The organism is Vibrio sp. CUB2 (assembly GCF_001557945.1).
GTDB classification, from domain to species: Bacteria; Pseudomonadota; Gammaproteobacteria; order Enterobacterales; family Vibrionaceae; genus Vibrio; species Vibrio owensii.
Genome location: NZ_LNRB01000003.1, coordinates 461370 through 515313, shown reverse-complemented (window position 1 = coordinate 515313; position 53944 = coordinate 461370). Strand labels below are relative to the sequence as shown.

The 53944-nt window shown below is 45.9% G+C and carries 48 protein-coding genes and 2 tRNA genes (1 of these 50 running past the window's edge); 24 read left to right on the top strand and 26 right to left on the bottom strand.

The annotated features are described in order from the left end of the window. Nucleotides 1-131, bottom strand: a 131-nt coding sequence (locus ATB78_RS29350) for a DUF1330 domain-containing protein (RefSeq protein WP_155647768.1), incomplete at its 3' end; no start/stop codon positions are given. 163 nt (nucleotides 132-294) lie between these two features. Between ATB78_RS29350 and ATB78_RS07080 the strand changes: the two genes are divergently transcribed. From ATB78_RS07080 to ATB78_RS07065, 4 genes are all read left to right on the top strand, one after another. Beyond that, on the top strand, nucleotides 295-972 hold the full coding sequence (locus tag ATB78_RS07080) for a LysR family transcriptional regulator (protein ID WP_240537368.1): 678 nt from the start codon (nucleotides 295-297) through the stop codon (nucleotides 970-972). Then, complete coding sequence (locus ATB78_RS07075) at nucleotides 927-1181, top strand: hypothetical protein (RefSeq protein WP_240537367.1); 255 nt, start codon at nucleotides 927-929, stop codon at nucleotides 1179-1181. Before ATB78_RS07080 ends, ATB78_RS07075 begins: the two co-directional genes overlap by 46 nt. 309 nt (nucleotides 1182-1490) lie before the next feature. After that, the gene (locus ATB78_RS07070; protein ID WP_033006832.1) at nucleotides 1491-1835 is read left to right on the top strand and encodes a DUF3316 domain-containing protein; all 345 of its coding nucleotides are present in this window, start codon (nucleotides 1491-1493) and stop codon (nucleotides 1833-1835) included. 117 nt (nucleotides 1836-1952) lie between these two features. Next, on the top strand, nucleotides 1953-3770 hold the full coding sequence (locus tag ATB78_RS07065; protein ID WP_061008222.1) for a sulfatase-like hydrolase/transferase: 1818 nt from the start codon (nucleotides 1953-1955) through the stop codon (nucleotides 3768-3770). Nucleotides 3771-4119: 349 nt separating this feature from the next. On the opposite strand, the gene ATB78_RS07055 is transcribed toward ATB78_RS07065, so the two are convergent. Together ATB78_RS07055 and ATB78_RS07050 are read right to left on the bottom strand one after the other, a co-directional pair. Further along, nucleotides 4120-5094: a porin gene (locus ATB78_RS07055; RefSeq protein WP_061008208.1), complete on the bottom strand. Its 975-nt coding sequence runs from the start codon at nucleotides 5092-5094 to the stop codon at nucleotides 4120-4122. A 169-nt stretch (nucleotides 5095-5263) separates the two neighbouring features. Next, a complete protein-coding gene (locus ATB78_RS07050) occupies nucleotides 5264-6184 on the bottom strand; it encodes a LysR family transcriptional regulator (RefSeq protein ID WP_061008207.1) in 921 nt (306 codons plus the stop codon). A 364-nt stretch (nucleotides 6185-6548) separates the two neighbouring features. On the opposite strand from ATB78_RS07050, the gene ATB78_RS07045 reads away from it, so the two are divergent. The 3 genes from ATB78_RS07045 to ATB78_RS07035 all read left to right on the top strand — a co-directional run bounded on the left by ATB78_RS07045 (nucleotide 6549) and on the right by ATB78_RS07035 (nucleotide 11976). Next, nucleotides 6549-7727: an efflux RND transporter periplasmic adaptor subunit gene (locus tag ATB78_RS07045; RefSeq protein ID WP_061008206.1), complete on the top strand. Its 1179-nt coding sequence runs from the start codon at nucleotides 6549-6551 to the stop codon at nucleotides 7725-7727. A 9-nt stretch (nucleotides 7728-7736) separates the two neighbouring features. Beyond that, on the top strand, nucleotides 7737-10871 hold the full coding sequence (locus ATB78_RS07040; RefSeq protein WP_061008205.1) for a multidrug efflux RND transporter permease subunit: 3135 nt from the start codon (nucleotides 7737-7739) through the stop codon (nucleotides 10869-10871). A 181-nt stretch (nucleotides 10872-11052) separates the two neighbouring features. Further along, nucleotides 11053-11976, top strand: coding sequence for a LysR family transcriptional regulator (locus ATB78_RS07035; RefSeq protein ID WP_061008204.1), 924 nt, complete (start codon nucleotides 11053-11055; stop codon nucleotides 11974-11976). 55 nt (nucleotides 11977-12031) lie between these two features. Here ATB78_RS07035 and ATB78_RS07030 read toward each other — a convergent pair whose 3' ends face one another. The 4 genes from ATB78_RS07030 to ATB78_RS07015 form a co-directional block, all read right to left on the bottom strand. Further along, nucleotides 12032-12853 carry a mechanosensitive ion channel domain-containing protein gene (locus ATB78_RS07030; protein WP_061008203.1) on the bottom strand — a complete coding sequence of 274 codons (822 nt, stop codon included), beginning with the start codon at nucleotides 12851-12853 and terminating at the stop codon, nucleotides 12032-12034. 207 nt (nucleotides 12854-13060) lie between these two features. Further along, nucleotides 13061-13137 (bottom strand) — tRNA-Val (locus ATB78_RS07025). 46 nt (nucleotides 13138-13183) lie between these two features. Further along, nucleotides 13184-13260: transfer RNA gene (locus ATB78_RS07020), tRNA-Val, on the bottom strand. A gap of 179 nt (nucleotides 13261-13439) precedes the next feature. Then, on the bottom strand, nucleotides 13440-13778 hold the full coding sequence (locus tag ATB78_RS07015) for a hypothetical protein (protein WP_009697431.1): 339 nt from the start codon (nucleotides 13776-13778) through the stop codon (nucleotides 13440-13442). A 170-nt stretch (nucleotides 13779-13948) separates the two neighbouring features. Here ATB78_RS07015 and ATB78_RS07010 point away from each other — a divergent pair, with 170 nt between their 5' ends. Next, nucleotides 13949-14881, top strand: a complete 933-nt coding sequence (locus ATB78_RS07010) for an alpha/beta hydrolase (protein ID WP_061008202.1) — start codon at nucleotides 13949-13951, stop codon at nucleotides 14879-14881. 106 nt (nucleotides 14882-14987) lie between these two features. Here the strand turns inward: ATB78_RS07010 and ATB78_RS07005 are convergent, their stop codons facing one another. The 5 genes from ATB78_RS07005 to hppD all read right to left on the bottom strand — a co-directional run bounded on the left by ATB78_RS07005 (nucleotide 14988) and on the right by hppD (nucleotide 19780). After that, nucleotides 14988-15650 (bottom strand): DUF2726 domain-containing protein, encoded by a 663-nt coding sequence (locus ATB78_RS07005; RefSeq protein ID WP_005439975.1) that lies wholly within the window; start codon nucleotides 15648-15650, stop codon nucleotides 14988-14990. Between the two features lie 197 nt (nucleotides 15651-15847). Further along, nucleotides 15848-16516 (bottom strand): maleylacetoacetate isomerase, encoded by a 669-nt coding sequence (gene maiA / locus ATB78_RS07000; protein WP_061008201.1) that lies wholly within the window; start codon nucleotides 16514-16516, stop codon nucleotides 15848-15850. Nucleotides 16517-16536: 20 nt separating this feature from the next. Further along, nucleotides 16537-17574, bottom strand: a complete 1038-nt coding sequence (locus ATB78_RS06995) for a fumarylacetoacetate hydrolase family protein (RefSeq protein ID WP_061008200.1) — start codon at nucleotides 17572-17574, stop codon at nucleotides 16537-16539. Nucleotides 17575-17583: 9 nt separating this feature from the next. Beyond that, the gene (locus ATB78_RS06990) at nucleotides 17584-18714 is read right to left on the bottom strand and encodes a homogentisate 1,2-dioxygenase (RefSeq protein ID WP_061008199.1); all 1131 of its coding nucleotides are present in this window, start codon (nucleotides 18712-18714) and stop codon (nucleotides 17584-17586) included. After that, complete coding sequence (hppD, locus tag ATB78_RS06985) at nucleotides 18707-19780, bottom strand: 4-hydroxyphenylpyruvate dioxygenase (RefSeq protein ID WP_061008198.1); 1074 nt, start codon at nucleotides 19778-19780, stop codon at nucleotides 18707-18709. The genes ATB78_RS06990 and hppD overlap by 8 nt, the downstream gene beginning before the upstream one ends. Before the next feature lie 390 nt (nucleotides 19781-20170). On the opposite strand from hppD, the gene ATB78_RS06980 reads away from it, so the two are divergent. The 8 genes from ATB78_RS06980 (at nucleotide 20171) to ATB78_RS06945 (ending at nucleotide 30098) form a co-directional block, all read left to right on the top strand. After that, nucleotides 20171-20635 (top strand): TetR family transcriptional regulator, encoded by a 465-nt coding sequence (locus ATB78_RS06980; RefSeq protein WP_009705959.1) that lies wholly within the window; start codon nucleotides 20171-20173, stop codon nucleotides 20633-20635. A 610-nt stretch (nucleotides 20636-21245) separates the two neighbouring features. After that, a complete protein-coding gene (locus ATB78_RS06975; RefSeq protein ID WP_005427839.1) occupies nucleotides 21246-22352 on the top strand; it encodes a M20/M25/M40 family metallo-hydrolase in 1107 nt (368 codons plus the stop codon). Between the two features lie 317 nt (nucleotides 22353-22669). Beyond that, nucleotides 22670-24280: a peptide ABC transporter substrate-binding protein gene (locus tag ATB78_RS06970; protein ID WP_061008197.1), complete on the top strand. Its 1611-nt coding sequence runs from the start codon at nucleotides 22670-22672 to the stop codon at nucleotides 24278-24280. A gap of 164 nt (nucleotides 24281-24444) precedes the next feature. Next, complete coding sequence (gene oppB / locus ATB78_RS06965) at nucleotides 24445-25365, top strand: oligopeptide ABC transporter permease OppB (RefSeq protein WP_005439957.1); 921 nt, start codon at nucleotides 24445-24447, stop codon at nucleotides 25363-25365. Nucleotides 25366-25374: 9 nt separating this feature from the next. Further along, the gene (locus ATB78_RS06960) at nucleotides 25375-26307 is read left to right on the top strand and encodes an ABC transporter permease subunit (protein ID WP_061008196.1); all 933 of its coding nucleotides are present in this window, start codon (nucleotides 25375-25377) and stop codon (nucleotides 26305-26307) included. A gap of 9 nt (nucleotides 26308-26316) precedes the next feature. After that, nucleotides 26317-27300 (top strand): oligopeptide/dipeptide ABC transporter ATP-binding protein, encoded by a 984-nt coding sequence (locus ATB78_RS06955; protein ID WP_061008195.1) that lies wholly within the window; start codon nucleotides 26317-26319, stop codon nucleotides 27298-27300. A gap of 9 nt (nucleotides 27301-27309) precedes the next feature. Continuing rightward, complete coding sequence (locus ATB78_RS06950) at nucleotides 27310-28305, top strand: oligopeptide/dipeptide ABC transporter ATP-binding protein (RefSeq protein ID WP_061008194.1); 996 nt, start codon at nucleotides 27310-27312, stop codon at nucleotides 28303-28305. Continuing rightward, the gene (locus tag ATB78_RS06945; protein ID WP_061008193.1) at nucleotides 28302-30098 is read left to right on the top strand and encodes an aminopeptidase P family protein; all 1797 of its coding nucleotides are present in this window, start codon (nucleotides 28302-28304) and stop codon (nucleotides 30096-30098) included. The genes ATB78_RS06950 and ATB78_RS06945 overlap by 4 nt, the downstream gene beginning before the upstream one ends. Nucleotides 30099-30525: 427 nt before the next feature. Here the strand turns inward: ATB78_RS06945 and ATB78_RS06940 are convergent, their stop codons facing one another. Beyond that, on the bottom strand, nucleotides 30526-32970 hold the full coding sequence (locus ATB78_RS06940; protein ID WP_061008192.1) for a collagenase: 2445 nt from the start codon (nucleotides 32968-32970) through the stop codon (nucleotides 30526-30528). A gap of 305 nt (nucleotides 32971-33275) precedes the next feature. Here ATB78_RS06940 and ATB78_RS06935 point away from each other — a divergent pair, with 305 nt between their 5' ends. After that, a complete protein-coding gene (locus ATB78_RS06935) occupies nucleotides 33276-33704 on the top strand; it encodes a hypothetical protein (RefSeq protein WP_061008191.1) in 429 nt (142 codons plus the stop codon). A 9-nt stretch (nucleotides 33705-33713) separates the two neighbouring features. Then, complete coding sequence (locus ATB78_RS06930) at nucleotides 33714-34388, top strand: Crp/Fnr family transcriptional regulator (protein WP_005439924.1); 675 nt, start codon at nucleotides 33714-33716, stop codon at nucleotides 34386-34388. 68 nt (nucleotides 34389-34456) lie between these two features. Here the strand turns inward: ATB78_RS06930 and tsgA are convergent, their stop codons facing one another. The 9 genes from tsgA to ATB78_RS06885 all read right to left on the bottom strand — a co-directional run bounded on the left by tsgA (nucleotide 34457) and on the right by ATB78_RS06885 (nucleotide 44465). Further along, nucleotides 34457-35623 carry an MFS transporter TsgA gene (tsgA, locus tag ATB78_RS06925; RefSeq protein ID WP_041055627.1) on the bottom strand — a complete coding sequence of 389 codons (1167 nt, stop codon included), beginning with the start codon at nucleotides 35621-35623 and terminating at the stop codon, nucleotides 34457-34459. A gap of 86 nt (nucleotides 35624-35709) precedes the next feature. Continuing rightward, entirely contained in the window at nucleotides 35710-36417 is a 708-nt protein-coding gene (gene deoD / locus ATB78_RS06920) for a purine-nucleoside phosphorylase (RefSeq protein ID WP_061008190.1), read from the bottom strand. A gap of 224 nt (nucleotides 36418-36641) precedes the next feature. Further along, entirely contained in the window at nucleotides 36642-37490 is an 849-nt protein-coding gene (locus ATB78_RS06915; protein ID WP_061008189.1) for an ABC transporter permease, read from the bottom strand. 2 nt (nucleotides 37491-37492) lie between these two features. Further along, entirely contained in the window at nucleotides 37493-38773 is a 1281-nt protein-coding gene (locus ATB78_RS06910) for an ABC transporter permease (protein ID WP_061008188.1), read from the bottom strand. Next, nucleotides 38770-39903, bottom strand: coding sequence for an ABC transporter ATP-binding protein (locus ATB78_RS06905; protein ID WP_061008187.1), 1134 nt, complete (start codon nucleotides 39901-39903; stop codon nucleotides 38770-38772). Before ATB78_RS06905 ends, ATB78_RS06910 begins: the two co-directional genes overlap by 4 nt. A gap of 74 nt (nucleotides 39904-39977) precedes the next feature. After that, nucleotides 39978-40892, bottom strand: coding sequence for a dihydrodipicolinate synthase family protein (locus tag ATB78_RS06900; RefSeq protein ID WP_009705942.1), 915 nt, complete (start codon nucleotides 40890-40892; stop codon nucleotides 39978-39980). A gap of 56 nt (nucleotides 40893-40948) precedes the next feature. Next, nucleotides 40949-41920: an ornithine cyclodeaminase family protein gene (locus tag ATB78_RS06895; RefSeq protein WP_061008186.1), complete on the bottom strand. Its 972-nt coding sequence runs from the start codon at nucleotides 41918-41920 to the stop codon at nucleotides 40949-40951. 93 nt (nucleotides 41921-42013) lie between these two features. Then, nucleotides 42014-43087 (bottom strand): ABC transporter substrate-binding protein, encoded by a 1074-nt coding sequence (locus tag ATB78_RS06890; RefSeq protein ID WP_061008185.1) that lies wholly within the window; start codon nucleotides 43085-43087, stop codon nucleotides 42014-42016. A 121-nt stretch (nucleotides 43088-43208) separates the two neighbouring features. Then, the gene (locus tag ATB78_RS06885; protein WP_061008184.1) at nucleotides 43209-44465 is read right to left on the bottom strand and encodes an FAD-dependent oxidoreductase; all 1257 of its coding nucleotides are present in this window, start codon (nucleotides 44463-44465) and stop codon (nucleotides 43209-43211) included. A 110-nt stretch (nucleotides 44466-44575) separates the two neighbouring features. Here ATB78_RS06885 and ATB78_RS06880 point away from each other — a divergent pair, with 110 nt between their 5' ends. The 4 genes from ATB78_RS06880 to ATB78_RS06865 all read left to right on the top strand — a co-directional run bounded on the left by ATB78_RS06880 (nucleotide 44576) and on the right by ATB78_RS06865 (nucleotide 48738). Beyond that, complete coding sequence (locus ATB78_RS06880) at nucleotides 44576-45577, top strand: 4-hydroxyproline epimerase (RefSeq protein ID WP_061008183.1); 1002 nt, start codon at nucleotides 44576-44578, stop codon at nucleotides 45575-45577. Between the two features lie 18 nt (nucleotides 45578-45595). Continuing rightward, nucleotides 45596-47128, top strand: coding sequence for an aldehyde dehydrogenase (NADP(+)) (locus ATB78_RS06875; RefSeq protein ID WP_061008182.1), 1533 nt, complete (start codon nucleotides 45596-45598; stop codon nucleotides 47126-47128). A 140-nt stretch (nucleotides 47129-47268) separates the two neighbouring features. Then, on the top strand, nucleotides 47269-47943 hold the full coding sequence (locus ATB78_RS06870) for a GntR family transcriptional regulator (RefSeq protein WP_005439897.1): 675 nt from the start codon (nucleotides 47269-47271) through the stop codon (nucleotides 47941-47943). Nucleotides 47944-47970: 27 nt separating this feature from the next. Further along, complete coding sequence (locus tag ATB78_RS06865; RefSeq protein WP_061008181.1) at nucleotides 47971-48738, top strand: hypothetical protein; 768 nt, start codon at nucleotides 47971-47973, stop codon at nucleotides 48736-48738. Between the two features lie 111 nt (nucleotides 48739-48849). Here ATB78_RS06865 and ATB78_RS06860 read toward each other — a convergent pair whose 3' ends face one another. The 4 genes from ATB78_RS06860 to ATB78_RS06845 form a co-directional block, all read right to left on the bottom strand. Continuing rightward, nucleotides 48850-49971, bottom strand: coding sequence for a GGDEF domain-containing protein (locus tag ATB78_RS06860; RefSeq protein WP_061008180.1), 1122 nt, complete (start codon nucleotides 49969-49971; stop codon nucleotides 48850-48852). Nucleotides 49972-50166: 195 nt separating this feature from the next. Further along, nucleotides 50167-51342 (bottom strand): 23S rRNA (adenine(1618)-N(6))-methyltransferase RlmF, encoded by a 1176-nt coding sequence (gene rlmF, locus ATB78_RS06855; RefSeq protein WP_061008179.1) that lies wholly within the window; start codon nucleotides 51340-51342, stop codon nucleotides 50167-50169. After that, nucleotides 51329-51844 carry a M48 family metallopeptidase gene (locus ATB78_RS06850; RefSeq protein ID WP_005528224.1) on the bottom strand — a complete coding sequence of 172 codons (516 nt, stop codon included), beginning with the start codon at nucleotides 51842-51844 and terminating at the stop codon, nucleotides 51329-51331. Before ATB78_RS06850 ends, rlmF begins: the two co-directional genes overlap by 14 nt. A gap of 196 nt (nucleotides 51845-52040) precedes the next feature. Then, nucleotides 52041-52511 (bottom strand): type II secretion system protein, encoded by a 471-nt coding sequence (locus ATB78_RS06845; RefSeq protein ID WP_005445513.1) that lies wholly within the window; start codon nucleotides 52509-52511, stop codon nucleotides 52041-52043. Nucleotides 52512-52783: 272 nt separating this feature from the next. Here ATB78_RS06845 and ATB78_RS06840 point away from each other — a divergent pair, with 272 nt between their 5' ends. Together ATB78_RS06840 and ATB78_RS06835 are read left to right on the top strand one after the other, a co-directional pair. Further along, nucleotides 52784-53011, top strand: a complete 228-nt coding sequence (locus ATB78_RS06840) for a glutaredoxin family protein (protein ID WP_005439862.1) — start codon at nucleotides 52784-52786, stop codon at nucleotides 53009-53011. A 285-nt stretch (nucleotides 53012-53296) separates the two neighbouring features. Beyond that, nucleotides 53297-53944: the 5' portion of an HlyD family secretion protein gene (locus ATB78_RS06835; protein WP_049535877.1), read on the top strand. The gene runs 459 nt beyond the window's last position; 648 of the gene's 1107 nt are visible here — the first part of the coding sequence; the start codon lies at nucleotides 53297-53299; its stop codon lies off the right edge, out of view.

The window sequence follows — 53944 nt, the reverse complement described above, 5'->3', positions numbered from 1 at the left end:
GTTGGTGATTTGTTGATCGCAATCGTCTGACCACCATAGATTTGAGTGGTTTCAGAAACACGCTCAGCATACTCATTGAAAGCTTCCATATCCTGAATTTTAAACTGTATATAAAGGTAAGTTGGTGTCATGTTGATTGCCTATTTGTTTGATTGAATCAGTAAGTCTCACCATACGCCTCTCGATTTGTAACGGTAGATCTCGACACGTTGAATCAGTTATAACTAGAAGTTGAATCTGTTCCATGCTTTAACGCATTACATCAAAAAAGCTCGAATTGAAGGATCACGACTTATGCTTCCGACTCAACTTCCTTTGTTTATTGCGGCTGCTCAAGAAGGCAGCTTTTCTGCGGCTGGGCGCAAGCTAGGGATCTCTGCAGCGGCAGTGAGTAAAGGCGTCGCCGCTTTGGAGAGACAAACAGGGGTGAGACTTTTCCATCGCAACACACGTCAGTTTTCATTAACAGAAGATGGCGCCAGTCTTTATCAACGCGTCTCACCGTTACTATCAGAAATTGAACAAAGCATTGATGGTCTGTCTGAGCAGAATAAAAACCCTGCCGGCAAACTTAAAGTCAATTTGCCTGACAGCTTTGGGCGTAAGTTTGTTATGCCGCATATCGCCGAGTTTCTGAACTTGTATCCAGAGATCGAGCTAGATTTAGTCTTGAGTGATCGCATCTTAGACGTCGTCGATGAAGGATTCGATGTGAGTGTTGGCAATCAGATAAACGAAGACAGCCGCTTGGTGGCGCGAACGATTTATCAAATGCAAAGCGGCATATTTGCGAGCAAAGAATATGTTGAAACGTTTGGCCTCCCACGTAGTGTGGAAGATCTTCATCAACACAACTGCATCGTTTATCGCCCTCTTTCGTCGGGTCGATCATACACTTGGCCATTGAAGGACAACCACGGAGAACATTGGCTCAGCACCCATTCCAAGGCAGTGGCATCGTTACCACCGTAAATGCAGCAGTAGAAGCGGCAATAAAAGCGGCGGTCACCGAGATTGATCGAATTCGAATCAACGCCGTGTCTCCTGGGTGGGTCGCAGAAACCATGGTTGCAATGGGTATGGATCCTGAACCGGGCATGCCAGCTATCGAGGTTGCTCAGCACTATGTAAACCTGTTGGAATACAGTGCAACTGGCGAGATCATCACTGCCGTTAAATAACCAAACACAACGTCTAACCCTGTTCTTGAAGAGCGATGGCCTTATCGAGGTCATCGCTTTTTTTGCATTCTAAATCCACATCAAAACCAACTCATTTTTGATGCTTTTGTGGGCAATTGTTTTTGTCTAATCCCCTAATTTAAATGAGGTTTTCTCAAGTCTAGAATCGGGACAATTTCACCACAATGAATGGAAAACATAGTGATTCACGTCACAAAAACCTCATGGCACAATCTCTTCCGTCAAGTAAAGAAACAGGGATTCGTTAGACACTTTACCGTTTAATCAAATATTACTTTAGGTGACACTATGAAAAAGCTAATGACTCTAACTTCTCTTATGCTCGCAAGTTTTTCTGCCTTTGCAGGTATCCACACTGAGCATGGTACACAGAGAATTGTAACGGATAACTTCGCCGATAAATCATCCGCTTACGAAGCAAGCTTTGATCTTATCAACGAGATTCAAGACATGTCTCAAACCGAATTGCGCCGTGAACTGAGCATTATTGGTCATGGATTCGCACGCGACATCCGTTTAGACAACACTTACGTAACGGTAGAAGAATATTCAGAGCAACGTGACGAAGTAAAATACCGTGCGATCGTGAATGTCTTCTACAACTATCGTGCAAGCGACTCTGGCAACAATTAAGCTCAATTCCGCACGTTTTTGATAACTTCTCCACCCTCTCTTACGGTGGAGAGGTTGTTTCATCTGGGAAACTTCCCGTCTTCTCATCACTCTCGTGACACAACACTTCTAAAAACTATGTTCAAACAAACTGCGAATAATAGCGCGTGGTTGATGGCTTTCTTCGCCTGTTTTTCCATCTATTTATCCATCGTTTGCTATCCGTTTCTTTTTTCAAACTCATTTTCTGGACCACTTACCGCCCTTCAATTGTATTATTTGGTCGCAACCCAATACGCTTGGCTTGGCCTGATTGCACTGCCATTCTTACTTTGCTGTCTGTTGCTCTCGTTCTTGCCATCGCATCTATTCAAAGGTGCGGTGTTCCTCGTTGCCATCGCACTCTTGCTCATGCTGAATGTCGACATTTTGGTTTTTCAGCAGTACAAGCTCCACATCAACGCCTTACTTATCCGCATGTTCTTTGAAGGTGGACAAGAGGTATTTGAAATATCTTGGATGACGTGGTTGATTTTCGTTGGAGAGATCGCGCTACTCATTTTAGGGTTAGTGATGACGGTTTGGTTAAGCGGCAAACTTGCGTCGAGCCGTCTGAAATATCTGTTGTTCAGTGTTTGGTTTGTCCTATTGCTCAGTACGCAATTCATCCATGCCTATAAGAACGCTCTCTATGACGATGAGGTAAGCCAATTCACGAATAACTGGCCTCTCTATTACCCGCTCACTGCGCGTAAATTTATCTACAAACATCATTTGGTGGATCAAACCATCGCGGCTCAGAACCGAGTTGAACTGAAGGCCGTCAAAAGTGGATCTCTCAATTATCCCCTCGCGCCATTATCAGTCTCTTCCAAAGAAACAAAGCCGAATGTCCTGTTTATTTTAATTGACGCTTGGCGTTACAGTGATGCAACCGCCGAAATCATGCCCAATATCACGCAATTTGCGGAGCAAGCCATCAACTTTTCTGAGCACATGAGTGGCGGCAACTCAACACAGGCCGGCGTTTTCAGCTTGTTTTATAGCTTACCCGCCACGTACTGGAACAGCTTTTACGCGAGCCAAAAGTCACCTGTGTTTATGGATGCATTACAAGGCCAAGGATATCGCATGGGCGTCTTTGGTTCTGCTTCACTCACCAGCCCTCCTTTGTCACGCACCGTTTTCAAAAACGTTGAAAACCTGATGCTTAAGCGCGATGGCAAAACGCAGGTAGAGCGAGACCAAGAAATCACTGATGAGTTTATTGAATTTAAGAACCAAACGAGTGACGACCCGTACTTCGGATTTCTGTTCTATGATGCAGCACATGGAAGCAGCTTTCCTGAGCCTGAATTTGCTAAGTTCACGCCTTATTGGGAGCGTGTCGACCACATCAAACTTAACAATGACTTCGATGCCACGCTTTATCACAATCGCTATAAGAACTCTCTGTACTATATCGACAGTTTGATTGCACAAGTGCTGGATAACGTGGATTTAGACAACACCATCGTTGTAATCACTTCCGATCACGGTGAAGAATTCAACGACCATCAGATGAACTACTGGGGTCATACTGGCAACTACAGTGCGACTCAGGTTCACGTTCCGCTTTACGTGTATATGCCAAAGAAAGCGCCTCAAACAATCCGTTATCGAACCACTCATTTCGATGTTGTTCCTACACTCATGAATCAGCTCTTTGACGTGACGACGAGCCCCGAATCTTACAGTGTCGGTCATAACCTGTTTAACGAAAACGCATCTCGTGATTGGTTCATTGCTGGCAGTTATTACAACTACGCGCTAGTCGGAAGAGAGAACATGCTTGTGGTTAACCCGGGCGGGCATTCGCAACTGCTTCGAAATGATTTACACATCGATCATTCGGGTCGAGTTCCGGTCGAAACCATGCAGAGAGCACTCGATGAAATGTCCCGTTTCTATTATTGAGCAGCCTACTACTATCGTGCCTCGCTTTACGCGGGGCTTTTTTATATCGAGCAGAAACGGGAAACGGGAAACGGGAAACGGGAATATTTTGGGAACAAATAATAACAAGTGCAAATTACAAGCAAAAAAAGCAGCAAATAATTTGCTGCAAAACATTAAGAAATACAAATATACGTAAATGTTAACCTTCCTAGCAGTGGATTAGCTAACGGAAAGAATAATAAATCAAACCATGAGTTCACTCACGATTTATATTATCCATTCATTATGGTAAAAATAGCCGCCAGAAATAACAGATACAAAAAAAGCCGATGAAGTTATCTTCATCGGCTTGTATGTTAATCAGTGATTAGAATGAGTAACGAGCAGCAACGGCAAATACGTCGTCTTCATTTTCAACATCATTGATTTTGTATTCTGCTAGCGCTTTAAAGTTTTCTGTTAAGTTGTACTCCGCGCCGATAGATACGTAATCAACCGTATCAACGTCATTACGCTCTAGGTTGTTGTAACCTACCAACGCAAGGAAATCATCAGTCACTTTGTACGTTGCAACGGCTTCAATACCAGTGTAATCCGCGTTTACATCAGAACCGTCTTTTGCCCAGTTTTCGCCATCACTGTACAGCGCCGCCACGTAGAATGCATCGTACTCGTAAGAGATCGCAGAAGTGAACAACTCAGCGTCATTACCGCCTGTAAGTGTTTCACCTTCGTTGTAACCTAGTGCCACTTTAAAGCCAAACGGCAGTTGGTAATCTGCAGCGATACCGTATGAGTTCGAGTCAGTCGACACCTCGTCGTTTTCTGCTTGGTAGCTTGCATGAACGTTTAAGCCAGCAATGCTTGCCGTTGCTTTGAAGACTGAGTCTGAACGGCCAGTGCCAAATACGTCTGCACTCACGCCTGCCGCTTCGTTACCAAACTCAGGGAAGATATCGGTGTAATCAGAAACCAGCGTCACAGCACCGTATTGGCGACCGTAGCTGAACGTTGCGTAATCTGTCGCAACACCCACATAGCCTTTACGTACATCAAACTCATCATCTTCAACACCGTTAACGTCACGACGGTTTGATTTAAACTCAAGCTCATAAAGACCAAACGCGTAAAGATCATCATTAATTTTAGATTCGCCGCTTAGGCCAACACGTACGTAACTGTTATCGCCATCTACGTCTTTATCATCAGAGAAATAATACATACCCTGCATACGGCCATGAACATCGAGTGTTGTTGTATCGTTAGAGAATACTTCTGCTGCTGATGCACCATTCGCTACAATAAGAGAAAGAACTACGAAGGCTGTTTTATTCATTTTCATTTAATTACCACTACTTGTTTGTTAATAAGCGGTGACAATTATGCTCAAATTATTATTTTATATTAGCGACAATTTTACTATTTAAAATGGTTATTTTTGAACGAATAACTTCCCTGTTAAACATTTACAAATAAAATAATTACTATATTCTAATAAACAAACTAGAACATTATAGGTAGTTTTCCCAAATAGCAGGTTTACCAATCACCTCTTGAACCATATCAATAAAGAGCTTACCAAGAGGTTGCTGATCACGATGAGAGTACATCGCATAAACTTCGCCAGAATCGGGTAATTTATAATCTGGTAATAAACGAATTAACCCTTGTTCATCAATGTGCTTTTGCAAATAAAACTGGCCAATTAACGCATAACCTAAACCAGATTTTACAGAATCGATAATTGACGCAGCTTCGTTGACTAAGTATTGCCCTCTCATAGTAAACGTTTTTGTTTCATCCGAATCTAAACTCGTCGGGATGCGTAATTTATCAGCAATAAAGCTTTCGTTTGAATATACGATTGATGGCAATTTAATCAATTCTTCTGGTGTTTCTGGCATACCATACGTATCAATAAAATCTCTTGAAGCGACTAATGCCAACTTATTGGAGGCAAGCTTTCTGACGATCATATTGGAATCACGAATTTGACCAATTCGAAATACAACATCATAACCTTCACTGATCACATCAACCCGATTATCATCTAACACCAGCTCAACACTGATTTCAGGGTATTTCTTGATGAACAATTCAATAGCACGATTGATGTAAGTTCGACCAAAAAACGTTGAGCTAGAAATCTTCAGATGCCCGCGAGGCTCATCGTGAAACGTTTCGGCTATCTTCTTGGTTTCATTGAGAACTTCCCTTACCTTTTTGGCTTGCTTTACCATCTCTGTACCTGCACTTGTCAAAGACAGAGAACGTGTTGAGCGGTTTAACAAGCGCAATCCTAAATCATCTTCCAATCTTTTAATTTGCTTAGACAGCGCGGAGCGATCAATGTGGTTCCTATCCGCTGCCTTGGCAAACGTACCAAACTCCGCAACGTCCAATAACAACTCAAGCTGTGTAGCAAGATCCATCCAACTCCCTCTCCTAGTATTGTGATGAAGAGCCGATTTTACAAAATCCATCAATAATTATTATGGTTATTTTTGCACTAATGAAATGATAAAAATGCATCATTTGGCTATTTAAACTTTGATTTAACTGTGTTTTATCGACGCATTTTCTCTATTACAAATTGATATAAACCATTTCGAACTAATATATATATCAACAACATTCGCAGGGTTTATATTTCTAAGTTTCTAAAAATAAAAAGAATTTAGTTTACATTGATTGATTCGTGCATTTTTTTCAATTCTATATGTTTTATCTATGCACTTATTCTCCACAATTCCTCTCAGTAGAATCGCCTCCTCAAATTTTTGACGAGGATTGATTATGTTAAAAAAAGCAGTGGTTACAGGAATTAGCCTAGCGGTATTGTCCGCTTGCAGCTCTGATGACAAACCAGCAACACAACAAGCTCCTGCGTTTGTCCCTGTAGACGTGGCGACCGTAGCATATGAACCGGTTCAATCGTGGTTTACCTTTACGACGCGACTTGAAGCGCCTCAAGAGGTTTCTCTTATGCCACGAGTATCGGGCGTGATTGAAACCATTGAATTTGAAGATGGAGAAGCAGTACAAAAAGGCGACCTACTCGCAACACTCGATGCAAGAACCTTTGAAGCAGAAGTCGCACGCCTTGAAGCGCAATTACTGAGCGCGAAAGCCTCCCTAGAACAAGCGAAGAGTGACTTGCGCCGTGCATCAAAATTGGTGGAGCGTCGAGCCATATCCGAAGAGCAAGCGGAATCTCGCTCGACATCAGTTAAACAACGAAAATCGGAAGTATTGGCACTTCAGGCTCAGTTGAAATCCGCCAAGCTTGATCTTGAGTTCACACAAATCTACGCACCTATTAGCGGCACCATCTCGAATGCGTTTATCACTGAAGGTAACAACGTAACGGCAAACCAAAGCATCATCAGTAACATTGTTTCCAACGACAAAGTTTACGCTTATTTCAACGTTGATGAGCGTACATGGAACCGCAATTTCTCTGACACCACAGCGGCGAGCAAGACGCCGGCTCGCCTGCAGTTAACAGGCAAAGAGCAGCGCCCTTACTTTGGTTACATCGATTTTATCAACAATACGATCGATCCAAATACAGGCACATTACAGGTTCGCGCTGTGTTCAATGCCAACAATCGACCGCTACGAGTTGGTTCTTTTGGTCGCGTGCAAATCACGACCAGCTTGCCAAAAGAAGAAGTGTTGATCCCAGAACGTGCTATCGGTACTGACCTAGAAAACCGCTTTGTTCTGACCATGAACAAGGACCATGTTCTGCAATATCAGCAAGTAGAAGTCGGTGAGCGTTACGGCAAGTACCGCGCTATTACACAAGGTTTGGATTCAGACGACATCATTGCCGTCAATGGCCCTGCAAAGGTCGGCCCTAGCACTCAAATTCAACCAAGAAACGTCGAGCTCGACCTTACGTCTGTGCCGTTGATCTTGGCGTCCGCCCCTTCAAAAACCACTCAACCTACGACAAATGCACAAAAGTAAGGCGATTCAATGAAGTTTGCGCATTTTTTCATCCAGAGACCGATCTTCGCATCGATGCTCTCTCTACTCATACTGATTGTTGGTAGCATTTCTTTGTTCCAACTCCCAGTGAGTGAATACCCAGAAGTCGTGCCGCCTACGGTTGTCGTAACCGCGAACTACCCAGGTGCGAACCCAAAGATCATCGCAGAGACGGTAGCAACGCCGTTGGAACAAGAGATAAACGGCACGGAAAATATGCTCTACATGTTTTCTCAAGCAACCAGCGATGGTCGAATGACACTAACGGTCACTTTCGCGCTTGGCACTGATCTCGATAAAGCTCAGGTTCAGGTTCAAAACCGCGTGAACAGCGCCCTACCGCGTTTGCCTCAAACCGTACAACGCTTAGGTGTCGTCGCAGAGAAAGCATCACCAGATCTGACCATGGTGGTACATATCTACTCTCCAGATAACAGTCGAGAAGTCAGTTACCTCGCGAACTACTCGAACCTTTACATCAAAGATGATATCGCTCGCCTTGGCGGTGTGGGTGACGTTCAGTTGTTTGGTGGCGGCGAGTACTCAATGCGCTTATGGCTCGATCCAGACGCATTAGCCTCTCGCAACTTAACCGCAATGGACGTGGTTAATGCGGTAAGACAGCAAAACCAACAAGTCGCGGCTGGCTCACTTGGCGCACAACCTTCTACTATTGATAATCAGTTCCAGGTGTTGCTCAACGTGAAAGGTCGTTTGGAGAACATCGACGAGTTTAACGACATCATTGTTCAAGTGGGTGATAACGGTGCTTTGACTCGTTTGAAAGACGTTGCTCGTATTGAACTCGGTCAAAACACCTATGCTCTGCGTGCACTGTTAAACGGCAACTCTGCGGTCGCCATGCCAATCTTCCAACGCCCGGGCGCTAACGCGATTGAGTTATCAAATGAAGTTCGTGACACCATGGCGGAGCTATCGAAGAAGTTCCCTCAAGGCGTTTCTTACGAGATTGCTTATGATCCAACCGTCTTCGTACGCGGTTCAATCAATGCCGTAATCAGCACCTTGCTTGAAGCGATTGTATTGGTGGTTATCGTTGTGACCTTGTTCTTACAAACATGGCGAGCATCCATCATCCCAATCATTGCCGTACCGGTTTCTCTTGTTGGTACTTTCGCTGTGATGCAAATGCTTGGCGTCTCAATCAACACCCTATCCTTATTTGGCTTGGTATTGGCTATCGGTATTGTTGTGGATGACGCGATCGTGGTGGTCGAGAACGTAGAACGGAACATTCACAATGGCTTAAAACCGCTTGAAGCGACCAAAAAAGCCATGGAAGAAGTGACCGGCCCCATCATCGCTATTGCTTTGGTGCTGTGTGCGGTATTCATCCCTACGACGTTTATTACTGGTTTGTCTGGTCAGTTCTACAAACAGTTTGCCTTGACGATCACGATTTCAACCATCATTTCGGCAATCAACTCTCTGACCCTTTCTCCAGCCTTGTCTGCCTTACTATTGAAAGAAAAAGGTGCAAAACCCGATCGTTTAACGCGTATTTTGGACGCCGTGTTTGGCAAGTTCCTGTTCAAGCCGTTTAACAAGCTGTTTGATTATGGTTCAAACCGATATGAAGCTTTGGTGAAGAAACTGGTTCGTTTCAGCGCGATTGTCGTTGCTGCCTACCTCGTTCTGCTTGGTGGTACAGGCTCGCTGTTTAACGCCGTACCTGGTGGTTTTATTCCACAACAAGACAAACAGTATTTGGTTGCCATCGCTCAATTACCTGATGCCGCGAGCTTAGATCGAACGGAAGAAGTGATTCGAGAAATGGAGACGCTTGCTCTGGCGACGCCTGGTGTTTCACAGACCATTTCCTTCCCGGGATTGTCTGTAAATGGCTTCACCAATAGCCCAAACAGCGGCATTGTTTTTGTTACGTTGGACGCATTTGAAAACCGAACAGATCCAAGTTTAGGTGCCAATGCCATTGTCGCAGCATTGAACCAGAAATTTGCCGTAATCGATGAAGCGTTCGTCGCTATTTTCCCACCACCTCCGATCCAAGGTTTAGGCTCGACCGGTGGCTTCAAATTACAAATTGAAGACCGTGGTAATAAAGGCTTCGACCAGTTGTTCCAGCAGTTGAACTTGGTGATTCAAGAAGCAAGCAAACGCCCAGAGCTTATGGGACTTTACTCAACGTTCCGTATTCAGGTGCCTCAAATGGATATCAACGTTGACCGTGAGCAAGCCATGTTACAAGGCATTCCATTGGAAGAAGTCTTCAACGCACTGCAAGTTTACTTAGGTTCATTGTATGTCAACGACTTCAATATGTTTGGTCGTACATACCAAGTAAATGCACAAGCCGATATTGATTACCGTCTCGACCCTGAGCAAATCTTGTCTTACAAAGTAAGAAGTGCATCAGGCAAGATGGTCCCACTTGGCGCAGTGCTTGAGATTACGCCGACCATTGGCCCAGATCGTGTGATGCATTACAACGGCTACCCGAGTGCCGAGCTTAATGGCAGCCCAGCCTTCGGTTACAGTTCAGACGAAGCGCAAAAAGCCATAGAAGATGTGCTAGCAGCGAACTTGTCAGAAGGTATGGTGTATGAATGGACTGACGTTACTTACCAACAAATTTTGGCGGGCAATACCATGGTTTACATTTTCCCATTGGTTGTATTGCTGGTGTTCATGGTACTTGCTGCGCAGTACGAGAGCTTGAAGTTGCCATTGGCGATCATCTTAATTGTCCCGATGACTATCTTCTCTGCCCTTGGCGGTGTATGGCTAGTTGGAGGCGATAACAACATCTTCACCCAGATCGCATTGATTGTATTGGTCGCGCTCGCATGTAAGAACGCCATTCTCATGGTCGAGTTTGCTAACGAGTTGAAAGGCAGTGGTAAAGATCATTTGTCTGCAATTTTGGAAGCATGTCGCTTACGTTTGCGTCCAATCTTGATGACCTCTATCGCCTTCACGGCAGGCGTTGTTCCTCTTGTGCTAGGTAGTGGAGCCGGTGCTGAGATGCGTCAAGCGATGGGTATTGCTGTGTTCTCCGGCATGGTGGGTGTGACCTTCTTCGGTTTGCTACTCACCCCAGTGTTTTACATGCTCGTCAGTAAAGGTCGAAAACAGAGATAACGCTTTTTTGACCACTAAATAGAAAAAGGAACCGACATTGCTCGGTTCCTTTTTACTTATAGCTTTATCGATAAGTTTCATTGCGTTAGCTGTATCAATAAGCCTGACGAAACAAATCGGACTAGACATTCACCTAAGCAAGGCTTTATAACGTGAATCCAACGACTCAAGGAGCACACCATTGGATTTAGCAAACAAACTCGAACTGCTGCTAGAAGTATCCAAAGCGGGATCTTTCGCCAAAGCCGCTGATCGCATGAACATGGACCGCTCTGTTCTGTCCAAACATATCAAGCAGCTTGAAGAATACCTTGGCGTTCGTCTGGTAAACCGCACCACTCGCTCTCTTTCCATGACTCAAATTGGCTTACAAGTGATAGAGAAAGCCGAGCAAATCTCGACACTATTGGACGAGACGAAGCAACTTACCTCTTCATTCCAAACGGATTTGAGTGGCAATCTAAAGATCTCAAGTTCGACAATGTTCGGACGCCAATATTTGCAGCCCGCTATTCAGCGCTTTTTGGAGCAACTTCCGAAAGCATCGATTGAGCTTCTCTTAGATGACCATCATGTTGACGTGGTCGGCAACAACTTCGATATTGCGTTTCGAATTGGTCCGATGCGCGATTCTACCCTCGTCGCGAAAAGACTGGCAGAGAACAAAGTCGCTATTGTGGCGTCCCGATCGTTTATTGAAAAACATGGTGAACCGAAAACCCCTCAAGCGTTGTCTTTGCTGCCTTCCATTGTGTATGCCAATGGAAACTTTAACGCTGACAAATTGAAGTTCATTTCGAAAACAGAGCCAGACCAGTTGGATGTGTATTCAATGACGAGCGCTTACCGCGTCAATGAACCTGAATTGATCATAGAGAGCACAAAAGCTGGGCTCGGCTACGCTCAGATTGGTCAGTTCATGGTGCATGAAGAGTTGGAATCAATGGGCTTAGTTCAGCTATTGGCGGATTACGATATCCCAACACATGGTGATATCTACGCGATGTACACCCATCGACAGCATTCACCTTTGCTCAAAGAGTTTATCGACATCGTCCAAGATGTCATCGGCACGCCAGCGAACTGGGAAGCTTATTTTCGTTAATGGCTTTCACAACAAATGAGCAAATTTAAAAAAAGGAGCTGACGCTCCTTTTTTGTTAGTTATGGATGTGAACATCTCGTTGAGGGAATGGAATCGTGATGTCTTCTGAATCAAAGGCATCTTTCACTCGTTCATAAAGGCCAAAGTAAGCCGGCCAGTAGTTTTCTGAATCGACCCAAGCCCACACTAACATACCGATATGGCTGTCACCGTGTTGGCTCACATGCACAGTAGGTTCGGGGTCATTGATGATCAGTTCGTAGTTCTCCATCACTTGCATGAGAACACGGCGGGCTTTATGGATATCGTCACCGTAGCTAATACCAAACTCAATATCGATACGTCGCTTCTCTTCACAAAACAGATTCTTTACCGTTCCGTTAGACAATGATCCGTTAGGGATGATGATTTTTTGGTTGTCATAAGTCAGCAGCACGGTCACAAAAATCTGGATATCAACGACCTTCCCCATGTGCCCTTGCGCTTCAATCACATCCCCCACTTTAAATGGTTTGAAGAACAGAATTAACACACCACCCGCAAAGTTGGACAAGCTACCCTGAAGCGCCATACCAACAGCAAGGCCCGCAGCACCTAGCATCGCAATAAATGAGGTAGTCTCAACACCAATCATAGAAGCGGCAGAAATGATCAAAAGGATCTTTAAAATGACAGAAGCCAAGGAAGAAAGAAAACCGCGTAAGCCGTGCTCTATCTTCATCTTTTCTAACGCGACTTCAATAGCGCGACTGACTTTGCCTACAATCCACCAGCCCACGAACAGAACAATCAAAGCCAAGATAAACTTTGGCCCAAACGTCAGTAAAAGCTCCAAGCACTTCTCATACAGTGTTTCTAAAGATATGTTTTCCCACATGCGAGTCCCTCTCTAAATATCAAAAAAGAGGTACTTTGGTTCGACCAATCGGCCACTGCAACTGTCTCAAGGCAAGATTAAAAAAGACAATCACACTTTTCGTTTGTATTGGCAGGGTTTATCGAATTCTAGAAGGGATTTGAATACAGCGTGATAGGTTCTAGATACAACAAAGCCCGCTAAAATAGCGGGCTTTGCGTTTAAATTTGGTGGGTCCGACCAGATTCGAACTGGTGACCCCTACCATGTCAAGGTAGTACTCTAACCAACTGAGCTACGGACCCAAATTTTATGTTCGGCATACTTTGGTTTTAGTATGGCTTTAAGGAGTGGTGGGTCCGGGCGAACTCGAATCGCCGACCCCTACCATGTCAAGGTAGTACTCTAACCAACTGAGCTACGGACCCATTCCTTAAGAACGAGAAGGATATTAGCTATATCCTATGAGGGGTGCAAGCATAAATTCATTAACTTTGAATCGTTTGGCGAAAATCTAAACTCAACACCCGTTTTCAGATGATTTTATCGTCAAGCCTCAACTTGAGTGAGGTTAAAAGTGTGATCTACTTAACTTTTGTGTTTTGGGTTAATTGTCGTAAGGCACTTCACTGAGCATCCAAATTTGCAAAACTTGCGATACGTTTGGGCAATCGCCAAACAAAATTTGGTATTTAGGCTCGAACGGTTCACCAATAAACGTAGTACGAATCAGTTTGCCCGTTTTAAGATCCACTTGAGTACTGACTCGCCCTTTAAAGTTTTGGAAAATCGCAAACTGCTCACTGTGGTAAACCATCTGCTCACGATAAAACAAGAAATGGTCCTGAGGTGTATCAGTTAATTGGCATTCTAGTGGTTTGAGTGACTGCTGTGCATGACTACTGAACGTGAGTAGCAGCGCTGAAAGAATCCATCCATATCGCATAACGCTTCCCTATTCTTCTTTCTTCATCAAAGTATAGGAGTTACCAGAACGGATGTTGATAAGTGTTGCGAAATGCTATTTTTAATCTTCATCACACATTTGAACTGTATGTATACACATGTCTTTCAATTATTCTATGATTCGTCGATTTTTTCGTTAAGAGTTAAAAAATGATCCAAAATCTTGAGCCTGGCATTCGAGAGTTAGTAGAAGAATTCCAATCCAATGGTAAGCCTTGCCCTTCAAAACAAACTATTGCTGATCGACGAGCTGGTTATCTCAATAGCACCGTATTAGCGGGTAAAAGCGCTATACCAGAAAGAGAGTTCTTGGATGTAGTGAATGGCATTCAGGTCAAAGTGTATCAGCCAACCAATGAAGATAACTTACCGCTCACGATTTATTTTCATGGTGGTTGCTTCATCAGTGGTGGCTTTGAAACGCATGACGCTCAGTTGAGACAGATTGCCGTTCAATCCAACTCGATCGTCATCTGTATAATGTATCGACTCGCACCAGAATACACATATCCTGCCGCGCACGATGACGTATACCAAGCTGTACTTGGCATTAAGGAGCAAGGACACAAATATGGCGGGAATCCAGAACGAATGGTATTTGTGGGCGATAGTGCCGGAGGCCAGTTAGCTTTAGCGACGACGTTAAGGCTTAAAAAATTGACCACTTGGTTACCAGAACAGCAAATCCTGATTTACCCAATGTTGGATCCAAAAGGCAGCTCTCAGAGCTACAAAGAAAACGGCTCTGACTACATCATTACCGCAAACATGCTTCTGTCTGGTTTTGATTTGTATACCAACAACGATCCTAAAGTGCTTTCTGAGCCGGACCTAAACCTTATGAGCGCAGACTATCGAGGATTACCTCCTACGACAATTATCACCGCAGAATTTGATCCCTTACGTGATGAGGGCGAAGCATTGCACGAATTAATGCTTGCTCATGGCGTAGAGGTAAATTGTGAACGCTACTCAGGCGTTATCCATGGTTTCTTTCAACTCTCCGGAGTAAATGAGTCTGCAAGGCGCTGTATCGCTTCAATTTCAAAACAAATCAAAACTCGCAGAGTTCCAACCGCTTAATTCGGTTTACTTCTCACTCTCAATGAGGCGTAGAGCAACACGAAAAAAGGCTTCAACTAATCCAGTTGAAGCCTTTCTCTATTTCATTCTCTAGGATAAGAAATGTTTATTCGTCTTCCGTATCAAACACCACGTTGTAGTTTTCGGTGTAGGTACAGTTTGGTTGACGGCTACAAGTGAAGAAGCGTCGGCCTTTAAACTCACCTTGGCTTGCGGTTCTGATGATCATCGGACTGCCACACTTTTTACAAAAGCGGACTTCTTTATCCGGTTCAATCAGATCAATGTGCGCTGCCAATAAACGACGTAAACGCCCTACTTGGTAGCTGTGTTTTACCGATGCGCCAATCAAAGGAAGGTTTGCCGATTTACACACGTGCATCAGCAGTTTTTGGCGCTCGACTTTGCCTTTATGCAGCTGCTGACCGTTATCAAGCTCAATAATTACTCGTGGTTCAAGCGTTCTAGGATCGCAGATAACGTAATCGAAGTAGCTTCGTGAAATCCGGTTACTGGCAATGAAGAACTGCTTTTTGTTCTTAATCTCTTTTGGTGCAATCAACGTTGCCATGTTTACTTTGGCAAACACCACAGCATGATCACCAACTGCCGCTCTTAACGCATTAAAAAACGCCCCTTCTTGCCCTTTTAATAAAGGACCTTTCGAACGGTATGGGAAGTCTCGCGTGTCATCGTTTTTGATCACGTACTTTTGAATGATAAAGAAGAAAACAACAAGTAGAACAACAATGATAAAGATGTTGGTCATAGATAAAGTGCGCCCAAAACAACTAGTTGCTCAAAGCCTAAATGGAAATTTTAACCAGAGCAACAAAACCGATAAATTTTGCGGGGTGATGATAACAGTAGCGAACGTTTTGAACACGATTTTTACGTCAAGTTGAGAGAACAAAAACGGACTCCATTAAGAGCCCGTTTGTTAATCATTGAGATGTAGAGAGAGCGCTAGCTGTTCGCGTCAGGTTGATTCTCTGGCATGGCATCAATAAACGCTGGCAGTTGATTACATGCCTCTACAACCGAGCTAATAACCGGATAAGGTGTCATATCCACCCCAAAACGTAACGCATTGTACACTTGAGGCACTAAGCAAATATCAACAACAGAGGGAGAGTCAGTCACACTGTAGATACAGTTTCCATGTTGTTGTCGATGCTGGTTTAGCTTCTCTTCTAATGCTGTAAAGCCTTGATTTACCCAATGATGAATCCACTCGACTTTCGTCTCTTGGTCACACGACAGCTGCCCTTCTAGGTACTGCAATACGCGCAAATTGTTGAGTGGGTGGATCTCCATCGCGATATCCTGAGCCATAGCCAAAGCATGGTAACGAAGTGGCGATGGTTCTGGAACAACTCGAACTTGCGGATACTGCTCATCGAGATACTGAATGATGGCAAGAGATTGGTTGAGTTGAATATCACCATCCACCAGCACTGGCACAAGCTCAGAGGCGTTTAACTCATGGTATTCCGCGCTATGCTGCTCGCCCCCATTACGTCCCAAATGAACCGATTTGGACTCATAGTTCAGCTCTTTTAAGTTCAAACAAATGCGAACTCGATAAGCCGCAGAAGACCGCCAATAGCCATAGAGAGTGATGTTATCGCTCATACTTACCTTGCCCCTCACTCTCAGTGTTTTAGGTATTGGCTGACTTGCTGATCAATCGCACCAAAGATCGAGTTGCCATCTGCGTCAAACATCTCAAGCTTGATAGAGTCACCAAACGACATAAAGCTCGTCGACGGTTTGCCATCACGAATGGTTTCAATCATGCGCACTTCTGCAATGCACGAATAGCCTACGCCCCCCTCCTCGATAGAGGTACCATGCTCCGTGCCCTGCTTATTCGATACTGTGCCCGAGCCAATGATTGCACCCGCAGAAAGTGGACGGGTTTTGCTGGCATGGACAATCAAATCAGCGAAATCAAACGTCATATCTACGCCTGCATTTGGGCAGCCAAATGGTGCATTGTTGTAGGTTGAAACCAAAGGCAAATGAACTTTGTTTTCATACCATGCTTCACCCAGTTCATCTGGCGTTACTGCAACAGGAGAAAACGCCGACGACGGTTTTGATTGGAAGAACCCAAAACCTTTTGCCAGCTCTGCGGGGATCAAACCGCGCAACGACACATCATTGACTAGCATGATAAGGCGAATGGATTCTTGTGCTTCTGCGATGCTTGCTCCCATCGGCACGTCACCGGTGATCACGGCAACTTCACCTTCGAAATCGATGCCCCACTCGTCGCTCGCAAATTCGATGTTGTCGCAAGGACCGATAAATGCGTCAGAACCGCCTTGATACATCAAAGGGTCGGTCCAGAAGCTTTCTGGCATTTCTGCACCACGCGCTTTACGCACTAGTTCTACGTGATTGACGTAAGCACTGCCATCCGCCCATTGATAGGCGCGAGGCAATGGTGACTCTAGATAGTGGGATTCAAACGCTTCACTTCCTGAAACCGAACCATTGTTTAGCGCGTTATAAAGCTCTTCCAATTGTGGAGCGACTTTATCCCAGTTATCCAATGCCACTTGCATGGTTGGTGCTAGATGCATCGCGTGGAAAATTTTGGTTGCCGGAACACATTGTGTCAGGTTTTTGCTCACGACCATCAACAGACCATCGCGAGTACCATTTTTCTTGGTTGCTAATTTCATCCTTGCCCCTTACTTCTCTTGCCAGCTATAGACGTATTCTTTGTTTTCAACCTTATCGAGCTCGTCAGAAAACTCTAACGCGTGACGCGTATCAATCATCACTGCCACTTCATCGGTAAACTTCTTCTTATACTCCTGACCCGCTTTGAACGCTTTCGGGTGAGGACCGTGGGTAAAACCTGCTGGATGGAAAGTCACCATACCTGCTTCTATGTTGTCACGGCTGAAGAAATCCCCTGCGTGGTAAAACAGTACTTCGTCATAATCGTCATTGTTATGATAGAACGGCACCTTCAGTGCACCAGGGTCGCTCTCAATTGGACGAGGTACGAACGTACACACAACGAATCCAGCACCAACGAACGTGGTGTGAGCAGAAGGTGGTAAGTGATAACGGTGCGACATCAAAGGTCGAATATCACGCCAGTTCACTTTCACCACTGCCAAGTCACCGTGCCAACCAATCGCATCAAGCGGGTTGAATGGATAAGTAATCACGCTGACTTTATCATGGCGCTTCACATGAACTTGAGTTTGATCTTCAGAGTACTGCGCACGAAACTCGTCGTTAATTGACGGCGTTTCCAGGACGGCTGGGTCGAATACAGCGTGATTGCCCACCATGCCTTTTTCTGGCAAAGAATAAGCAGCATCGGTGTTTTCAATCATCAGAACAAACATTGGTTCACTTGGTTCTAATCGCCAACTGGTCGAGCGTGGGATCATTACGTAATCGCCTTCGCTCACTTTGAGGTGACCATAGTCGCAGTAAAGATCTGCCGTGCCGTGATGAATGAACAGCAGCTCATCGCCATCGGCGTTACGCACCAAGAAGTCCATCTTCTCATCCATACGCCATACACGGATCTTACAGTTGGCGTTGTGTAGAAGATGCGGCACTGCCCAAGGCGAAATCTGACTCGCCGTTTCGACTAGGTTGAAATCGAACGCGCGCGGACGTAAATCGCCCTCCCACTCAGACCAACCTGTCGGTGCGTGTTGATGATGAAAGTGTGCCGCAGGGCCGAAAAATCCACTTCGACCTGCTTCACGTTCGTAAATTGCCTCTTCCGGGAAATCAGCATGTGCTTGCTTGGAGCTGATTCCTTCACGATGAGGGAATGTGATCCATTTATGCATCGCTTAGTACCCCTCGGCGGATTTGGTCTTCTTCAATCGATTCAAACAAGGCTTTGAAGTTACCCTCGCCAAAGCCTTCGTTACCTTTACGTTGAATGATTTCGAAGAACACCGGACCAATTACGGTCTGGGTAAAGATTTGCAGCAAGATGCCGTCTTTGGTTGGCGCGCCATCAATGAGGACTTGCAGATCACGCAGTTTGCTGACGTCTTCCCCATGTCCTTTTACGCGTTCGTCGACTTTCTCGTAGTACGTATCTGGTGTCGGCATAAAGTCCATGCCACGATCACGCAGTGTTTGAACGGTTTGGTAGATGTCATCGGTGGCCATCGCGATGTGCTGAATACCTTCACCGTTGTATTCACGGATGAACTCTTCAATCTGGGATTTGTCGTCAGAAGACTCATTGATTGGAATGCGGATCTTGCCACACGGTGCGGTCATTGCGCGGCTAACAAGCCCTGTCAGCTTCCCTTCAATGTCAAAATAACGAATCTCGCGGAAATTACCAATGCGCTCGTAGAATCCAGACCACACGTCCATGTTACCTTGCTTCACGTTGTGGGTCAGATGGTCGATTTCGTACATACCAACGTCTGCTTTCGCTAGGCGCTCTTCTGCATCGTCATAGAAACGGAAGTCAACATCGTAAATGCTCTGTTTGCCGTAACGGTCAACGAAGTACAGAAGGCTTTCACCAATGCCGTAAATTGCCGGAATGCTCAGCTCCATCGGACCGATTTCTGTTTTGTACTCTTCACCGCCGTTATCCAGCGCCTGCTTTAGTGCTACGTTCGCGTCTTGCACACGAAAAGCCATGCCACAAACTGAAGGACCATGAACTTTAGCGAAACCTTCTGCCTGACTGTGCGGCTGAGCATTAACGATAAAGCTGATGTCACCTTGTCGGTACAGCCAAGCCTCTTTAGAACGGTGTTTTGCGATCTCTGCAAAACCCAACGAAACAAACAGCGCTTTCAGTTGTTCAATACCTTCGCTGTCCGCCGCTGTGTATTCCACAAATTCGAATCCATCCGTGCCTAATGGGTTGTAGGTGTCCACCATGACTTTCTCCTTATGTCATTGTTGTGTTTGAACATACGTTCTCGTTCGATATTTCTAACTTGGCGCAGGAGGAGAAAAATTGGAATACATGAGTGGAAATCTGGCTTTACGCCGTTTTAAACGGAAGTTGTAAAATTTATGTTACACGCAACTTTGTAATAGCAAACGTTTACGACAATCATACGGAAAGCTAGCTATATCAATGCATTATCATATACCACATCAATTTACACACCGCAGCAAGATGTAAACAACTTGTTACCGCGGCGATTATTTTGGGCAGTAACGCGCATTTATCATTCAAACAAGGTTCCGTTAAGGATATTTATATGGAATGCAAGACGATAAGTGTTAGTATCGTTTTTTTAACCACAACATTGGCAAATAGTTATGGCACGCCGAACTCACGCAGATACCCAAATTACGATCAACACCATTCTCGATGTCGCGACAGAGCAACTGATTACGCTTGGCTACGAGAAAATGTCTTACACAACGTTGAGCGAGCAATCGGGAATATCGAGGACGGGGATAAGCCACCACTTTGCAAAGAAAGCCGATATCCCTCGCGCTCTGCAAGGCAGACTGCTGAAAATGTTGGTGGATAAGCTCGACCTGTCCGGTAGCGAAGAGGCATTTGTCAGTAGTTGGAAGCAACATTTCGAAGATTCTGAATTCATGGCGATCTGGCGCTTGGCATTCTTGATGACCGTTTGCGAGCACCACACTCCTTACCTCAAAGACTTTCAAAATCAGGTAGAGGCAGTGGCTTCTTACAAGTTGCACAAAGATAGCCAACGCACGGTTGAGTGGTTGATTGGATTAACTCTGCTAAGCATTCATCGATACGAATAAAGTCAAATCAATAGTGAAGCCGAGTACCCTACTCGGCTTTTTGCTTTTTTAGGGTGTTGAATACATAAAAACAAAAGGTTAGCAGCATTGAAACTAAAGCGACCGAACCCTTTGCAGAGTTCGGTCTATCCAGAAAGGCAGTGCGAGAGGACATGAATAAACAGAGATTGTATTAATCCACATTCGTGACATTGCTTCAATAAATAGAGGGTAAATTACAATCAGCTCTACACATATACTGCTAACTTTTCATCAATTACAAAAATAGCTCGACTCTGTACATAAATACTGAAGTACTTCAGTTAAAACAGAGACTTTCTCGACATATAGAGATTCGTAAAAAGCTCACATCATTCTTCTACGTCCTATTCCCCCTAACACTGATTTCATACGTACCTCTTACCCTCGTGCTTTCCTAGCTGTTATTTACTTTCGTGACCGCCGCATCAGATCCGGTAATTCACAGGTCAGAATAATGTCAGGCAGAGGTGTTTTTTGATTCAAGACAGTTTTCACATGGATTAGCTGTGTAATAAGAGGTGTTCTGTTCCCTTTCGGGCTCGCACTCTATACCGTTGCGGTCTCGACCAAGAAAGAAAGAGACATCCAAATGACACAAATTAATCAAGAACGTTTAGTTGAACATTTCTGCCAACTGGTTCGCATCGACAGCGAATCTATGAATGAAAAACAAATTGCAGAAACTCTGGCTGAGCAACTGGGCGAACTAGGCTTTACGGTTCACAAACTACCAGTACCAGAACACATTTCTAACGGTTTCAACGTGTACGCACGTCTAGAAGGCAAGAAAGAAGGCTCTATCCTAATGAGCTGCCACATGGATACAGTAACGCCTGGTATCGGTATCGAGCCAATCATCGAAGATGGCATCATTCGCTCTAAAGGCAATACGATCCTTGGTGGTGACGACAAATCAGGCATCGCAGCGATCATGGAAGCGGTTCGCTGCATCCAAGCTGAAAACCTAGAGCACAAAACGTTAGAGCTTGCTTTCACTGTGCATGAAGAAGGCGGCCTGTTCGGCTCTGAGTACTTCGACATGACGCACGTAACGTCTAAAGAAGCGATCGTGCTGGATACAGGCGGTCCTATCGGCACTATCGTGACAGCAGCACCTGGTCAGCAAAAAATCGTTGCGACAATCAAAGGTCGCCCAGCACACGCGGGTCTAGCACCTGAAGAAGGCATCAGCGCAATCATGGTAGCGGCAGATGCAATCAACCAGATGAAGCTGCTTCGTATCGACGAAGAAACCACAGCAAACATCGGTATGGTAAATGGCGGTCAAGCGACAAACATCGTGATGCCAGAACTGAAGATCGTTGCTGAAGCTCGCTCTCTAAACGGTGAGAAGCTAGAAGCGCAAGTGAACCACATGATCTCTACCTTTGAGTCAGTATGTGAAAAACACGGCGCAGAAGTTGAAATCGAATCGAGCCGCGCATACGACGCATTTGTTATCGAAGAAGACAATGCTCACGTGTCAGCAATCAAAGCGGCATTCGCTGACATGGGCATCGATGCATTCACAAAAGGCACTGGTGGCGGTAGCGACGCAAACAACTTCAACAAGAAAGGTCTAACAACGGTAAACCTTTCTACTGGTATGGCGAAAGTACACACCACTGAAGAATTCATCGCCGTTGACGACATGGTGAAAATCACTGAGTTCGTTAAGCACTTCCTAGTGAAATAATCTAGAGAATAGAGCGAAGTTTACGCTGAATTTGAAACGCTAATGCTGATCCCCTTCTTGCTTCGCGCATGAAGGGGATTTTTCGTTTCTATTCGCTTTATTCTCTTCATTCTCTCTTTGACCTGCCTTCTTACCAGATAATCTGACTGTGCCAAGTCGGCATAAATTCACGAATTGAAATTCTACTGGCTCACTTTTTGATACCAAAAAGCTCAGCTTCTAACACCCTGTTACAGGTATGTTAAAACTCGATTGTCTGAACAATTTATACAATATACATTCAACTCACCTTCAAGGATGAATCGAGTGAGGAAAGGATGAAACTACCTAAGCTACTTTTGTTGGCATCTGTGATGAGCCCAATGTTTGCGGCTCCGACTTATGCCGTGCCGTACCCATCGGGCGTGACACTCGCTGAAGCACAAGAGATCACTCTTAATAACGGTGCAGAAGTGACGTCTATCGATCCGGCGAAACAAGCAGCTGAGCCCGCATTTAACCTTGGTCGAGACTTGTTCGAAGGGTTAACCATTCAAGACAAACAAGGAAAAACCATTCCCGGCGTTGCGAAATCTTGGTCGGTGAACGACAACAATACGGTCTACACATTCCAGCTTCGTGATGCGAAATGGTCGAATGGTGACAATGTCACTGCACAAGACTTTGTCTACAGTTGGCAGCGTCTACTCGACCCCAATACGGCTTCCCCTTACGCTTGGTTTGCCGCGATTCCAAACATCCAAAACTCACAAGCCATTGTGAAAGGCGAAGCAACACCGCAAACACTTGGCGTAAAAGCGCTAGACGACAAAACCTTCCAAGTGACGCTTGAAAAGCCAATTCCATTTTTTATCAAGCTGCTTAGCCATCCGGTTCTTGCTCCAGTGCATCAAGCCACGGTTGAAAAATACGGCAGCAACTGGACGCAACCAAAACACATTGTTACTAATGGCGCGTTTACCGTTTCTGAGTGGAAGGTAAACGAAAAAATGGTGATGGTGAAAAATCCATATTATTGGGACGCAAGCAACGTCGTGTTGGATAAAATCACGTGGCTGCCGATTGGTGATGCCAATGTTGTGCTTAATCGCTATTTAGCGGGGGAAATAGACCAAGTGATGTCGATTCCTTCTGCGCAAAAGAAAAAGCTGCTCACCAAGCTGCCACAAGAAGTCGCAGACACCAGTGCGTCACTTGGCTCGACGTTTTATTACCTCAACACCCAGCAGGGTCCAACCAAAGACCTGCGTGTTCGACAAGCCCTATCCTATGCCATTGATCGCAAGATCTTAACCGACGCGATTTTAAGAAACGGTGGTATCCCGATGTTTACCTTAGTGCCGCCACAAACCGATGGCTTTCAATCACACACTCCCGAATACGCGACATGGACAACGAATCAGCGTATCGACAAAGCCAAACGCTTATTAGCAGAAGCTGGTTATAACAAAGCGAATCCACTCAAACTCACTTTTACTGTTCCTACCTTCTCTAAAGACGTGAGAATGGCGACAGCAATGGCCGGCATGTGGAAAAGCCGCTTAGGCGCGCAAATCACCATCAAACAACTCGAGCCTAAAGTGTTCTACGCATTAAAAGAGCCAACTGAAATCACTCGTGGCGGATGGACCGCAGACTACAACGAAGCTTCAACATGGCTCGATATCTTCGTCTCCAATGGCGAGTATAACGATTCACGCTACAACAATCCCAAATATGATGAGTTGATGTCACGTTCTAAAACCATGAATGATCCCTCAAAGCTGTATCTACAAGCAGAAAGCATGCTGATTGAAGATATGGCGATTATCCCGGTTTACCGTCCAGGCAACGATCAATATTTGATCAAGCCTTATGTTGGTGGCTACGAGCGTACTAACCCCGAGTCCTCGTACTACCGCAAGAATGTCTATGTGAAAGTCCACTAATGGCATGCTTTCGGCCTGAGTCGGCTCGGTAACACGCACTGACATTGCGAGTACATGGCATATCGTGTCGAACTTCTCTTCTCTCGGTGATGAGCTCAGGCCAATTTTTTTCTCTTTCTCGACGTGACGACATGTGACGTCGAATGACCAAAGGATGATGGATCATGATTTGGTACATTCTCAGACGATTAGCCATCGCGATTCCGACGTTGTTGTTTATCGCTTTGGTCTCTTTTTGGTTGATGCATATCGCACCCGGCGGACCGTTTGACATGGAGCGTCCTATGCCGGAAGTGGTTCGCGCTAACATCGAAGCCAAATTTCACCTCGACGAACCATTTTTGGTTCAGTTCTGGATTTATATTACCAACTTCGCTCAAGGCGATTTAGGACCAAGCTTTGTCTATCAAGACTTTACGGTGACTCAGTTGGTCGCTCAATCTTGGCCGGTCTCTGCCCTGCTCGGCGTTCTGTCTTTTTGTATCTCCGTACCACTTGGTATGTTGCTCGGCACCATTGCTGCGTTAAAACGCAATAGCCGCTTAGATTACGGGTTGATGACCCTTTCCATGACGGGTGTTGTTGTGCCAGCTTTCGTCCTCGCGCCAGTATTGGTGACGATATTTGCGATTCATTTAGGTTGGCTACCTGCCGGTGGTTGGGAAGGAGGACAACTCGCTTTTCTCGTTCTGCCAGTGCTAAGTCTTGCGATTGGCTCTATCGCCAGTATTGCTCGTGTTATGCGCGGCGCCATGATTGAAACACTGAATCAACCTTATATTCGTACTGCAAAAGCCAAAGGGTTATCGACCGCATACATCTTGTTCCACCATGCACTGCGACCGTCATTGATCCCCGTCGTCGCCATGCTCGGTCCAGCTTTCGTCTCGGTTGTCACAGGTTCGGTCATCATCGATATCTTTTTTGGTACTGGCGGTATGGGGCAACACTTTGTCTCCGGCGCACTGAATCGCGATTACGGCTTAGTCATGGGTATTACTCTCATCGTTGCTTCACTGACGATCTTTTTCAACCTTGTGGTCGACTTGCTCTACACCGTTATCGACCCGCGTATCCGAGTTTAGGAGCCGAGCATGTTATCGATTAAAAAGCTGGATACTCAATCCTTACAAGACCGAGTTGTTAATAATATCGAGGCCGTAGAAGGTCGCAGTCTGTGGCAAGACGCGTGGACTCGCTTTCGCAGAAATCGTGCGGCAATGACCTCCGTTTACGTGCTTGCGTTCATCATCTTGTGTATCACCTTTGGTCCTTCACTTGCTGCCTTTGGACATGATGAGATTGATTGGAACATCCTTGCTGACCCGTACGAGTTAGGGAAACCCTCTTTGAGCAGCGGGCACTATTTTGGTACCGACGACCTAGGACAAGACCTGTTTGCCCGCACGATGCAAGGTGGTCGCCTGTCGATTTTGGTTGGCTTTGTTGGTGCCTTGGTTGCCGTTGTGATTGGCACCATTTGGGGCAGTATTTCCGGCTATCTAGGTGGCGTGGTAGACAGCGTAATGATGCGTATCATCGAAGTGCTCGACTCAGTGCCATTTATGTTCATGGTCATCCTGTTCGTAACCTTATTTGGCAACAACATCTATCTGATCTTTATCGTGATTGGCATGGTCTCATGGTTAGGTATTGCCCGAGTGGTACGGGGCGTAACCTTCGGCATCAAAAAGCGCGAATTTATTGAAGCAGCACACTCCATTGGCGTATCTAAATTCACCATTGTGCGCCGTCATGTGTTGCCAAACGTGCTTGGGATCGTGATGGTCTACTCCTCCTTAATGGTGCCCGGCTTCATCATGTTTGAATCCTTCTTGAGCTTCTTAGGCTTAGGTGTTCAACCGCCAGACACCAGTTGGGGAATCTTGATTTCAGAAGGCGCAAAAACCATCGACGTGGCATTGTGGATGCTACTTTTCCCATCGCTGTTTTTGGTCGCAACCCTGTTTTGTTTTAACTTCATCGGCGATGGCTTACGCGACGCCCTTGACCCGAAAGATCGATAAGGACTTCCCATGCTATCAATTGAAAACATGAACGTGCGCTTCGATACGCCAGACGGACAAGTGCAAGCGGTCAGCAACCTCTCCTACACGATTCAAGCGGGAGAAACGCTAGGTATCGTTGGCGAGTCCGGCTCAGGCAAGAGCCAATCGGTGTTTGCGCTAATGGGGCTAACAGCTGATAACGGGAACGTCTCGGGCGAAGCGCGTTTTCATGGCGAGAACTTACTCGCGATGTCGAAGAAGCAACTAAACCGCATTCGCGCAGAGAAAATCGGCATGATCTTTCAAGATCCGATGACCTCTCTTAACCCATTTATGAAGATTGGCAAACAGCTTAGTGAAGTGCTGATGGTGCACAAAGGAATGAGCCGAAAACAGGCCATAGCAGAATCCATACAGATGTTGGATGCAGTGCGTATCCCTTCTCCGGAAACGCGCATGAACCAATATCCACACGAGCTTTCTGGCGGTATGCGCCAACGTGTGATGATTGCCATGGCATTACTGTGTAAACCGGAACTGCTTATTGCCGATGAGCCCACAACCGCACTCGACGTAACAGTACAAGCGCAAATCCTGACGCTATTGCGCGAGTTACAACAAGAGTTCAACACCGCCATTTTGCTCATCACTCACGATATGGGCGTAGTCGCTGAAATGTGCGACCGAGTTTTAGTCATGTACGGCGGACAGAAAATGGAACAAGCCGATACGGACACCTTGTTCGCCCAGCCAGCTCACCCTTATACACAAGGGCTTCTAAAGGCGATCCCATCGATTACAGAAGATATGCCTCGTTTGCCAACCATTGCCGGTAACCCGCCGAGCGCTCTGATCAATCACAAGGGCTGCCCGTTTAGAGAGCGCTGTGACTATCGTGAACCACGTTGCCAAACAGAAACGCTTCGGTTCGCTCCCGTTACCGGGCGCCAATCCATCGCCTGTCATGTCAAAGCGCAAGGCAGTATTTCTCTTATTCATCAATCGGCTTAAGGAAACGTTATGACCCAGCAAGAAGTGTTACTGTCTGCCCGCGACCTGAAAGTCCACTTTCCAGTATCGCGCCATATCATTCCTAGTCGAAGAAAGATCGTCAAAGCGGTGAACGGCATTGACTTAGATGTGTACCGAGGCGAAACCCTCGGCATTGTCGGCGAATCCGGTTGCGGAAAGTCCACATTGGCGCGCGCCCTACTTCGTTTGGTTGAGCCGACACATGGCACCCTGACGTGGAAAGGTGAAGATATGCGTGGTTTTGGCAAAAACGCACTCGCCCTTCGTCGTCGCGAATTCCAGATGATATTTCAGGATCCATCAGCCAGCTTAAACCCGCGCTTAACCATTTCAGAATGTGTTGCCGAACCACTACTAACGCACGAACCAAGGCTCAAACGTGCCGAAGTTGAAAAGCGAGTCATCGCCATGATGGACAAAGTAGGACTGCTCGCAAGCCAGCGTAACCGCTACCCGCATGAGTTTTCTGGCGGGCAGTGTCAACGTGTCGGCATCGCACGAGCTTTGATTCTTAATCCTGACTTGGTGGTGTGTGATGAACCCGTGAGCGCACTTGATGTGTCCATTCAGGCGCAAATGATCAATCTACTCGATGACCTCAAACAAGAAATGGGACTAACACTGGTAATGATTGCCCACGACCTCAGCGTGGTACGTCATATTAGTGATCGCGTAATGGTGATGTATCTGGGTAAGCCGATGGAGGTCGGACGTTACGACCAAGTATTTGATGATGCGCAGCACCCTTATACCAAAGCGCTGCTCTCTGCTGTGCCAATCGCCAACCCTCAATTAGCACGCAACCGCGAGATCCAATTGCTGCCCGGCGATCTCCCTTCCCCGCTCAGCCCTCCGAGCGGTTGCGTCTTTCGAACCCGATGCCCAGAAGCAACCCAACTCTGCGGGCAGCAACGCCCTGCAAAAATTGGCTCTGAGCAACATCATATCTATTGTTCAAACATGATTTCAGGAAGTCTTTCATGAATACAACAAACTCGGTAAATCAACGCCTTTCATCGCTGCGAGATGCGATGGCAACTTATAATGTTGCAGCTTATATCGTAACGAATAACGATCCTCACAATAGTGAATACTCTGCGGATCATTGGGCTGGTCGAACATGGATTTCTGGTTTTACCGGCTCGGCAGGCAACGTTGTAATTACCACTCAAGGCGGTGGATTATGGACCGATGGTCGTTACTACATTCAAGCCGAAGAACAGCTTCATGGTACTGGACTCAACCTATTTAAAGCTCGTCAACCAGAGACGCCAAGCATTCCAAAATGGTTAGCCAGCACGTTAGAAGCCGGCAGTACCATCGCGGTAGATGGGCGCTCTATCAGCTATGCATTTTACCAAGAACTCAAACAAGCGCTTGAGCCTAAAAACATCCAGATTATCCTCGACCTCGACTTACTGACACCGATCTGGCATGACCGCCCTAGCAGACCAGCTGAGAAAATCTTTGAGCACCCTGTCGCCTTTGCCGGCATAGAGACCAAGCAAAAGCTGGCAGACCTTCGCGCTTGGCTTGGCGACAACCGCGTTGACAGTTTGTTAGTGTCCACGTTAGACGATGTAATGTGGACGCTAAACATTCGCGGTGCAGATACTCCTTACTGCCCGGTATCTGAAGCGTATCTTGTTGTGGAAAAATCGCGCGCTACCGCATGTATCGACAAAGCGAAGTTACCAGCTGAGATAGAAAAACAACTCAACGAGCAAGGTGTCAGCGTTCGTCATTACGACTACGTGAGCCAATATTTGAATCAGCAATGTGAAGGGCTATCTCTCGCGTTTAACCCAAGCTACACCGACAGTTTATTAGTCAGTGCAATTGAGCAAAACGTTTCACTAAAGCCAATGGCTTGCCCGGTCACCGACATGAAAGCCAGCAAAAACCCGACCGAGCTAGCCAATCTCGAGCAGTCATTGAAGGACGATGGTGTGGCAGTAGTGCGGTTCATGAGTTGGCTAGAAGACCAAGTCCCAAGTGGGCTTGTTACTGAATTGTCTGCTGAGGCGCAGTTAAAAAGTTATCGCCGTCAAACTCGCCATTATGTGAGCGACAGTTTTCGCACCATCGCAGGCTTTGCTGCCCATGGTGCCAAAATGCACTACGCTGCCGATGAAGAAAGCAATACCGTCATCAACGAGACCAACTTCTTTCTTGTCGACTCTGGCGGTCAGTACCTTGGCGGCACTACAGATATCACCCGTACTTTCCATTTCGGGTCACCGACCATTAAACAGCGCAAAGACTACACCTTAGTGCTCAAAGCGGTCATCCGACTGACTCAGACTCGATTTATGAAAGGCTCTACGGGTGCCAATCTCGACATCATGGCTCGCGGTGTGTTGTGGCAGCATGGCATCGATTATAAATGCGGCACGGGACATGGCGTTGGCATTTGCTTAAATGTTCATGAGGGTCCACAAAACTTTTCGCAAAGCCATCGCGAAGTGGAACTGAAACCAGGCATGGTGATCACCAACGAGCCGGGCGTATATCGCGAAGGTGAATACGGCGTTCGTATCGAGAACATCATGAAAGTCGTGGAGGTCGAGCAAAACGAATTTGGCACATTTTACGGTTTTGAGACCATTACCCTCGCCCCGATTGCCACCAGCATGCTCGATGTCACCTTACTTAGCCAAGACGAGGTGGATTGGTTAAATCACTATCACACGCAGGTTTACAAAGCGCTCAGCCCATCAATAGATGCGCATGACAAAACTTGGCTACAAGGTGCAACCCAGATGGTTGAAAAATAGCGTTTTCTTCATCTCCAATTTCATTTTCATTTCAAACTCTTGTTAATTTCAAATAACTTAGTTTGATTGCCAGTCCTCGGGCTGGCTTTTTTCTTCTCGCTGATTCAATCCTCGCTACAAATCCCTTTTTTCTTAGAACAACATGCCATTCGCATACATAGGAAACATCATTTTTTATAGAACGCTATTTTCATTGATACCGATGAAAACAGTGCGCGCCGTTACTTTATGCAAAAACGTCCGGGAGTGAACAGCGCGTTGCCAGCTCAAAACACCTCTGACGCTGATTGGCAGTACTTGGAGCACTTCTAAGCCTTAACCGATATTCAATATGAATAAAAACGCCCAGCACAATGTAGACTCGTGCTGGGCGTTTCATTTTCTGTTGTTACTAGGACCAGTTGATCTTAATTAACAGAAACAATGTTTACTGACGACAACCTGAGGTATCAAAGTCCACTACAATCGCGGCATTTTCAAACTCACCAGAGACTTTAACGTACCCCCAGTAATTGCGCTGATTGGACAAGGTAATACACTCAGCATTACCCGCATTGTCTGACCACGCATGGTGATTGGAACCGTTTGGCCAACCATCATTGCTGTACTCAATTTTTAGGTCGCCTACCCCATTTGCCGTGGTGATTGCCATGCTGGTGTGCTCATTGACCGCTGGGATACTCAACCAAATGGTTTGTTGCGTCGCCAAACACGCCGCTTGTCCCGCAGTTAAGCGTCCACCACTGATTTTACTTTGCACTGCACAATCTTGTGGTAGCGCATCAGAACCACCCTGCGCCGTAATAGTAAGACTGTGTGTCGTACTTGACGTTAGCCCATCATTATCAGTCACGGTTAAGCTGATCGTGTACTGCCCTTCACTGCCATATTGGTGCGACGGCAGGGTTTGTGTGCTGGTCGTGCCATCACCGAAATCCCACAAGACGCTGACGATCTTCCCGTTTGCATCCGTGCTGTTTTCACTGCTAAATGTAATGCTTTCACCGAGTTTACCCTCACTGTTTGCGGTTATGACTGCATTAGGAGCATCACCAGAAACAAGAGCTTGTTGCCACTGTTCAAACTCGCTCTGGTATAAGATTGCCCACTGATTAATGGTTGCTTTGTAATTTGCCCAATTACCCTGACGAGTTTCTATCAGCATTTGATTTACGTCATCTTTATGTCGCTCAAACATGAATCGAACCGCCAAGTAACCCCAGCGATAAATTCTATCGACATCAAAGCCATCATAACTGGTCTCAAAGATCTCGCTGAGCGTAAACGTTGACCCATCTTTGATGGTATCTATCGCAACTTGGTTATCGTTTTCCTTCGACACATATTCGGCAATACCCTCACTCCACCACACGATTCTTTCAGTTGGATGACCGAAGCCGCCATAAAGGTCAAATCGTCCATCAAGGTAATGAACATACTCGTGCTCTAGATTCCACACAAAGTGATCCGGATTGGCGTAAGGCGCTTCATAAGCAACAAAATTAGGGATGTTCCCCGGCGTTGATGGATCGCCCTCAAGGTACATTCCCCCATTGTTGGTACTGATGTTAAAAATCGGTCCTGCGTATTTGCCGTAATCATCGCTTGAATCAAAGATGTTGACCTGCAATTGCGTGTTGTAGTCATCCGCAACAGGTTGTCTTCCTGTCTCAAGTGAAGTGTGGAAATACCCTTCTTCGTACCCCATCTTCGAACAAGCCGCGACGTGTTGCTCTTGCGTCATGTTCTGCGACAAAATACGAATGGTAGGACTACATGTGTACGATTGAGAAAGCACCAAACCTTTCAACTGGGACTCAAAGTTACAAATTCCATAGTCACTACAATCCGCGTAATAAGAGACCGTATCGGCAGCGCCAAGCCAAATGGCATCACCTCTACCGTACATCTCGTATTGAGCAAAGATCTCGGTCAGTTTGCTTTTCACTGTACTGGAAGCACTACCGGAATATTTGGTTAATCGTCCTAGCTCACGACCAGCATTCGCTGCCATAAACTCATCACTGGCACCGATAGCTGACGAGCGTAGCGCAAAGTCCCCTAGTGCTTTAACAAGCTCCGTCTGATTGCCAATGGTTTGCACAAATTGCTCATTCCACTGACCACCAAACAAAATGGTAAATACGCCATTCACTGCATTACGCATGTACCAGTTCTGAGCGTATTGACTGTCCCAGCGAGTGAGCCACTGCGTAATCTGTGGTAGGTAGGCATGCTGGAGCCCTGCACTGTCCATAGTGATAATGACTTCACTGAGCACCTTGCCATGTGGGTCACTGTTCTCATAGAAGTTCGCATTGTTAACGAAGGCATCGACGGCTTCTTTTACTGCAGGGGTCACCCAAGAAAGAAACGAGACCTTGCTGTTGTAAAACTCAGCGTAATAACCTGCTCGTAAATACAGGAACAAAGCTTCAAGCTCATCACTGCCGCCCCCAGCGTAGGCTTTCGCTAAATTGGTCGTGTGCTTTGCAATGTTGTAAATGTGCCCAGATTCGAACGCCGCTTCTTGTATTCGACTCTCGGCTGAGAAAAGCGCATTAACACAACTTGCTCCTTGGGTTTTGATTGCGTTGAGCACATCATTGCTACTGTTCGAAGTGAAAGCTTCTACATCACACACGTTTGCTGCCTGCTCCGCAGACCGAGTAGAAAGGGTACGAAGGGTCGGTCTCGGTTGCTGGGGAAGCAGCTTAGTTGGTGCATAATCTGGCAACGCTCTATCATTACCGTTTTGATGAGCGTGATGTTGATATATTTCTGTGACTTGCTGCGATGGCTCACTTAAAGCAAGCGCATTCGTACTAGCAAAGAAGGTCGCCATTGCGGCGGTGAGATTTTTTAGTTCCATCTTTATTCTTCTATATGATGAGTTCCTTAAATGCCATTACCACTTAGGCATCACCATTTACTCTTCTCACGACAAAGAGCACTCTCATATAAAGCGCCTGGAGCTTTAAAAGAAACAATTCATTAACATTCAAGAGCTTTGGTCTCAGTTTCTAGTACTCAATCTGCCAGAAGACGAACTTTATAAAATCCATTTGCTTGATTGATGTTTGTCGACTAGCTATTGGTAATGCATCTAAGCGAGCATTGGTGTTCATTTAAAAGCAAGTTACACTACGCCCTCTTTTCCTTTTCTGACGCATTCCCATGACTGACGCTGATATCGAGCTGCAACACCTTTGGTTAGAAGTCCAAGCTGAGCGCTGGCAGAACCTGTCACGCTTTTTGTTTAGCTATTACTGCTACAAACACAACCTCGTGAGTAAAACCAATAAAGTGTGTTGGGAAACTGCCCGTGCTTCACTACCTTGTTCTAAGACAATTACCGAGCTCAAACATGCGGTTATCGAACCATTGATACCAGAAGATACGGTCGTTGGACTATTAAAAACCATCAGTAAAGATGGCGACATGAGCTTTGAAATAATGACGAGCACACTCGACACATTTTTGCGCTATGTTGTGATCAGCAAACAAGAAAAAGCCCAGCTTAAAACCAACATGCCAGCAAGTTGGTATCAGCAAGAGATCAAGCCATTAATGGCACGTTTTGAGCTCGCGGGAATTGTCATTTAAGGTACGTCGATGCAATTACAAACCCTAGGTAAAGGACGCTTCGAGGCGCAATGGAGTGAAGATAAGCATCTCATCGAAAAAACGATCCGAGATTGCATCTGTACGCGCCGAATTTTTGATGAAAACGAAAAGCTCCTCACCCAAGGTGAACACGTCGAAAACTTATATCTGGTCGATTCCGGCCGTATCTCCATGGGCGTCACGGCAAGAAACGGCAAAACCTTTCTGCTTGGCACGCTTGAATGTGAACAACAAGTCTTTGGTGAGATGGAGTTCTTTACTGGCTACCGCTGCCAAATGGACATCGTTCCGGTAGAACCGGTTGAAGTTGCGATTATTGACGCGCAAAAGCTGCAAAAATGCTTGTTAGAACAGCCTCGACTGTCGCTTTACTTTGCCAGCGCCATCGCGATTGATTATCAAGATACGGTGGAGATTCTTTCTCGCCGATTACTCTACCCAATCACCTATAACGTGGCGTACGACATTTATCATCAGTATTTAAATGATCTGCCAGTGGATGGGTTCCAAAAGAACTATCTGGAAGCGGAGCGATTTGCCACCTCAGATCGTGTTTATCGTCGCGCAGTGAAAGAACTAGAGAACAAGGGCTTTATCGCTAAAGAAAAGAAAGGATTACGTATTCTCGACTTGGACGGACTGCGTAATTTTGTCGAAGAATAGCTGAGTTCTTCACTTGTCAATGAGAAAAGGTCTGCACAATGCAGACCTTTTTAATTCGCTCGCTTTAATTAAGCGGTTTGCGTTTGCTCTACTGTCTTAAACTTCATTGAAACCACCAGCATTGCGACGACTACCGCGTAGATAACTGGGATGGCGTACATCACGGTTTGCAGACCAACCACGCTTTCCATTACTGAACTGATAGCTGGGCTGAACATCGCACCTGCACTGCCGCTGATTAAGATGTAAGACACGTTCTTGCTGGTTGCATTGCGCACAAACGAAACACCGTAAGCGATGAAAGCATTGTAAAGCGCAGCACAAGCAAAGCCGTAACCGTAAGTCAGGTATGACAACCATTCTAGTTTGTCCGTGGTGACGATAACGCTGGTGATCACCATAGCAACAGAGATGATAGTCAGTAGGAAAGTTTGAATCTTCATGCGCGAAACAATCACGGTAGAAACCAATGCACCAACCAGAGCTGCAGACCAGTATTGAGTGATGATGTTGCCAGCTTGCTCAAATGGAATATCAAACTTCTCTTTCACGAACATTGGCGCCCAAGTTAAGAAGGTGTACAGCGCTAGCATACCTAGGAACAAACCTACGCCACCGCTAATGATGCCGAAGTTCCATTCAGATTTTGCTTCTTGTTCAGAGCCGCTTTCGCCACCACATTGGTTAAAGTTAGTCAGCAAAGCAACAAACATGGTTGCCAACGCCACAACGCCCACGCTTAGGTAACTGATGCTCCAGTTCATTGCGTTCGTCAGCGCGTAAGTGGTGATCAATGGGAAAACGACGCCTGCAATGTTAAAGGTCGCGTCTTGAACCACCAGCATGGTGCTTTGAATTTTGTCTTTCCATACCGATACCACGATAGTACCCGCGATACAAAGACCGACACCGCCACAGAAGCCAATCACAGTCATGCCGAGCATCACGATAAACAGAGAAGGCGCAACGTATAGACTCAGTGCCGCAGCGGCAATCGCGCCGTAACACAGTACCGTCATGCGTTTGATGCCGACTTTTTCAATCAAAAAGAAAGCAGCGATAGTACCGGCAAGTGCGCCGCCGTTTAACAGTGAGAAAATCGATGCGACTTCGTTAACGTTCGCATCAAAGGTGTTGGCTAGCGGTTCAACCAACATACCAAATTGGGTCGCAAAACCCGCCATAATGAAGTTAGCGAGAAAGCTAATTGCGGTGAGTGTTATTTTATTTTTCATAATTCACTCCAAGGGCTCATAGATAGATGTTCTTAGTATTAGAGAGAGCCAGCGAGCCAGCTCTCAAAGAAAACTTAATTGTAGGGTTAAGCTTTAATCGCAGTTTCTAGCGCAATTTCAATCATATTGTTGAAAGAAAGCTGACGCTCTTCTGCTGTGGTTTCTCCGCCAGTAATGCAGTGATCAGACACGGTCAAAACCGCCAGCGATTCAATGCCGAATTGGTGTGCCAAGCCGTACAAGCCCGCCACTTCCATATCCACACCAAGTACGCCAAAGCGCTCTAGGGCTGGAATCATGTCTTCATCCGGATCGTAGTAAAGATCGCCTGTGAAGATGTTACCCACTTTGACATCAATGCCCTTCTCTTTCGCTGACATGTAAGCGTTATGCAGAAGTTCAAACGTTGCAGACGTTGCCATATGGTAGCCACTGCTGCGCTTAGCATTCGTCGGTGAATCTGTGCCTGCCGCTTGGGCTAGGATAACATCACGCATGTGAACGTCTTTTTGCGTCGCGCCGATGCTGCCGATTCGGATGATGCGTTTCACACCAAAGTCATTAATCAGTTCGTGACCGTAAAGCACCATTGATGGAATGCCCATGCCGTGCCCCATCACTGAAATGCGCTGACCTTTGTAATAACCGGTGTAGCCCAGCATGTTACGAATGTCCGTAACCAGTTTGGCGTCATCTAGGTAGGTTTCCGCGATGTATTTCGCGCGTAGCGGATCACCCGGCATGATAACAGTTGAAGCAAAATCTTCTGCAGAACCTGCGATATGAGCAGTCATAATGTTTTCCTCGTTCGTTCTGATGGCGCAATCATAATGAGGAAGCAGGACAAAGTTTCAGGACAAAAGTCCGGTTTGAAAGTACGAGCTCTCATAACTGAGCAAAGCGTCAGTATTCAACGAAAAAAGCGCCCACAAGGAGGCGCATTCGGTCAAAAAAGTGAGTAATTCTTTGCAGAGAAAGCTCAGGGTAACCGCAAAATGGCTTGTTGCTTTAACCAGATTTATTCTTGAATGCCGCGGATACGCACGTTTCGTCTGCGTAGTATTTCTAGCGTAACGAGCAGACACACCGACATAAAAATCAACAGTGTCGCGACGGCAAGTATGGTCGGACTGATTTGCTCGCGAATGCCAGACCACATTTGCCTTGGTACGGTTTTTTGCTCCGCCCCCGTTAAGAACAACGCGACCACCACTTCATCAAACGAAGTGCCGAAAGCAAACAAGCCTCCGGAGATCATACCCGGACGTATTAGAGGAAACGTCACATGCCTGAAGGTATACACCGGATTCGCTCCAAGGCTAGCAGCGGCTTTAACTAAGCAGTGGTCAAAACCACTCAGTGTTGCCGTTACCGTGATCACCACAAACGGTGTACCAAGTGCAGCGTGAGCCAAAATGATGCCGATGTAAGTCTGGGACAGTCCTAAGCGTGTATAGAAGAAATACATAGCTGCCGCCGAGATGATCACCGGAACAATCATTGGCGAGATCAGTAGCGCCATAATGGCATTGCGAAACGGCAAATTACTGCTGGCTAATCCTAGTGCCGCTAATGTGCCAAGCGCTGTAGCAATCAAAGTCGCCATCAAAGCGATGAAGGTACTGTTTTTGAGTGCTAACAACCACTGCTCGTTGGTGAACATCTCTTGATACCATCGCACTGAATACGCCTCAGGGTCAAGATTCAGCATGCCCTCAGTAAAGGTAAAATAAGGTGTAGCATTAAACGACAGAGGAATGATGGTTAAAATCGGTGCGATAAGGAAAAACAGCACCAAACCACAAAAAACCAAATACCCAGCGTAGGCAACTTTCTCACCTTTGGATGCATAATTCGGCAGACCCATGATTACCCTCCTACCTTGATATTGTTAATGCCCACGACGCGGTTGAACACATAAAACAGCGCTAAAACCACAAACAGTAATAGACCGCCTAAAGCCCCCGCCATGCCCCAGTTCAACGAGGTTTGCATGTGATAAGCAATCATGTTGGAAATCATCTGTCCACTTCGTCCACCCACCAATGCTGGCGTGATGTAAAAACCGATGGAAAGGATGAAGGTCAAAAGCGCGCCTGCACCAATACCGGGTAGCGTCAGCGGCATATAAACTTTGGTAAACGCGACTAAAGGCGTGGCACCGAGTGAACGAGCCGCGCGGAAATAAGTCGGACTAATGCCCTTCATCACGCTGTAGAGCGGTAAAATCATAAACGGCAAAAGGATGTGAACCATCGATACCACGGTGCCAAACGTATTATGGATCATTTGAATCCGTTCCGACGTTAAGCCAGACCAAATCAGTAAGTCATTAATGACACCTTGGTTTTGCAACAACACAATCCAAGACGTAGTTCGAACAAGTAGCGAAGTCCAAAATGGTAGAAGAACGACGATCAACAATAGGTTTGCGCGCTTGTCTGGTAAGTTTGCTAACAAGTACGCTACGGGGTATGCCATCACCAAACAAATGAGCGTGATTAAGACCGACATCCAAAAGGTTTTATAGAAAAGGTCGACGTAGATCTGGCGTTTTTCTGGTTGCGCTTCAATTTCACCAAACTCATTCACTTGCATGTCTAATGCCGCTAAATAGTGGCTCAATGTAATGGCACCACTGAGATTCTTAAACGCCGCCCAATACTTGGTTTCTGCCCAGCGCTTATCTAGCTTAGATAACTCAGTCATCGATGCTGGCAATGACTCAAGACGAGATAGCTTTCTTCCGGTTTTCATCATTAAGCTGCGCATTCCGGAAACTTCAATATTCATGCGATTGGCGATTTTTGGCAACGTTTTGCTTTGATACAAACCCAATAGCTCAAGAGAAAACGCAGTGATCACTTCTGGGTGCGGCTGACCGCGATAGTCCCAGCTTTCCAGCGCTTGAATTGTTTCTGGCAATGCTTGTGGTATGGCTCGATTGTCGACACTGCGATACAGCATTTCTAAGATGGGAAATGCAAAGGTGAGCAAAATGAAACACACCAAGGGCACAGTAAGCATGATCGAGCGAATGGTTTTTCTCCGTTCTGCTTTTTGCAGCTGAGCTTTGAGATCGTGTTCTTGCTCATGAACTTGGCGCTCAATTTCCAATACCGAGTCCAACGAGGTTAGCTCTCGACTCATGCTGCCTCCTCATTACATTCCGTTTGCGGTTGAGGTTGTGAGCAATCAAGGGCGTGGCAATCTTCACTTTGCCAGCCGATGCGGCATTGTGCGCCGGGAGTAAGTGAGAGATGGGTGCGGTTGTCATTTGGTACTTTGACGACGAGTTTGCCGACTGTCTCAACGTCAACCACTAAACGATAGTGATCACCATGGTAAATCAGCTCACGCAGGATACCGGAAACTTGGTTATCACACTGATCGCCATCAGACTGAAGGATGATTTTTTCCGGTCGAATCGAAAGCATGGTGCGCTGCCCTCGCTCTGTGACTCTTACCGGTTTCGCATTGAATGCCGCTTTCCCTACCTGCACTTGGCAGCGAGCATCATCTAACGTGTTTACAATACCGGTAAGTTGATTGTTCTCACCAATAAACTGCGCCACAAACGCATTGCTTGGCGATTCGTACAACTCAGTTGGCGGCGCTAATTGCTGCACTTCGCCATGGTTAAATACCGCAATGCGATCAGACATCGTCAGCGCTTCATCTTGATCGTGCGTCACGTACAAAATGGTGATGCCGAGCTTTTCGTGAAGATGCTTTATTTCCATCTGCATTTGCTCGCGAAGCTGCTTATCCAACGCACCCAACGGCTCATCCATCAACACAAGTTTTGGCTCGAACACCAAGGCTCTGGCGAGGGCGACGCGCTGTTGCTGACCGCCAGATAACTGCTTGGGATAACGACTGGCAACGTGCCCTAGTTCCACCATGTCTAATGCGCTTTGCACTTTACTCTCAATGGTTTCACTATCGAGCTTGCGAACCTTCAGCGGGAAGGCAAGGTTTTCAGCAATGGTCATATGGGGAAAGAGCGCATAGTTTTGAAATACAATGCCGATGTCTCGCTTATGCGGAGCAAGGTTGTTCACCGGCACGCCATCAATATAAATTTCGCCGCCAGTGGCAGTTTCAAACCCTGCCAGCATCATTAAGCACGTGGTTTTGCCAGAGCCGGAAGGTCCAAGCATGGTGACAAACTCACCAGGGGCAATATCTAAGTTGAAATCTTTTACAACCAAGTTGGTGCCATCGTAGGTTTTCTTAACGTGTTGAAAGCTGACATAGTCCTTGTTCGCCGAATTCATGGCTTCCCTCCTCTCACTTTTTTGAACATCAAGAATAAGCAGAGCGTCAGTTAACGCCCTGCTAAGCAGCTTGGTTATAAATTGTATTTAGTTAGGTCTAAACGAGTAGCAAGCGCATGCTCGACCAATTGAATCACCTGTTCACGCTCTGCGCCTTGCAAGATTTGACGAGGGGCACGAACTTGCTCAGAGCCGCGTCCACACACTTGCTCCGCCAGCTTGATGCACTGAACCAAAGTTGGGATGGTGTCTAAACGCAGCAATGGTAGGAACCAACGGTAAATCTCTAACGCTTCTGCGTAACGACCTTGACTTGCCAACTTGTAAATCGCTACTGACTCTTCAGGGAATGCGTTGGTTAAGCCGGAGATCCAGCCTGTTGCACCTAGCATCAGTGATTCAAGCGCAATGTCATCAACGCCGCTGAACACGGTAAAGCGATCGTCAAATTGGTTGTAGAGCTCTGTAATGCGGCGCGTATCCGTGGTGGACTCTTTCACCGCCACAATGCTTTCAAATTCAGCCAGTTTCGCCATGATGTCGAGATTGACATCCACACCGTAAGAAACTGGGTTGTTGTAAATCATGATTGGCATTTCTGGCGTTGCTTGCGCCAAAGTGCGGTAGTAATCAAAGGTCTCGCTTTCTGACGTGCGGTACACCATTGCAGGCATCACCATACAGCCATCAATACCGATTTTTTGAGCGTCTTGCATATAGTCAATCGCTGCAGTGGTAATGGACTCTGCCGTACCAGCAATCAAAGGTACACGACCATTGACCACTTCTTGTGCTGCCTGCAATACCTGTCGTTTTTCTTCTGGATACAAGGCGCAGTTTTCTCCTACTGTACCCAAACAGATGATGCCGTTGACGCCATCCTTAATTTGGTTATCGATAACGGTTTGTGTTGCATCTAAATCAATTGACTGATCGTGACGAAACTGAGTACTGACCGCTGGATAGACACCTTTCCATTCTACTTTCATTAACTTTCTTCCCTATATGTATATTGTATGCAATTTTAGAAGGCGAGCGAAAATGCTCAAACTAGGCTGATGCCGCTTTCTTTCAATACCGCTTGTACTGCGGCTAAATCGGCTAAGGCACTGCCCACCGATTTGTATAAGGTGATCGCCTCATCACTCTGACGCCCTCTCACTTCTTTGGCGCAAAGCTGTGGCAACTCTCCTTTAATCTGCTCGGCGTTAAACACGCCCTCTTGGATTGGGATCAGTAAATCCCCTGCTTCCGCTAACACATTAATGCGGCTATCGACATACACCTGTGCGCGCTGCACAACTGTCGAGTCACACTCTCGTTTATCCGAATCGTGATTGCCCACTAAGTCGATATGCGTACCGGGTAGAACCTTTGCACCATCAAACAGTGGTGTAGCGGAAGCGGTCACACAACTAATAATATCAACGTGTTCAAGAGTCTCATCAACGCTCTCAACCACCGACACCGCAAACTGACGTTCGATTGGCAAGGATTGATACTCTGGCGAAGAGACAATGCGATCGACGGTAGCCTTCGCTTTGTCCAAGCTTCGTCCCCAAATATAAACCTGTTTAAGCGGTCGGACTGCGGCATACGCCCACGCAAAATATGGTGCCAAATTACCAGTTCCGCATATCAGCAACCGAGAAGCGTTTTTACGCGCTAGGTAATCCGCAGCTAACGCAGACACCGCCGCTGTACGCCAGAAGGTCAGCACTTTTCCATCGACCAATGCGACAGGTTGACCGTCTTCTCTTTTGAACACCAAGATTTTGGAAGCCAGCGTATCTTTGCCATCTGCTGGGTTTTGCGGAAAATAGGTAAAAGCTTTGACCGCGATTAAGTCTTGGTTCCATGCAGGCAGCAAAGCAAATGCTTCATACTTACCTTCTTCCAAAGGCATCACTCTTCGCTGGGGAATAGCAGCAGGCTGGGCATAAGTTTCTCGCATCGTTTCAATCAATGACTTCATGCTCAAACACTTGGCAACTTGCTGCGCATCGATAACGTTCATGGTTTCTCCAAAGCAAATAAGGGGAACGTCAGAGGCGGAACTTTTGGTTATCAAGCCCACCCCTTCAGAGGTTACACTCAACTGAGTTAACGCCTAATTAAGCAGCCAAGTATTGAACTCTTCATTGAGTTCATCGGCATAATCCGACCACCACTCGTCATTAATCAAAAAGGCTGTTTTAAAGTTCTGCGGTGCGGTAGGCAGGTTTGCCAAAATCTCAGGACTTACTTGCGCCGATGACGACTTGCGTGTTGGACCATAGGCAACGTATTTTGCTTGGTCAGCTAAAGGCTTGGTACCCGACGAAAAAGCAATGAAATCAAGCGCTAGCTTGGTGTGCGCACTGCCTTTTGGAATCGCCCAGCCGTTCATGTATCCCATTTGGTGATCCCAAATAATGCGAAATGGCTGACCTTCATCTTGTCTGGCATTATGGATACGACCGTTAAATGCCGAGGCTATTACCACTTCTTTGTCGGCAAGCATTTGTGGTGGCTGAGCACCTGTGGTCCACCACAACACTTGTGATTTGATGGTATCGAGCTTGGCAAATGCTCGCTCGCGCCCTTGTTCGGTCTCTAGCAAGGCATAAACCTCTTCAGGCTTCACGCCATCCGCCAACAGCGCCCACTCTAAGTTACCTTGGGGCTGCTTTTGTAGCGCACGTCGACCAGGAAAGTTCTGCAAATCAAAAAGGTCGGTCAACTTGCTTGGTGCGGCTTTACCTTTGAATGCCTCTTCATTGACGGCAAGTACGGTCGAAACCACAATCGAGTTGATTGCGCATTCGTGAATCGCCCCTTCAATGAAATCTTGTTCTGCTGGTGTGCCATCTGCACCCGGCGGCAAAATACTCGGATTAACAGGCTCTAACAACCCTTCTGCACAGCCGCGTACGATGTCTGGCTTGTCTAGTGATACCAGATCCCAGCGCACATTATTGGCTTCTACTTGCGCTTTGATTTCGGCTAAACCACCACTGAAGTCTTCTGAGACAATCTCAACGCCCGTCTTTTTGACAAAAGGTTTGTGGTACGCCTCAACTTGGCTCTTGGTAAACGCACCGCCCCAAGACACAATCGTTAATTTCTCTTCTGCGTATGCAGAGGTCCCCAACAGCATTCCTGAAATCAACATCGCCAGTGGTGCTTTCGTCATTCGTGACATGTTTTACTCCTTTGGTCGTTTTCTGGAGGTATCCGGATACGGCTGCTGGACACCTTATTGTTAAATTTTCGTTAACATTAGCATTAAATATATTTTATACAATATTTAATCTTAAAATTTTTTAAGCGAATCGTTTGAGCGTAAATGGTGAAAGATCAACCGATGGGCTTTTGCCTTCAACAAGCTCAAAAATGAGATCGGCGGTAATTGCAGCTTGGGTTAATCCAAGGTGCTGATGCCCAAATGCCAGCAGCACTTTTCCTTCACAAATCTGGTCAATCACAGGTAACGAATCCACTGTTGAAGGTCGATTTCCCATCCACTTTTCTTGTTGCTTGAGCCGGTTTAGTCCACCTTCGAACATCGCATCGCCTTGCTGATACAGCATCTCTGCACGCTTCATATTCGGAGGAGATTCTACGTGTGCATACTCCACGGTTCCCGCTAAACGCAGCCCACTCGCCATCGGCGTCATGATGAATTTTCGGTCGGCAGAGCTGATCGGAAACGGCAACGCTTGCCGTTTATCATCCATCATTAAGTGGTACCCTCGCTCGGCTTGAATGGGCACTGCGATACCAGTTAATTGCTTCACTAAAAGCTTGGAATGTACACCGGCAGCAACGATGATACGGTCGAATGAATATTGACTTGATTCCACCGACACTTGCCCCGATTTACTTAGAGCATCAATCGTTTTATTAACAATGGTTCCACCCTGCTTCTCAAATGCATCATAGAGCTCAATGCAGATGGAATAAGGGTCTAACGTGTGTCCCGTTTCAGGAAAAAACACACCATGGCGAATCTGGCGACTGATTTCTGGAAGCTTTTCACGAATGGTTTTCTGCGTCCAAACTTGATACTTCACGCCGTGTTTTTCTAACTCTTTCAGCGTACTTTGATAACGTTTGAACAGCCGTTCACTTTCAAAGGTCAATAACGAGCCATCCATTTTGATCAGGTCTTTTTTCTCAATGGAATCGAGCAGCTGTTGCCAGCTTTTCACTGCTCTTGAATTGAGACTTTTGATGGCGTTGGTCGAAGGCTCTGTCGAAGAAGGTTTGGCTTTTGATAAGAATCGAAGCATCCAACCCATGGTGGAAGGGAGATCTTGCCATCGGATAGAAACAGGACTTTTTGGGTTCAATAACATCTTAGGTAACTGAGGAATAAGACCCGGAGTTGCGAGTGGAAAAACTTGCTCAGTTGCAATGTGCCCAGCGTTCCCTTTCGAGCAACCATTTCCCACGCCATTCGGGTCGTATAGCGTCACCTGATATCCTTGTTGTTGCAATTTTAAGCCAATTGCCAAGCCGATGATCCCCGCGCCTACTATCGCTATATTTTGATTTTCAGTTTCTTCCTTGACCAACATGAATATGCTCCAAGTCACATTTGAAAAAGCAGATTGTATACAATATATTTTACATCACGATAACATTAAGCCCGTTCGATTCAACCCATTTTTTCAGCAAGGAGCGAAAAATGAGACAAGGAACCTTTTTCTGTATCGATGCTCACACCTGTGGCAACCCTGTCCGATTAGTGGCAGGCGGTGTTCCTCCGCTTAAGGGCAATACCATGAGTGAGAAGCGCCAATATTTCTTGGAACACTATGATTGGATTCGTCAGGCATTGATGTTTGAACCTCGTGGTCACTCCATGATGTCAGGTTCTGTTGTTTTACCGCCTTGTAATGACAATGCTGATGCCTCGATTTTGTTTATCGAAACCAGCGGCTGCTTACCTATGTGTGGGCACGGCACGATAGGCACGGTCACCACGGCAATTGAAAATCGGCTGATCACCCCAAAGGAAGAAGGTCGTTTGATCCTTGACGTCCCTGCTGGACAAATCGAAGTACATTACCAAACAAAAGGTGACAAGGTCACGTCAGTTAAGATCTTTAACGTTCCTGCTTACCTTGCTCATCAAGATGTCACCGTTGAAGTAGAAGGACTGGGAGAAATCACTGTCGATGTTTCTTATGGAGGCAACTACTACGTGATTGTAGACCCACAAACCAACTATGCCGGTCTTGAGCACTATTCGCCTGATGAGATTTTGATGCTCTCCCCCCGAGTTCGTGAAGCGGTTTCAAAAGCGGTGGAATGTGTGCATCCAGACGATCCAACCGTGTGTGGTGTCTCTCACGTGCTTTGGACGGGTAGCCCTACTAATGAAAACGCAACCGCTCGCAACGCGGTGTTTTATGGCGACAAAGCCCTTGACCGCTCCCCTTGCGGCACAGGCACCAGTGCCCGTATGGCGCAGTGGCATGCCAAAGGCAAACTCAAACAAGGTGAGGACTTTGTCCACGAAAGTATTATCGGCAGCCTGTTTAACGGACGTATTGAAGGCGTCACTGAAGTGAACGGGCGAGCAGCCATTTTGCCTAGCATCGAAGGTTGGGCGCAAGTGTATGGACACAACACCATTTGGGTGGATGACGAAGACCCATACGCGTATGGATTTGAAGTGAAATAAGGACAGTAAGGAATCACAATGAACCCGCAAACCGACAACGTTTTTTACGCGACCAACGCCTTTACCGGTGAGGCGCTCCCTTTAGCTTTTCCTGTTCATACGGAAGTTGAGGTCAATCAAGCCGCTACTGCAGCGGCAAAAGTCTCGCGTGATTTTCGTCGCTTAAGTAACAGCAAGCGCGCTAGCCTGCTTCGCACGATTGCCAGTGAATTAGAAGCAAGAAGTGATGACATTATCGCCCGTTCCCATTTAGAAACGGCGCTTCCCGAAGCACGTCTGACAGGAGAAATCGATCGCACAGCGAATCAACTTCGCTTATTCGCTGACGTAGTTAGTTCTGGCAGTTATCACCAAGTCATTCTTGATACGCCAGACCCAACTCGTGCCCCGTTACCTAAGCCAGATATTCGTCGCCAACAAATTGCACTTGGTCCTGTCGCGGTATTTGGTGCATCCAACTTCCCTTTGGCTTTCTCTGCTGCTGGTGGAGATACTGCTTCTGCCCTGGCGGCAGGTTGCCCGGTGATTGTAAAAGGTCATACTGCGCACCCAGGTACAAGCCAAATCGTTGCAGAGTGTATCGAGCAAGCGCTGAAACAAGAGCAGCTACCACAAGCGACTTTCACCTTGCTGCAAGGAAATCAGCGTGCTTTAGGACAAGCTCTGGTCAGCCATCCTGAAATTAAAGCGGTGGGCTTTACTGGATCGGTTGGTGGTGGACGCGCCCTGTTCAACCTAGCGCAGCAGCGACCTGAGCCAATCCCGTTCTATGGTGAACTTGGTGCGATTAACCCGACGTTTATTTTCCCTTCTGCGATGAGAACCAAAGCAGATTTAGCGGAGCAATTTGTTGCCTCAATGACCATGGGATGTGGGCAATTTTGTACGAAACCTGGCGTAGTGTTTGCGCTGAACACACCGGAAACACAAGCGTTTATTGAAACCGCGCAAGCCCTTATTCGACAGCAATCTCCTTCTACTCTACTTACTCCTGGAATCCGTGATAGTTACCAATCACAGGTCATCAGCCGAGGCTCTGACGACGGAATTGACGTCACTTTTTCTCAAGCGGAGTCCCCTTGTGTTGCCTCGGCTCTCTTTGTTACAAGCAGTAAAAACTGGCGCAAACATCCTGCGTGGGAAGAAGAGATTTTTGGTCCACAATCGTTGATCGTCGTTTGTGAAGATGTGGCAGATATGCTTTCGCTCAGTGAAACGCTGGCAGGATCGCTAACCGCGACAATTCATGCAACGGAAGAAGATTACCCACAAGTATCGCAGCTCATCCCTCGTTTGGAAGAGATTGCCGGACGACTGGTATTTAATGGCTGGCCGACAGGCGTAGAAGTCGGTTATGCCATGGTGCATGGCGGTCCATATCCTGCATCGACAAATTCAGCTTCTACTTCTGTTGGTGCAGAAGCCATTCACCGCTGGCTACGTCCGGTGGCTTATCAAGCGTTACCAGAAAGCTTACTGCCCGATTCGTTAAAAGCAGAAAATCCATTGGAGATCGCGCGCGCAGTAGATGGCAAAGTAGCTCACAGTTAAGTTATTGGCTCAAAAAGGCACCAGTTGGTGCCTTTTATTTCACGCCACATCTCAAAACCTTCGCTTGCAGTTGGCTTAATCCAGAAAAACAATAAACTAAAGAAATTGGATACAATATTTATTTTTGACGGGAGACTTCAATGTCACAGAAACCTGTTTTTAAGACCCGCACTCAACTGGTTGAGGAAGCGATTCGAACTCAGATCCTTAAGGGCGAGTTAAAAACTGGTCAACCTTTACGTCAGGACGCGTTGGCAAAAGAGTTTAATGTTAGCCGCATTCCCGTTCGTGAAGCGTTAGTGCAATTGGAAGCACAAGGATTAGTGAGCTTTGAGCCTCATAAAGGGGCAACGGTAACCGAGCTCTCTCCAGATAAAATCGACGAGTTGTTCGAACTTCGCGCCGTAGTGGAGTGCCACATTTTAGAGCGTGCGATTCAGAACATGACTGACGAAGATCTCGAACGTGCACGTGAAGTCCGCGAGCGTTTTGAAGCGGTAGTCAACAGCGGCGATGAGGTAGAAGAATGGAGCAACTACAACTACGAATTCCATAAAGCTTTGTATGCACCCGCAAATATGCCAGAAACCATGGATGTGATTTACAGCCTCAACACTAAGTGCGACCGCTACATTCGCATGCAACTGCTGTTCACGACGGGCATTCAAAAGGCAGAGCAAGAGCATTTGACCTTGTTCGAAATGTGTCAAAATCGCGATGTGGACGGCGCTAAGTATTTGCTGAAAAAACACATTTTGGAAGCTGGCACCGCTATTCGTAACTTGTTGTTGGAACAACAGAACACATCAAAATAAGCTCAGCAGTTAAGGTGGTGTTAAGAAATGAATGTCGGACCTAGATTTCTATTAGCGGCGCTGCGACAAAAGATCAAAGATGAGGGGCTGTGCTACAGCTCTTTGTCAGAGAAAAGCGGTATTCCGTTGTCGAGCATCAAGCGCCACCTGCATAATCCTTCTTTGGGCTTGGATAAAATCCTTGTCTATCTCAACTATTTAAACACCGATCTTATTGAGCTAGCCAACCTCGCCAATCAGCTTCAGCATGAGAACGAACAAATGCTGACAGAAGAGCAAAGCGCGTTATTTCTTGAACACCCCTACCTTCTCGACTTTATCTATATGGTGACGTCTCGTAACCTTGCTCCGAAGGATATTGCAAAAACCTATCAGCTATCAGAAACCAGTCTGCGTTTTTATCTGCGCATCGCGGAAATGCTAGGTTATGTTGAAGATTTTGGTGATGGGTTGTTCTACCGTTCTGGGCGACGCTTTTTGATGGAAGAAGGCTCTGAACTCGACTCATTATTTCGTGAACGCTTCCAAAAAGAATCCTTGTCTCACGAGGTAAATCCGGGGATTTGTGTCGGTCGTATTCGTTTGACCAACGCACAGCGCCAACAACTAGAAGAAGAAGTTTACAACAAGCTGGTTAAGCTAAATGCGATCAATACTTCTAATGATGATGGTGAACTCACCAACGTATTAATGCGTTGTACTCCAGGAGCACAAATTTTCTTCTCTGACGGACTGCCTGACATTGACGGCGACCTATTAAAATATGTCGCGCAACTCACCAATAAAAAAAACTAATATGATTATTATTGAAGTTCAATCAATTTTATATTGATTTTCAATTTAATATTAATTATCGAATTTAAAACCGACAACTAGCTACTTTTAATTCACCGCAACTAATATCGTTTATATCTCGTCTGCGATGACAATATTTCGACCATTGAGTTTTGCTTTATATAAGCACTGGTCTGCTTTATCTAAGTAATAACGAATATCCAAATTCGGTTCTGGACACTGAGTGAACACACCAATTGAACTGGTTAATATGTGACTTTGAGCACTGGTTTCACAAATAATAGAAAGCTCGGCTGTGGCTTTTCTAAACGCCTCTGCGCGGTTGATTGAGGTTTTATGTTCAGACCCTACAATCACAACTAGAAACTCTTCTCCACCAATTCTAAACACGATGTCATCGAGGTCATTAAAGTGAGCAGACAACAATGCGCCTACTTTGGTGATCGCTTCATCCCCTTTTAGATGACCAAACTGATCATTTAGTTGTTTAAAGTAATCTAAATCAATGGATACAAAGCTGACGAGTTGGTTAGTGTCTTGTGCTTTATTAAGAATATCTGGCGTCATGATATTGAAGTATCGGCGATTGTACAGACCCGATAATTCATCAGTAATAGCGAGTTCTTGCAGCTTTTTATTGAGACATCTCAATTCTTTCTCAGCAACAAAGCGACGATGCTTTTCTCTCACTAATTCAATAGATTGACTTGATACCTCAAAATACATTTTAAGTACAGTATCGGCGACCAAGCCATTGATACCTTGCAAAGTGTCGATAGCATTCACTTTCGCCGTCTCTAAAGAGTCACTCGACTCTAACTCTCTTACTGCCACGCTCATTTTTTTATCGTCGCCAATAATATGGAACACGAGCCAACGCACTAAGAACTGTAGGATGTGCTCAATAGATTCTTGCCAGTTGAGATCTTTCGACTCCGCTTGGATTTTTATGACTTCATCAACAAAAGAGGCATGGCTCTTCTTATGCTCATCATTCCAAATATCATCAGAAAAGTATTCATTCCATACACTTTCTTCATATGAAAAGTGATATTGAGCATAGTCTTTTAACTCACTAAATACGCCGTCTACTTCAATCTGGTCATCATAAATCAACGTATTAGCTAATTTATTCACCAATAAAAATAGATGGTAATGTTGTTCATCAATCTTTTTCATCCCTGTCTCAAAATTGTGATTCCAAGGGAAGATGATCAGTTCGTTATCGGACATCGCTGGGCATATATAAATATTATTTCTTTACTGGATAGTACCCCATGTTATTTTAACTTGATAGCCCTACCATATAATTTGACATAAAGAGAAAATAAACTTGTTATAATTATTAAATTAATGAATTTCTTGTTAAAAAATAGCACCAACAAAGTGGTGCTATTTTTTAATTATTTGAACAGCTTTGCTGGATAGCTACTTTAATTCAATCCACGCTTTACGCTGCGATTTGTCCATGTAGGACCAAGCGATAAAACGGCTGACTTTTTGTCCTTGGCTCATTTCCACGATTCGGATCGCTTTTACACCCAACTTTTCAAGTTGTTTGCGCATCGGACGAACATTGTCTTTCTTTGAGATTAACGTGGTAAACCAGAGCACTTGTGCACTGAATGCTTGGCTTTCGTTCGCCATCTTACGGATGAAAGCAGCTTCACCACCTTCACACCATAGCTCAGCATTTTGCCCACCAAAGTTAAGCGCGGGTTTATTGGCTTTTACTTGAGGCGTTTTCGCTTGATTGGCTTGAACCTTCACACCCTTCTTACGCTGATTCGCTTTTAAATTATCTAGCTTACGCTGACTGCCCATCGCGGCTTCTTCAGCTGAACGGTGGAATGGTGGGTTACAAGTCGTAATATCGTAGCGATCGTTTGGTTGGATAATACCACGGTAAATATTGGACTCGCTGGTTTGTTGTACCAGTTCGATCTTACCGTTTAACGAGGCATTACGCTCTGTGATTGCTCGTGCTGATTCAATCGATGTTGCGTCAACATCGCTACCAGTGTAATGCCATCCATATTGAGTCACACCTACGATTGGGTAAATACAGTTTGCCCCTACACCCACATCAAGTGCTCGCACCTTATGGTGTGCATATTTGCCTTTTACTTCACTATCAAGCAACTCTGCTACGCGATGAACGTAATCCGCACGCCCAGGAATGGGCGGACATAAGTAAGTATCAGGAATATCCCAGTATTCAATATCATAATGCGCCGCCAGCAATGCTTTATTGAGCACCTTGACGGCTTTTGGATCAGAGAAGTTGATTGAGTCTTCCCCTTTCGGATTCTTTATCACAAATGATTTGAGCTGAGGCTCTGCTGTGATTAGCTTTTTGAAATCGTAGCGACCTCGATGTGCATTACGTTCATGCAATCCATTTTTGGCAGTTTTGATCACTTCCACATCGCTGCTTTTGTTCGCGGCGTTAGTTTTCAGACCAGTGCTTTTTGCCGCACTCGCAGCTTTTGCTGTTGGTTTATTTTTCACACGCTTTGGTTTGATCTTGGTGACTTCTCTGCTCGGCTTAGACTTCGCCGTTTTTGGCTGAGCTTGTTTCGCGTTGTGATTATTGGTCTTCATTCGAATTCGCTTTTAAATCGAGGTAAATCATAAACAGACGAGCATCAAATTCGAGTTGATGATACTCAGGTTCCATATAACAGCACAGTTGGTAAAAGGCTTTGTCGTGGTTTTTCTCACGCGTGTGTGCCAGCTCATGTACCACCAGCATGCGTAGTAACGCTTCAGGTGCATCTTTAAACACGTTCGCAATGCGAATCTCATTTTTCGATTTCAGCTTGCCACCATGGTTACGACTTATCACGCTATGCAAACCAAGCGCATTGTTTACAGCGTGAATTTTCTTATCGTAGACCACTTTGCTAATTGGCGCGGCTTTCTTCATGTAGCGATTTTTGATCGCTATTGCGTATTCGTAGAGTGCCTTTTCGCTTTTGATTTGGTGTCTATCTGGGTAGCGTTTTTCGAACCAAGGTACCAGTTTACCACTGTCGACGAGTGAACTGACTTGCTCGACAATGTTCTGCGGATAACCTTGAATATATCGAAGTGACGGATGCATGCGTATTAAGTCTGCTATGACAAAAGAAAGGCGCTAAATATACCTGAGATGAGCAAGAGTTTCATCTTAGGTTATAACCAATCTGATTGTTCACAGTACCTACGCAGCTTTTGCAGTCATATTGAGGAGAGTTTAAAAAGGAGTTATTTGCTGGATAGGAGCACCTCAAGCCCCTACCCAACCTAGAAGGTCGCTATTAGCTATCTACGCGGACATCCCCTGTACCGGATTTATATGTCACAGCGCCGTGTTGTAAATCTGCATAAGAGCAAGTGGCTTCATTACGATCAAAAGTCGTCTTCAATTCACCTTTTTTGGCATCAGCCCCTTTCGCTCTAATGCCATTAACCGCAGTGTTCCAGATATCCATACATTGCTCGACATCTGTCGCTGTTGGGTATTCAAACGACTGAGTGTTGCCATCTTCTGTGGTAAAGAATGACAGTTCTGTACCGTCAACAATCAAGGTATCGGGTTCACCCTCAATTTTATGTTTGCCTGCAATAATCCCAATACTAGCAAGCAACGCACCTGCGTAACCTTCCAGAGTTGCATCTCGCGCATCATCTTGAAGATTTAAAAATCTCGGAGCTGCGGTAACCGCCAAAATACCGAGTAGTACAATAACCACAACCATCTCAATTAAAGTGAAGCCTTTATTTCTCATGTTTTTCTCCGTCGTTATATCGGCTTCCTGCCTGTCTAACTTTCCTTTTTATTGGTTTGTAAATGAATAGCGTTCTGTAATTATTTTAGTGTACTTTATACCATTAAATTATACCAGCGTGCGTACCTTATTTTTTAAAATCAATTCGATGTTGTGGCTACTCTTACTTTGATAGATAGCAGGCATTTGTAATGCGGTGTAGTTCCACAAGCTTTCCTTTGTTGCGAAACCTCGCTAAACTTCGCCTCCCGACGATAATGGAGAGAAATTGAATGAAACGTGTCGTTCTTTACGTCAAAGACAAATGCCCGCACTGCAAAGATGCTCAACGTTATCTTGATTCGAAAAATATTAACTACCGCTTGTGCAATGCAAAAATGCAACGCGGACGCAAAGAGCTCGATGCACTGGGGGCTCGTTCTGTACCTGTACTGAAGATTGGCGATCGAGTCATGATTGGCTGGAATCCAAAGAACTTTGAAAAAATGTACAGCAACTAAGTGACATATTAATCAATTTGTTTGATCACTTAGTCACGTTATCTCTACCCTAAAGAGCTTCTCCAAAGAGAGGCTCTTTTTCTATCTGCCCGCCCTATTTCTTTGTCTGTCGCTCTTATTCAAACCACTACTCTGCAAAATTTCCGAATGTCGCATAATGGCAATTTTTACTTCCTTACACATTGTATTTTAACGCTCAAACGAACTGGTCTCAGTTTAATTCGCGCCTAGCTTGCGTCGATGGAGAACTCTGACCATCTTTCTTCATCATTAGTGAGTGTTTATATGTCAGAGACAGCAGCAGAAAACCAAGTAAGCCAGACGCAGCAACCGGTTAATAAGGTCAAGCGCACAACCAATGCATTATTGGCACTCACTATGGTGTCCATTGGTACAGCGATAGTGGCAGATCGCATCATTCCGACAACCGATAATGTCCGTGTTGAAGGCAATGTCGTCTCATTGATCCCTCAAGTCTCTGGTCAAGTTGACAGCATCAGCATTAAACCAAATACCGAAGTCAAAAAAGGCGATGTGCTACTGCAAATCAATACCACCGATCACCAGATTGCGGTCAAGCAAGCAGAAGCAAAGCTCAAGATCGCAGGACAGAATGTTGGCTCGCAAATGGCAGGTGTGATGTCAGCACAAGCTCAATTGACCACCGCGCTTGTGGCACAAGAAAATGCTAAACGCCAAGGTCAACGAGTTTTAGCCATGGCAGAAAAAGGCGTGGTTTCAAAATCAGATGCAGACACTACTCGCGCAGCCATTGATAAAGCGAATGCCGATGTCGTTAACGCCAAAGCGAACCTAGAAAAAGCAAAAGCTCACGTGGGAGCGGCAGGTGAAGAGAACGCTCAGATCCAATCGGCTTTACTAGAACTGCAACAAGCGCAACTGAATTTATCACGCACGACAATGCGAGCACCT

What these genes read in the sequence shown, in the direction of transcription:
- ATB78_RS06845 (WP_005445513.1), bottom strand. Translation starts at nt 52,511, where the DNA reads ATGAGAAATAAAGGCTTCACTTTAATTGAGATGGTTGTGGTTATTGTA.
- ATB78_RS06955 (WP_061008195.1), top strand. Translation starts at nt 26,317, where the DNA reads ATGCTATCAATTGAAAACATGAACGTGCGCTTCGATACGCCAGACGGA.
- ATB78_RS06900 (WP_009705942.1), bottom strand. Translation starts at nt 40,892, where the DNA reads ATGAAAGTAGAATGGAAAGGTGTCTATCCAGCGGTCAGTACTCAGTTT.
- rlmF (WP_061008179.1), bottom strand. Translation starts at nt 51,342, where the DNA reads ATGAAGACCAATAATCACAACGCGAAACAAGCTCAGCCAAAAACGGCG.
- ATB78_RS06875 (WP_061008182.1), top strand. Translation starts at nt 45,596, where the DNA reads ATGAACCCGCAAACCGACAACGTTTTTTACGCGACCAACGCCTTTACC.
- ATB78_RS06895 (WP_061008186.1), bottom strand. Translation starts at nt 41,920, where the DNA reads ATGAACGTTATCGATGCGCAGCAAGTTGCCAAGTGTTTGAGCATGAAG.
- ATB78_RS06885 (WP_061008184.1), bottom strand. Translation starts at nt 44,465, where the DNA reads ATGTTGGTCAAGGAAGAAACTGAAAATCAAAATATAGCGATAGTAGGC.
- tsgA (WP_041055627.1), bottom strand. Translation starts at nt 35,623, where the DNA reads ATGAAAAATAAAATAACACTCACCGCAATTAGCTTTCTCGCTAACTTC.
- oppB (WP_005439957.1), top strand. Translation starts at nt 24,445, where the DNA reads ATGATTTGGTACATTCTCAGACGATTAGCCATCGCGATTCCGACGTTG.
- hppD (WP_061008198.1), bottom strand. Translation starts at nt 19,780, where the DNA reads ATGGTGGACACCTACAACCCATTAGGCACGGATGGATTCGAATTTGTG.
- ATB78_RS06880 (WP_061008183.1), top strand. Translation starts at nt 44,576, where the DNA reads ATGAGACAAGGAACCTTTTTCTGTATCGATGCTCACACCTGTGGCAAC.
- ATB78_RS06930 (WP_005439924.1), top strand. Translation starts at nt 33,714, where the DNA reads ATGCAATTACAAACCCTAGGTAAAGGACGCTTCGAGGCGCAATGGAGT.
- ATB78_RS07040 (WP_061008205.1), top strand. Translation starts at nt 7,737, where the DNA reads ATGAAGTTTGCGCATTTTTTCATCCAGAGACCGATCTTCGCATCGATG.
- ATB78_RS06935 (WP_061008191.1), top strand. Translation starts at nt 33,276, where the DNA reads ATGACTGACGCTGATATCGAGCTGCAACACCTTTGGTTAGAAGTCCAA.
- ATB78_RS06990 (WP_061008199.1), bottom strand. Translation starts at nt 18,714, where the DNA reads ATGCATAAATGGATCACATTCCCTCATCGTGAAGGAATCAGCTCCAAG.
- ATB78_RS06975 (WP_005427839.1), top strand. Translation starts at nt 21,246, where the DNA reads ATGACACAAATTAATCAAGAACGTTTAGTTGAACATTTCTGCCAACTG.
- ATB78_RS06850 (WP_005528224.1), bottom strand. Translation starts at nt 51,844, where the DNA reads ATGCATCCGTCACTTCGATATATTCAAGGTTATCCGCAGAACATTGTC.
- ATB78_RS07065 (WP_061008222.1), top strand. Translation starts at nt 1,953, where the DNA reads ATGTTCAAACAAACTGCGAATAATAGCGCGTGGTTGATGGCTTTCTTC.
- ATB78_RS06945 (WP_061008193.1), top strand. Translation starts at nt 28,302, where the DNA reads ATGAATACAACAAACTCGGTAAATCAACGCCTTTCATCGCTGCGAGAT.
- ATB78_RS07005 (WP_005439975.1), bottom strand. Translation starts at nt 15,650, where the DNA reads ATGACCAACATCTTTATCATTGTTGTTCTACTTGTTGTTTTCTTCTTT.
- ATB78_RS06860 (WP_061008180.1), bottom strand. Translation starts at nt 49,971, where the DNA reads ATGTCCGATAACGAACTGATCATCTTCCCTTGGAATCACAATTTTGAG.
- ATB78_RS06970 (WP_061008197.1), top strand. Translation starts at nt 22,670, where the DNA reads ATGAAACTACCTAAGCTACTTTTGTTGGCATCTGTGATGAGCCCAATG.
- ATB78_RS06840 (WP_005439862.1), top strand. Translation starts at nt 52,784, where the DNA reads ATGAAACGTGTCGTTCTTTACGTCAAAGACAAATGCCCGCACTGCAAA.
- ATB78_RS06870 (WP_005439897.1), top strand. Translation starts at nt 47,269, where the DNA reads ATGTCACAGAAACCTGTTTTTAAGACCCGCACTCAACTGGTTGAGGAA.
- ATB78_RS07010 (WP_061008202.1), top strand. Translation starts at nt 13,949, where the DNA reads ATGATCCAAAATCTTGAGCCTGGCATTCGAGAGTTAGTAGAAGAATTC.
- ATB78_RS06905 (WP_061008187.1), bottom strand. Translation starts at nt 39,903, where the DNA reads ATGAATTCGGCGAACAAGGACTATGTCAGCTTTCAACACGTTAAGAAA.
- ATB78_RS07070 (WP_033006832.1), top strand. Translation starts at nt 1,491, where the DNA reads ATGAAAAAGCTAATGACTCTAACTTCTCTTATGCTCGCAAGTTTTTCT.
- ATB78_RS07015 (WP_009697431.1), bottom strand. Translation starts at nt 13,778, where the DNA reads ATGCGATATGGATGGATTCTTTCAGCGCTGCTACTCACGTTCAGTAGT.
- ATB78_RS07055 (WP_061008208.1), bottom strand. Translation starts at nt 5,094, where the DNA reads ATGAAAATGAATAAAACAGCCTTCGTAGTTCTTTCTCTTATTGTAGCG.
- deoD (WP_061008190.1), bottom strand. Translation starts at nt 36,417, where the DNA reads ATGACTGCTCATATCGCAGGTTCTGCAGAAGATTTTGCTTCAACTGTT.
- ATB78_RS07080 (WP_240537368.1), top strand. Translation starts at nt 295, where the DNA reads ATGCTTCCGACTCAACTTCCTTTGTTTATTGCGGCTGCTCAAGAAGGC.
- ATB78_RS06865 (WP_061008181.1), top strand. Translation starts at nt 47,971, where the DNA reads ATGAATGTCGGACCTAGATTTCTATTAGCGGCGCTGCGACAAAAGATC.
- ATB78_RS07030 (WP_061008203.1), bottom strand. Translation starts at nt 12,853, where the DNA reads ATGTGGGAAAACATATCTTTAGAAACACTGTATGAGAAGTGCTTGGAG.
- maiA (WP_061008201.1), bottom strand. Translation starts at nt 16,516, where the DNA reads ATGAGCGATAACATCACTCTCTATGGCTATTGGCGGTCTTCTGCGGCT.
- ATB78_RS06995 (WP_061008200.1), bottom strand. Translation starts at nt 17,574, where the DNA reads ATGAAATTAGCAACCAAGAAAAATGGTACTCGCGATGGTCTGTTGATG.
- ATB78_RS06890 (WP_061008185.1), bottom strand. Translation starts at nt 43,087, where the DNA reads ATGTCACGAATGACGAAAGCACCACTGGCGATGTTGATTTCAGGAATG.
- ATB78_RS07050 (WP_061008207.1), bottom strand. Translation starts at nt 6,184, where the DNA reads ATGGATCTTGCTACACAGCTTGAGTTGTTATTGGACGTTGCGGAGTTT.
- ATB78_RS06980 (WP_009705959.1), top strand. Translation starts at nt 20,171, where the DNA reads ATGGCACGCCGAACTCACGCAGATACCCAAATTACGATCAACACCATT.
- ATB78_RS06915 (WP_061008189.1), bottom strand. Translation starts at nt 37,490, where the DNA reads ATGGGTCTGCCGAATTATGCATCCAAAGGTGAGAAAGTTGCCTACGCT.
- ATB78_RS06910 (WP_061008188.1), bottom strand. Translation starts at nt 38,773, where the DNA reads ATGAGTCGAGAGCTAACCTCGTTGGACTCGGTATTGGAAATTGAGCGC.
- ATB78_RS06940 (WP_061008192.1), bottom strand. Translation starts at nt 32,970, where the DNA reads ATGGAACTAAAAAATCTCACCGCCGCAATGGCGACCTTCTTTGCTAGT.
- ATB78_RS06950 (WP_061008194.1), top strand. Translation starts at nt 27,310, where the DNA reads ATGACCCAGCAAGAAGTGTTACTGTCTGCCCGCGACCTGAAAGTCCAC.
- ATB78_RS06960 (WP_061008196.1), top strand. Translation starts at nt 25,375, where the DNA reads ATGTTATCGATTAAAAAGCTGGATACTCAATCCTTACAAGACCGAGTT.
- ATB78_RS07045 (WP_061008206.1), top strand. Translation starts at nt 6,549, where the DNA reads ATGTTAAAAAAAGCAGTGGTTACAGGAATTAGCCTAGCGGTATTGTCC.